The organism is Actinoplanes sp. NPDC023801 (assembly GCF_040639655.1).
Taxonomy (GTDB): Bacteria; Actinomycetota; Actinomycetes; order Mycobacteriales; family Micromonosporaceae; genus Actinoplanes.
The window spans coordinates 227,763-275,210 of record NZ_JBFAAI010000009.1 but is presented as its reverse complement, the minus strand read 5'-3'; the positions used below and the strand labels follow the sequence as shown (position 1 = coordinate 275,210).

Here is a 47,448-nt window from a genome sequence, read left to right as displayed (position 1 = left end):
CCACGTCTCGCCATCAACACACCCATCATGATCATGGATGTTGCAACGAGTACTGGAACCCAAGGATCCCCTACGGGGTCACTCTTCAGGAAGCGACGACACGAGCGCCGAAGATGGTGGCTGCGATTCGCGGACCTGCCGACGACGATCGAACAACGTCTAAGATCCGGATCTGCCGCTGTCCGCGCTAGGCCGTGTTTCGTAGAGCGCGGAGCCATTGGTTGATGGCGGCGATGGTGAGGGTGGCTTCGTAGCGGACGGCGAGTTTGTCGTATCTGGTGGCCATGGCGCGGTGTTGTTTGAGCTGGTTGCTACCGCATTCCACGGCATGACGCAGTCGGTAGGTGCCGGGGTCGAAGGCGGGTGGACGCCCGCCTCGGGATCCTTTGGCCTTGCGGTGCGCGTCCTGATCGGCCTTGCTCGGGATACATGCCTGGATACCGCGGTTACGCAGGTGGGCCCGGTTGGTCTTGGAGGTGTACGCCTTGTCGGCCAGCACAATGTCAGGGCGGGTCCGCGGCCGTCCTGCACCGGCCCGGGCCACCCGTACCTTGCCGAGCAGGGGGATGAACTGCGGGCTGTCGCCGCGTTGTCCGGCGGTCACCACCATCGCCATCAGCTTGCGGCCCTGTTCACAGGCCAGATGCGTCTTGGTGGTCCAGCCGCCGCGTGACCGGCCGAGCCCGTGATCTACCGGCTCGGTTTGCACACCGCCGGGCGGTTCGTTCTGCAGGTGTGCGTCGCGCCGGGCGCCGGCCGCGTGCTGATGGGCGCGGCTGATGGTCGAGTCCACGCTGATCGTCCAGCCGATCAGCCCGGCTGCGTCCGCCCGGGCTTGCAACGCTGCGAGGACCCGGGTCCAGACGCCGTCGCGCTGCCACCGGCGGAACCACCGGTACAGGGTTTGCCACGGTGGATACACCGGCGGCACGTCCCGCCACGGTGAGCCGGTCCGCACCCGCCACCGGATCCCGTCGATGATCGTTCTCATGGTCCATTTGCGCGGTCGATCACGGCCTGTTCCCGCAGGCAGCGAAAGTTCCAGCGTCGCCCACTGCAGGTCGGTCAGGTCGTGTCGCCTCGCTGCCGTTACGCTCGGCACGAGGTCTCCGGTGTGAAGTTCTGGCTTGGTCGCTTGAACCAACTACCGGAGACCTCTTCAATTATCGATCACCGCCACGCCGCAACATCGACGCCGCTACGAAACACGGCCTAGGGTCGCCCGCCGCCGTCGCGACCGGTGGCCTGGTGACGGACCGGTGTCCTGTCATGCCGAGATGAGTGAGTGTCGCCTGTTGCGGGAAAGCGATGTCCATGGTGGAGGAGCGGACGAGATCAAGCCGCCGGGATGCAATGCTGGATCGGCTTGGTGGGCCACCTGGCGTGTACGTCGTCGCCTGCGTGGTGCTGGCTGTGGTGTGGTTTCCGTTTCGATTGCTGCTCGACAGGGGCGATCCGATCCCCCGCATCATCGCCGCCAGTGCATTGAACGGGGCCCTCTGGCCCCTGATACCAATAGCTGGGGAGTGGGGTCTGCGTTTACGCCGCAAGATCGCCGGATCGGCCGATGCTGTTCCGTCGACGCCTACGCCGGGATATCGAGCGTGGGCCCGGCGTGGAGCGATCGTTGGCCTGGCCGTAGGCATGCCATCTTTCGGCGCTCTCATCGCGCTGTGCCTGATCACCGGCCGGTCGTGGGCGTACACAACCAGTTTTGCCGTCATCTTGGTAGTCATAGTCGCGATCTCCGCCAAATCCATGCGAAAGAGCACTGCGACATCGACGATCTGACCGTCGAACTCATCTGCCGCAGAGCACGCTTTGACCGTCGGACAGTCGTCACGGTATGTGTCCGCTGGTCCGTGATCGCGTACACGATCACGGCTCCCCACTGTGTCAATCCCGCGCCAGGCGGGTGGTTATTCACGACGCTACCGGGGTGGCAGTCCCAGGGGGCCGCGGATGGCGGCGAGGACGTCGGTGGCGTGTTCGCCGTGATGGGCAGGGCCCCAGTTGTGGACGAATGTGATCAGTTCGGTGGTCGGTATCCGTTGGGGTGGCCACCGCCGCTCGGCGGAGCGTTCTTCGAGCGCAGCCCAGGGGTCTTTGGGCGCCTGCTCGGCACGTGTTGCTCGTAGTACGGAAGGCGATGAACGCTGGTAGGCCCCGTCGTGGTGTGCGGCGGCTTCGGGTTCGGCCCATGCCTTGTTTCGGGGTCCAACCAGGTCATACGGTCCGGTCTGCCGTGGTCTAGCAGCGTGTGGGAGTCGATGTTCGTACGCGTTCAGGTACCGACCACCGCCCGCACGATGTCGGCGAGCGCGTTGTTCCCTTCCGCTCGCACGTGGTCGATTATCCGGGCCAGCTCGGCGGGCCCGCGGCAAATTTGGCAACTGTTCCACAATGAGTGTCCATGGTTCGGATGCACAGTAAGAGACAGCTTGGGCGTTCCGTCGATATTGACGCTTACATGACGGCGTGAGCGATTTCTTTGGGGATCCTTTTCGCGCGCTTGAGAAGTTGGATCACATTAGTTAACGTGCTGTTTCGATCCGAGCCGTCGACGGAATTAATGCCCGCGAAAAGCCTGTCGGCACCTGACAGCTACTCACACTTCAAGGGGTGTTCTAATGGACCCGCGCGACCCCTCAGCGGCTTTGTCCCGTGCTAACTTCCAGCGGATGGTGGACACCCCACCCAAGCGGTTCTACGCTCGCCTGCTGCGCCCTGAGGACGAAGTGCGGTTGCGTGTGGCAGACACCTACCGACCTACCCCACGTCACTGGTCCGGCTCCCTGGTGGACCTGGACGTGTAGGTGCTGGCGAAGGGTGGCCGTATCGCAATCGGGCACATGGCTGCCCTCAGCTTGACGTTTAACCTCAGGCGCGGCTCGGTGACCGGCTCACGGCAGCCGGTCCAGTGATGTGCCAAGCCGGTGACCAGGAACCGTCCACTGCTCTTGCCGTCTTGGTACAGCACGCCTCTCCCGTTCAGCGTCTCCGCCAGCATGCAACATACGCAGGTCGGCCACGGAACGCTCGATCGAACGCACTCCTCTGCCGCGGTTCGCTCGGCACTCCGCGTCGCCAGTCCGTGCGTGGCAGGAGCTCCGGTCCGGTGCACATTCGAGCGGCCCTGCCGGCATGTTGTCATCCCAAGTACAGTCTCCAATTCATGGGGATGCATTAGAGGGCATCTGATCCTCTAAGGGGATAGTTCACGTTTGCGCACGTCATCGGCCGTGATCGTTCGTTGCTCGGGTATGGGGATGGAGCGGCTTCCATATCGAACGGATCTGTCGGATGCCCGGTGGGCGTTGATCGAGGCTGTTCTGGTGCAGTGGCGTGAGGCTCGGCGGGGTTTAGGGATGCGGCCACCGGTGCATGATCTGCGGGAGATCGTCAATGCGATCTTGTACGTGGCGCGGACCGGCATGGCCTGGGAGTACCTCCCGCACGACTTCCCGCCGGCGAAGACGGTCTATGACTACTACGCCAAGTGGGAGAAGGACGGCACAACAGCTCGCATTCACGATCTTCTGCGGTCGCGGGTGCGGGAGGCTCTGGGCCGAGATGCCGAGCCGAGCGCCGCGGTGCTGGATGCTCAGAGTGTCAAGACGTCTTGCAACGTACAAGCTGAGGGCGAGCATGTCGATGGGCCAGCCAGGTCCGCAGGGATGCCGTGGGTGTGCAGGACGTTGTCGACTTCGCGGCGAACTGACGGGCTCGAGATCTGCGAGGAAGTCCTCGCAGATCTCGAGCAGCAAGGGCAGCAGGTCGTCGGGGTCGGTCTCGCCGGTGGTCATGAACGAGCCTCAGGCGACGTTCTCGATCGCGGTGAGGCGGTTCTTGAGCCGGTAGCTGGGTCCGTTGATCGGAACGACGTCGCAGTGGTGCAGAAGCCGGTCGAGGATGGCCGCCGTTATCTCGACTTAAGGTCCAGACCCCCTTCCCCGCCTGCACTAATGCCTTCTGGACGGGTGTCTTCGATTACCGGCCGCCCGGTATTGCGGCTCGGCGCATCTGGCAAGATCCGTTCCTGGTCTTCCAGGAGTGAGGTGGCATGGATCAGCGTCCAGACCCCATCCAGATCATCGTTCGGCCGAGTGAGTTGGTCGCGAAGCATCAGGAGCAGGTATTCGGTGCGTGGGTCCACCGTGCGCGCAAGGCCGGATGGCGGGTCGATGCCTTGGACGGCGACGTCGATTGGTTGGCCGGCGAGTGTGGTGTTGTGGATGTCGAGGGCTTGCGCTATCTAGTCCGGGTCGGGCTTCGTGGCCGTAGTCGGGTCATGGGAGTTCCTGACGGGCATATCGGGGCTCATGTCGCCGACGTGGTGCTTGGAACCCGTTCATTCGTGTCGGAGCCGACTTTTGCGCTCACCGCCTGGGCAGAGCCGGTGCTGCCGTAGAAGCGGTCGCGGACAGGCGGGCCACGCGTAGTTGTCCGTGGGCGTGCGCGAGGGCGTCGCGGAGTTGTTGGTTCTCGGCGCGGAGCTGACCGATGCGGTCGTGGGCCAGCGCGAGGCGTTGGCGTAACGAGTCGTCGCTGGCGCGGATGGTTGCTACAGATCAGCATCGGCCCCCATCCTGACCGCGACGCGCCCGCGCGTATCTGGTCGAGGCCACGGGTGCGATCCCGACTGGCCGGCTCGCCTGACATCATCGACGGCATGCGACTTCCCTGCCGCGCAATGCCGGAGGACGAGTTCTGGCAGCTCATCGCCATGCTTGAGGGCTCAACAGATGACGAGGCCGTCGAGCGGCTGACCGCAGCGCTGCGTACGGGCGGCAAGCGGAAAGCTGCCCGTTTCGCCGAACGGCTCGCTGCGACGCTGTACGAGCTAGATCGTGAAGTGCTGTTCCGGCAGCCGGTGCAGTGGTCCGACGACCCGGAGGAGCACGCGCCGATTCCCCTGTCCGACGACACGTTCTTGTACCTACGCGCGGGCATCGTGGCGAAAGGCAGGGCTGTCGTCGAGCGGGCTCTCGCCGATCCTGCGGTGCTGCTGACCCGTCGATGGGACGACGGGGAAGCACTGTTATACGCGGCGAACGAGGCGGCCGGCGGCGAGATCGAGACGAAGCACTCCTACGAGACAGGTTCGAACCAGCAGCACTGGTCCCCGATCGAGTCCGACTCGTCCACGCTCCAGACACCCACCGTTGCCGTGCTGCTGTCCGATCTACTGACCCCCATCGAGGCATACACCGACGACTCCATGACCACGTGCGTTGAGCCGTTGGAATACTCCTGGCCGTTGTGGTTCCCTCTTGACGTCCTGGCGGCAGTCAACGAGCAGATGGATGGCCTGGTCCGCGACGGCGGCGGCATCCCGGCGTCGCTCAGGGCGACGCAGATCCAGATCGCCGTCGGGTTCGGCGACGCATGGCAGCCCATGCCCGAGATCAAGTGGGACGCGATGGACGACACCGGTCTGGGCCAGGTCGTCAGCGTTCACGCTCAGCTACGCCAGGCGCAGGTACGCGCATGGAATTCATCGCAGCAAGAAGCAGCACTGCGTTCGCTGATCGCCACCTGCTTACTTGCCGTGCTGCCGGAAGGCCACGGCAGCCGAGACGGGCTGCAGGACGCCGCCACCGAGGGAGCGCATCTGCTCACGCCGCCCAGCTGAAGAGCATCGTTCCCGGGCCGGAGCAACCGGCATCCGCTTCTGCCGCGCAGATTGTGGTGTGCTCCGAACCGTCATGTCGAACAGATGCGCTGTCCGTACCGGCTTTGCGGTAGCTCGGGCCGGGAGGAGCCGGTGGCCGCGAAAGGGATCAGGCTGGGTCCACGGGAACGATGTTCAGAGGGGTCATTTGAAGGCGGGTTAGCGCTGCCACTGAGCCGATAGCCGACCGGGCCTCCGGGTGGTTGGCGTACTCGTTGATCGCTCGGGTCAGCAGCTCGGCGTTCACGCCCGCGGCGGGGAGCACAGTGGGGCCTATCCAGCGAAAGCCGCCCTTGCGGACCAGATCGGGACGCGTGAAGCGCAGAGTCACCCGATGCGCGTCACGGCGGTATGCCGGGTCCGGCGTCGCCAAGGCCTCCCACGGCACGAAGAGACGCCCGTGTACCTGCCGATCGATGATGCCGTCCGGAGTGAGGCGTACCCCGTACCGTCCCGATGCCGCCCACCAGAACACGGCCACGTGCCCGCCGATGAGTACCACGATGGGCGCCGGGAACGCGAAGTCCACGCCGGTGACGAGCCCATGGGAGGTCGAACTCAGGGCGAATACGGCGAAGAAGGTGTAACTCGCGGCCCCGAGCACGGCAGCCGGGTTGGCCGGGACGTCGAAGGCGGGGACCTCAGGCCGTGCGATCAGCTTGGCAGGGTGGAAGGCGCGGCCGGCGACAGCTGTGCACACGATGAGCGCAATGAATGGCAGGACGACGATCGCGAGAGCAATCTGCAGGGAATGACAGTGCCCGGCCGTCTGACGAAGCACCTGCAGGATGACCGCAGCCAACAGCGACGTGGCCAGCACCGCCACCCGCCGTCGGGATACCCAGCCGAGGACGTTGATCATCACGGCGACAGGCTAGGTCACCGCGACTGTCCGCATAACCCGTCGTCAGGAGCTGATGGACTGCCAAATTGATAAATGGCTGAGGACAGCCAGGCCGAAACGCACTCAATTGCCGCCGATAACGCGACAGTCAGAGCAGCGACTCGCCGGATGCCCCCAGCGACGTCAAGAGCCAGCCGTTTCCTCCTCGCCCAACGACCCCCGTACCGAGGACGTAATCGAGTCGGCTGAGCACCTCAGGGACCGTAAAATTTCAGCCGAACAGAGGCGGACCGGTCCAGTTGACACCTGCCCGAAGGCCCTCTTCAGCCGCGTGGTGTGCGCGGCACTGCGTTCACCTCTCCAGTCCGCTACTGCGACGGGTCGGCATAGGCTTGATCGATGATCACCTGTGTCGTGCACTACACCATCGACCCTGTTCAGATCGAGACGTTCGAACGCTTCGCCCGTGAGTGGATGCGCCTGGTAACGAAGCATGGTGGCATCCACCACGGCTACTTTCTGCCGGCCGAGGGCGCCAGCGATCACGCAGAGGCCTTGTTCAGTTTCGAGAGCTTGGCGGCTTATGAGCGCTACCGTTCCCGGTTCGGCCACGACCCGGAATTCGTCGCTGCGGACAGGATCCGTGAGGAATCAAGCTGCATCCTGCGATACGAACGCACCTTCATGCGACCGTTACTACCGGACTGATGGACGACCTCATCTGCGACCGACAGCGTGCAGCTTCGAGAACGCGTTGCCGTCACATGCCCCGCTGTAGCGGCACCGGGTGGTGCTGGCCCTCCTGTGCGACGAGACCTGTGACAATGCGAGGGTGAGACGGGCTCTGTTCGCTTCCGTGTCTGCGGCCGCCGTGCTCGTCATCGCCGTCGTCGTGATGCTGCGCGTACACCGGGACCGGGAATGGGCTCATGGCGGCGATCGGCTGGCGGCGGATGCCGACGTCGCTGTCACCACCCAGGACCCTTTCGAGGGTGTCGTCGTCCGGCTCGGCGCCCCGCCCGGCACGGCAGTCCGTGCGCACAGCGCAGACCAGACGGTCGTGGTGCAGGTTCGCTGGTCAGCGTCACCGCAAGCCGAAGGGTCGTACGAACTGATCACGCTCGACAAACGAGTGACTCCGCCACGCCCGTTGGCTGCGGACGGAGGCTGGAACTTTCAGGGAGCCACCGGGCCTCAACCGGGCCGGCGCCTATGACGCGCTGGCTGAGCACTACGACTGGCTGAACGGGACCGGGCAGGAGCTCTACACCGATACCTACGGCATGACCCACTTCCCCACCGCTGCCGTGAGCGCCCCGGCCACCGAAACAGGAACGGCGACCGCGTGGTTTCACCAATGGGGCGAAGGACTGATCCCGTTCACCGATCCGGGCCGCGACATCATGGTGGCGCTGATCCACGTCGACGGCAGGGGGGAGGCCCGCTGGGCACGGCGCATCTTCGGATAGCCGGCATGATCTGCCGGTCAGATCGGGCGCCACGTGTAGATAAGTTCGAGCTCCGGCCAGATTTGACGGCTTTCGATGATCGCGCGTTTCGGCGCCACGCTGAACATCCGGCTCTTGCTCCTCAACTCGCCCGGGTGCTCGGTCACGTACGGTGACGGATCATTTTGTTTGAGCCAGGCGTCGACGGCGGCATGCAGGAAGACCGAATCTTGGTGGCACTCAGGGCGTCATCAAGCGATCATCGTCCAATGGGGAATCGGGCAGCAGCGGTGTTGGCGATGCGGGGCCTTGCATTGGGCGACGCGTTCGGCGAGACGTGGTTCTTCCGTCCGGCGGAGGTTCTGGAGACCGCAATAGTTGAGCGGCGGCTCAAGGACGGTCAGTGGCTGTGGACCGACGACACCGCCATGGCGCTGTCCTTGCTGCAAATCCTGGACCGGCATGGTCGCGTCGATCAGGACGCGTTGGCGGCGGCGTTCGCCAGCGCCTACGCCGTCGATCCCTACCGCTGCTACGGCGCTTCCATGCATGACGTGCTGCTGGCGATCGGCCAGGGTGAGGCGTGGAAGGTAGTGACACGGCGCCAGTTCGACGGGATGGGGTCGTGGGGCAACGGTGCAGCGATGCGGGTCGCTCCGCTCGGGGCGTGGTTCGCTGACGATCTCGACACGGTTGTGGCCGAGGCGACCCGGTCGGCAGAAGTAACCCACGCCCATGCGGAGGCCACGGCGGGGGCCGTGGCGGTCGCGGTTGCGGCGGCATTGAGCGTACGTGGCGTCTCGGGCGACGAACTCATCGCGGCGGTCGCCGGCCGGGTGCCGGACAGCGAAGTCGCGTCGCGGCTGCGTCGCGCGGACAGGATCGCGGCCTCGAGCGATCCTCGTCATGTAGCCGGGATGCTCGGCTGTGGCCAGCAGATCTCGGCCGTCGACACAGTCCCGTACGCGATCTGGTGCGCCGCTGCACACCTCGACGATCTGACCGAGGCGCTGTGGATGACCGCCCTGCCCGGCGGCGACATCGACACCACCTGCGCCATCGTCGGCGGGATCATCGCCGGCCGCACCGGACTGACCGGGGTACCCGCCGACTGGCTGAGCGCATGTGAACCGCTACCGGGATGGGTCGATGGCATCAGTGACCGGCCGTAGGCGGTGCGCCCGACACACTGACATGCACAGAGAGTCGTGCTGTCGCTTGAGCTGATGACATATAACGCCGGACCGAGTCATGACCGGTATTCCGGTGACTGGGGCCGTAGCCGGCCGGCCGGAGCGGCCCGGTGTCGCAATGCGTCCCGGAACCAGCCGACCGCTGGCGCGCTCGAGTAGCTGTCATCATGCTCCTCGGGCCATCGTTCGCGGAGAGCATCCACCACTCCGGCAGCGCTGTCGACGACTGGGCATGCCCCGTCGTACCAGCCGCTGAACCACATCTTTCGTACGCCAGTCACCTCTCGCAGCCCGGAGAGACCAGAAACGGGATGCACCTAGAGGACCGCGGCGGCGCGGAGCTGGGTGCGGGTACGCATCAGGATCCGGCCGAGCATGTTCTTCCCGGCGCCGGTCCGCCCTCTGCCCCAGTAGTGGTCGGTGTCGGTGTCCTCCACGATCGTTTCATCGCCGGTGTCCAGCAGAACAGCACGGATATCGGCGTGAGCCTGGAACTTGGCCAGCACCGCCCGGCGCATCACGTCGTCCTTGACCCGTACCCAGTCGCGGCGCAGCGGCCGGCCCCGGTCACGGCCCAGCTCGGCAGCACGCAGTGGATCGGGCGCCCGGCGGACGGCGTCGGCATGGCGCGTACCGGCGAACTTCTGAGCCTGGAAGTAGTGCTCGGCGGTGGGCCACCAGCAGCCTTCGAGGTCGAACCCGTGGACGGAGAAGTTGGAGAAGCAGCCGTACGGAACCTCGTCAGCGCCGTAGAAGTAGATCGTCACCTGAACCTCAAGCGGTGGTCGTGGGTTCTGCACCGTGCCACGAACCTCGCCGGGCAAGCAATCGAATTTGCCCGCCATGAATTCCGACTCGTACTTGTCTCGTCCCCGCTGCTCAGGACCAGGTCAATCCAAGTTTACGGCGAGCCAGAAGAACAGCTTGAGACCGACCACGAAAACCGCAGCGACCACTAGAGCGAGACAAACTACCAAGAACACAAGAGAAAGGCCCTTGCCTACGGGCCGAGTCCAGTTCTCATGGGCGCCGGCCGCAGGATGCCGTCCAGCCTCGCCCTTGAAGTCGAACACGTCGGCACTGTACCGGGAGTCCGCAACGCCTCCTGCATCATGCTTTTCGTAATGGACTGCCCGGCGCGGCTTGACACCGGCGATGCTGTCCGCGTTCCCGCGGGACCCGAGGTCACCTCACGAGCGGCGGCTGCGGTAACCGGGCGATCTCGTCACAGAGGGCGACGAGCCCTTCGTGGTCGAGGGCAGCGCCGGCCTGCCGGCACCGCGCGAAGTCTTCGTCGCCCAGCGCCAGCCGGGCCGCCTGCTCTGTGCGGCGCCGCGCCGGCACCAGCCAGCCCAGCTCGCGCCGGCGCAGGCGGTCACTCGCGCCCAGCAGCCGGGCCGCCACCGCGGGGTCGCGGCCGACCACGTGGCCGGCGTGCATCTGCAGGGCGTCTGCCACCTCCTCGCGGTCGCGGCTGAGGTGCTCGAGAGAGTCTGACAACGCCTCGCGCAGGGCATCCCGAGCGGCAGGCAGTTCGCCGGCGGCGTGCCGCACGACGCTGCTGCGCAACCGCACCAACGTGTGTATCCGCCGATCGCCGTCGTCTCCGGGCAGCAGACGGGCTGCCCGGTCTGCGGCGCACATGGCGGCGTCGACGCGTCCGCGGATGAGTTCGGCCTGGGCGGCTGTCGCCTCGCTCAGCGCCGCCAGCCGGGCGAATCCGGCGGCACGCAGCAGCGGCACGGCCTCGCTCGACCAGGTCACCGCCGTGTCCGGCTGATTCAGTTCCAGGCATATCTCAGCCAGGTTGAACAGGGTCCGGCCGATGTCCAGGGGCCCCGCGCCGGAGCGGCGCTTGGCTGTCAGGGCGGCCCGCAACTGTCGTTCTGCGGAGCGGGCATCGCCCCGTTCCACGGACGCCGATGCCAGATTGTTGAACACGCGGCCGAGCGTCGCGACGTCACCGGCCCGCCGTGCCTCGACGAGAGCCTCCCGCAGGTGGGTGCGCGCGGTGGCCGGGTCACCGTTCTCGATCGCGGCGACGGCGATCTGGGTGAGCGCGGCGCTGCGTACGGAATGGTCAGCCGGAGCCGCAGCCCGCAGGCCGCGCCGGGCCAGATCCGCGGCGGCCTCGATGTCGCCCTGCATCGCCGCAAGCCCGCCGGCGCGCACCCAGCCCTCGGCGTGACCGGCGGCGGCGACTCGGCTCAGCATTTCGCGTCCCTCAGCCAGACGCCCGGTCGCCTCGTGGAAGCGGCCCAGAGCGATGACAGTGCTACTGGCGAGCAGACCGGGTTCCCGCTCCAGCGCCCACCGGACGGCGTGCCGGACGGTGGCGGCGTCGGGGTTGCCGAGGGCGGGCGCGCTGCCGTCGAAGCCGGCCCGCAGCTGCTCGAGCACCCGGACGGCGACCGCCCGGGCGACCGCGTCCCGGTCGTCGGCCGCGGCGAGGCGCTCCGCGGCCACCTCGGCGATGCTGTCCGCGAACATGTACCGCGAGGTGGCCCCGTCGGCTGACACGCGCAGCAGGTGCATGTCGGTCAGCTCGGTGAGACCGGCGAGCAGCCAGTCGTGGCCCCGGCCCAGGTCCGCCGCGACGGCTTCCACGTCGGCGAGCCGGGCACCGCCGACGAAGGCGCCCAGCCAGCGGAACAGGACGAGCGACCCGTCCTCGATGACCTCGAGACTCGCGTCGATGGCGGCCCGCAGCGACCGGTGCCGGACCGGCAGGTCGCGCGCTCCGTCGGCCAGCACGGTCAGGTGCCGATCGAGTCTGGCGGCCAGCTCGGCCGGATGCATCAGCCGGGTACGTGCCGCGGCCAGCTCGATGGCCAGCGGCAGATGCTCGGCGGCCCGGCAGATCGTCGCCACGATGCCGGCCGTGTCCCGGCCGAGCCTGAAACCTGGTCCGGCGGCCGCGGCGCGGCGAGTGAACAGCGTCATCGCGGCGTCGGCGGCGAGCGGGCCGAGCGGTACGGCGCGTTCGCCGCGCACCTGCAGCCGCCGCTGGCTGGTGACGACCAGGCTGAGGCCTGGACAGCGACGGACCAGCGCGGCCAGCACCGGGGCGGCGTCGATCACCTGCTCGAACCGGTCGATCGCCAGCACTGTCCGGGCGCCGCGCAGATGGGCGGCGACCCGGTCGGCCACCGGCAGGCGGGACGGCCCGCAGCCGAGTGCGTCGGCGACGAGTTCGCCGACCAATTCGGGCTCACCGACCGCGGACAGGTCGAGCGTCCGCACGGCCAGGTCGGTGCGGCCGGCAAGCGCGGCCACCAGCTCGGTGGCGAGCCGCGACTTGCCGATGCCGGCCCGGCCGGTCACCGTGACCAGCCGGTGCCGGGCGCCGATCATCATGTCCAGGAGCATCGCCAGTTCGGTGTCGCGGCCGACGAGGTCGTTGTCCGGCACCGGCGGTGGCACAGTGGCGGCCGGGACCGTGTCCGGCCGGGCGGCGGCCAGGAAGACCCGTAGATCGTCACCGGTCAGCTGGAGGGCGGCGGCGGCGAGGCGGACCGACTCGTTACGCGGCACGCGGCTGCCGCGTTCCAGGTCGCGGACCGCCCGCTCGCTGAGCCCGCTGCTGGCGGCCAGCTCCCGCTGGCTGAGGCCGGCGGTCGCCCGATGCCGGCGCATCAACTCGCCGAGGGCCCCGGCGGGCGCTGCGATCGCCATCGGTCCACCGTAGGGACGGCAGACCGCCGGCCGGTAGGTATGTGCTGGATTCCGACTCACCCCACGGGCGTGAAACTCTCACAGTTGAGGGTGTTCTCGAGGTTGAGGCACCGATCGTCGGTGCCCGCGCCGGCGTCGCCGCGGTCGTTCCCGGGGCCTCCGTCCAGCGTCTGCCCACCGGCGAAGGAACGCAGGCGGTCGTCGCCTGCTCCCCCGCTGAGGAAAATGCCACCGGTGAGGACGTCGTTGCCGTTCTGGCCGAACAACGAGTTCAGGGGTCCGCCGTCGATGGTGTCGTTCCCGTCGTTGCCGCTCAGCCGGGCCTGACTGACGTTGGAGAAGCTGCGTAGCAGGTCGTTGCCGCTGCCTCCGGTGATCCGGCCGAATGTCGGCGCGGTGAGCAGGACGACGTCGTCCCGGTCGCCGGCTGCGACGGCGAGCTCGGTGATGGTGCCGGTTCCGCTGCACCGGACCGTGGTGGCGTTCACCGTCCGGCAGCCGGTTCCGGCCGTGACGCCCGCTCCGTCGATCAGCTCGATCGCTGCGGAGGTGCCGCCGATCGACAGGGTGTTCTGCACGCCGGTGGCCGCGGTGACCTTCAGGACGGTGCCGCTGACCGAGGCGGTGGTGGGACCGGCCGCGGCCCGGGCGACGGCCGGCGACGCCGTTGCCATCAGCAGGCCGCAGGTCAACATCCCGCATGCGCCGGTGAGCAGCCGCCGGTGGGAAGAGATCTTCATGGGTGATTCCTCTCGCTGATGCCGCCGTGTGCCGGCGACGTCCTCACCGTGCCACCCGCGCCGGCCTCACCGGATGACCGTCGATCGGAGTTGCCGGGGAGTTGCCGGTTCCCTGATCACCGGCAACGTCGTGGGAGTGGCCCGGCAGCTACCGGGCGGGCCCGTCGGCGGGGCGCGGGAAGCGCGCCAGGCGGTCCCACATCGACGCGACGGCGACGGAGAGGGCCAGCAGCGTGACGCTGGCCGCGACGTCGAGTACGTAGTGGTTGGCCGTGCCGAACACGATCGCGATCATCAGCAGCGGATATGTCCATGCCAGCAGGGCCGCCCGGGGGTGGGTGGCCCGGAGCGCGGACCACACGGCGTACGCGCACCACAGTGACCATCCGACGTGCATGCTCGGCATGGCCGTGTGGTGGGTGCCGGCAGGACGAGGACCATCATGGCGACCATCGTCCGGCGAACCTTGCGGTAGACGTCGGTGTGGCGGAGGAACACCCACAGCAGGGTGCCGGCGATCGCCAGGTAGTGCAGCCGGTACACGTACACCGCGAGGCGGCTGAGCACCGGGTTCGCGGTCAGCCATGCGTTGGCGGCGCGTTCGATGTCGATGTGCATCGTGTGTTCCAGCGACTGCAGGGTCAGCGCGTTGGCCCCGGCGGTGGCGAGGTCCCGGCCGGCGGCGGCGTGCAGGCGTGTGAAGACCAGGAAGATCAGGATCAGGAACGCCAGCTCGACGAGTACGCCCGGTCGCGATCTGCCATCCGCCGGTGGATTCACGCGGCCACCGTATGCGGTCCGCGCTATCGGCGATCGTCGCCGGCGTGATCGGACCGCCGGCGCCTGTCGCCGCCACAGGTCCACATCCGGGCCGGGCCGGATTGAACTCCCGGCGGCGCAGGAACCGTAGTACCCGGCGGAAAGCGAAACTGTTTACGGAAGGGTGGACGCGTTCGTGACGCCGGAGTACTCGACCTTCCCTGCGCGTCATCGGCGGCAGGACGACATTCCGCAGCAGCGTGCCGCATTCGTCGAGTCCGGCCCCGAGGACCCTGCCTGGCCCGCCGCCCGGCCGGACATGTACGCGACGGACTGGTCGCCGCGCCGCCGGCGCAAGGGCCGGCGCCGCGCCCGGGGACCCGCCCGTACCTTGTCGATCATGCTGGCGGTCAGTGCCGCCGTGGGTGGCGGCGGGGTCGTGGCCGTCAGCGGCGCCGACCGGCAGGCGACCGCCCCGGCCACCGTCGGCGCCGCGCTGCAACCGAAGTCCGGCACCCCGCCGGCCGCCACGCGAGGCCGGGTACGCGCCGCTCCGGTACCGGCTCCGTCGGCCACGGCCCGGACCGCTTCGCCGAAGGTCGCCCGGCCGCCGCGGCCGGTGGCCGGGCTCAATCAGACGCAGATGAACAACGCCGCCGTGATCGTCCGCGTCGCCCAGGAGCGGGACCTGCCGCGCCGGGCCATGGTGGTGGCGATGATGACCGGGCTGCAGGAGTCGAGCCTGCGCAACCTCGCCAACACGACCGTCCCGGCTTCGCTCGACCGGCCGAACGAGGGCGACGGCGACGACTTCGACTCCCTCGGGGTCTTCCAGCAGCGCCCGAGTCAGGGCTGGGGCACCGTGGCGCAGCTGATGAACCCGCGCTATGCCGCGAACGCCTTCTACGAGCGACTCGTGAAGATCGACGACTGGGAGTCCCTGAGTCTCGGCGACGCGGCGCAGGCCGTGCAGGGGTCGGCGTTGCCGGACGCCTACGACAAGCACGAGGACCGCGCGGAACGGGTTGTCGACGCGTTGCTGTGAGCCGGCGCGGGCTGCGCCGCGCCGTATGGCAGTCGATGTGTTCGGCAGGGTCCTGACCGGCCGGTCAGCCCGGTGAGGTGATCCGCACGGTCGCCGTGCCGGTCCGGTCGGTGCCCGGCTTGATCTCGAGCTGGAAGGTGCCGGCGGCCCGTGCCGTGAACGGGGCCATCTCGACGGTGACGCCCTTCTCGTCAAGTTGGCGGTGGGCGACCTCCGTGCCGTCGGGAGCCGACACGGTCAGCCAGGTCAGGGATTCGGCCAGCTCGTCGGAGGAGACCGTGACCTTGACCGGCTGGCCGGCCCGGACCGGGAACCGCACGTAGGCCCGTTCCCTCGGCACCCGTACCCGTGCCTGCACCGCCGGCCCGCCGACGGTGGCGTCCGTCGAGGACGAGCCGGCAACCGCGACGTCGAACCGGGCGGGCGCGGGGCTGTCGGTGACGACCTCGACGGTGTAGCGGCCGGTCGCCGGAGCGGTGAAGTCGACCTTCGCGAACGGGTAGAGGAGGCCGCTGATCGATTCCTCATGCAGCACAGCGCCGTACGGGGAGCGGATCAGGAACCGGCTTCCGGCCTCTCGGTCGGCCAGATCCCGGGCCAGGGCCGTCGCGGTGAGGCGCTGCCCGGCGGTGGCGTCGAAGCCGATCACCCCGCGCTGGCCGGTGCGGTCGAGCACGACCGGGACGGACGGGCCGCCGACGGTGGCGCTGCCGGTGGCCGCCTCGATCACGGCCAGGGTCATCGTGCCGTGCCCCCAGCCGGACGGGTCGACGGTGATGACATGACGGCCGGTCCGGATGATCTCGAATTCGTAGGTGCCGGAGGAGAGCGACCTGGGGTCGGCGCCGCCCGGTCCACGGACGAGGATGCCGATCGGGTCGTCACCGGGGATTCCGTCGGCGTCCAGCACCAGGGACAGCCGTTGCCCGGCGGTCGCCGGGAAGCTCACGGCCGCTCGTGCGCCGGGCGCCGGGAGATCCACCCGAGCCGGCGGGCCGTTCACCACGGCAGTGTGCTGGCCCAGGCCCGCCACGTGCACGGTTGCCGTGCCGGTCGACCAGCCGGTGGACGTACGTAGCTCCAGGGTGTGGATCCCGGAGGTGGGTGCCACAAAGTTCTCCGAGGCCGCACTGTCTGCCTTCAGCGCCCGGTTCAGCTCGCCGAGCAGCCGTCCGCCGGGCGCGCGGACGATCAGCCGGAGGCTCTCCTCGAAGCCGGGGCCCTCCACCCGGGTGGTGACCGAGAACGGTGTGCCGGCGGTGGCCCGGAACGTGGCGAACGCCCGGGCACCCGGTTCGGGCAGGCGCATCAGGGTGGGTGCCGTGCCGATGCCGGTCTCCTGGCGGGCCGGGCCGATCAGCCGCAGGCTGCCGGTGCCTCTGCCGTCGCCTCTGGTCACGACCTCGGCGGTGTGATCGCCGGTGGTGTGCGCGTCGAGGTAGACCACGGCCGGCAGGATGTCGAGGCTCGATCGGCCGGCTTCGGCGCCGCCCGGTGTGCGGACCACGAGCTCGTACGTCCCGGCGATGCCGAGGGTGTCGCGGTTGAGCACCACACCGAGCCGGTCGCCGGCGGCCGCCGTGAACACCACGCGGGTGGTGCCCGGACCGGCGGCGGTCACCTCCACCGGGGCGCCGACAGCGAGGCGCGGCTCGGCGGCCGCCCGGGTGGGTACGGACAGGGTCACGGCGGCCGTGGCCGCCACCAGAGCAGCGGCGAGACGGTGAAGTGTGCGCACGTCAGCACGCTAGGGGCGGTGTCACCCGCTGTCCGGTGGACGCGGAAGTGTCACTCGAAGAATTTGAGGCCGAAGCCGGTGTCGTGGTGGCGCCGGGTACGTTGGCGCGCCGGTAGGTGACGCTCCCCCACCAGACCGCCGTCCCGGTGTACCAGTAGCGGTTCGCCCACGAGTACGGCGTGCCCTTGGCGACCGCGTGGTACATGGTCGGGAACCGGTTGCCCGCCGGCGGACTGGTGGCGATGTCACCGCGTTCGAGGATGAACGTGTGGTGGCCGGGACCGTCGGCGTACAGGGTCGGATCCCAGCCCGCCATCAGTTCGGAGGCGTGTGACCCGAACAGGCAGCCGTTGCGTGTAGCCGGCGATGCCCTCCAGGGTGGACGCGGTGCGTACGGCCACACCGCCGTCGACCGCTTTGGCGGAGACGTACAGCCCACCGACCTTGATGACGCTGGGGTCGGCGCCGCCGAGGGTGGTCCGAGTGGGCGCGGCGGGATCGGCCACTGCGCGAGTATCGACAGAACTCGCTTCTTCGACGTAGGGTGCACGTTCGAATGGGAGCGCTCCCATTCTTCCGTTCCCGCCCCCGAGGGAGTGTCCCCATGCGCCGTGCCTTCTCTGCCCTGCTCACCGGTGGTCTGCTGCTTGCCGCCTCAGCCTGCGGCACCGCCCCCAACGGCTCCGGTCCGAATACGCCAGCCGGCACCGCCGCGTCGGCGAACGTGACGCCGGCGGTGGGTGCCGCGTGCGAGGCGCTGTCGCAGGCCTACACCAAGAACATGGCGCCGTACGCTCAGGCGCTCACCGCCGTGGCCACCGACCCCAAGGCGGTCGCCGAGGCGCAGCAGGCACTTGCGGCGTTCGCCACCGCCGTGAAGGAGGCCACCGCTATCAGTGCCGACCAGCAACTGCAGGCCGCCGGCAAGGAGGCCGCCGAGCAGATGCGGAAGAAGTCCGCCGACACCAAGTACTTCGGCACCATCAAGACACCCGACGACGTCTCCAAGGCGATGGGCCCGACCCTCAGCGCATGGCTGGCCCCGGTCCAGCGTCACTGCTCCTGACGGCGTGCTCTCCTGACCTCGCACACAGTCCCTGCCCCGCGCGGCGCGGCCGTCAGGCGGCCGCGCCGCGCAGCACCGCGTCGACCAGGGTCTCGGCGAACAGTTCCTCCGGGACGGACGGGACCAGCCGCATCATCGACTGCACCATGCCCGGGGCCGAGAGCATCAGCTGGGTCAGCTCGACGTCGAGGTCGGCTCGCAGCTCACCGGTCGCGATGCCGCGGCGAAGCACCTGACGGGTCACCTCGCGGCGGGGCTCGACGAAGTCCTGGTACATCCGGGCCAGTTCGGTGTCGCGGTACAGCTCCGGCAGCAGGCAGGCGGTGACCTTGCTGTAGCGCTGGGCGCGCGGGGTGCGGTTCGCGTTGATCAGGGCGATCAGGTCGTCGCGCACCGAGACGCCGGCCGGTTCCGGCAGCGGCCCCTTCATCGACCGGACCGCGTCGATCAGCAGGGCCTCCTTGTTCGGCCAGCGGCGGTAGATCGTGGCCTTGCCGACGCCTGCCTTGGCGGCCACCGCCTCGATCGAGATCGCGGCGGCGCTCTGCCCGTCACTGAGCAACCCCAGCACCGCGTCGAGGATGGTCTCGTCGGCCTGGGCGTTGCGCGGCCGGCCAGGAGCTTTGCGCTCCTGACCGGCTGCCGTGGTGCTGTCCATGTCGTTCATTGTCACCGCTGCGTTTACGCGTCGGCCAGTTCGAGGCCCGGTTCCTGCGCGGCGACCGGGGCCGGCGCTTCCGGACGCTTCCTGCCGGGCAGCCACAGCACCGCGACCAGCACCCCGAGCAGGGCGAACACGGTCGAACCGACGGCCGCGTAGTGCATCGCCGTGACGAACGCCGCATTCGCGCCGTCCAGCAGGGCGGGCGCGGCCGGGCCGGCCTGACCGGCGACCGCGTAGGCGCCGGCGATCGACTCCCGCGCCATCTCGGTGGCCCCCTCCGGCAACCCGGCCGGTGTGGTCAGGTTGCCGCGGTACACCGACGAGACGACGGCGCCGAGGACCGCCACACCGAGCGCGCCGCCGAGCTGGCGGATGGTGTTGCTGACCGCCGAGCCGACGCCCGCCTTCTCCCGGGGCAGGCTTGCCATGATCGCCTCGGTGGCCGGCGGCATCACGTTGGCCATGCCGACGCCCTGGACGAAGAACGCGATGGCGACCAGCGCGATCGGGGTGTCGACATCGATGAACAGCCAGAGGCCGAGAGCGGCCGAGACCAGCAGCAGGCCGACGGTGCTGACCGCCTTCGGGCCGAACCGCTTGACCATCGAGGCGCTGGCCGGGGCGAAGACGATCTGGCCGATCGCGAACGGGACGAACAGCGCGCCGGAGGCCAGCGGCCCGTACCCGCGCACCATCTGCAGGTAGAACGCGCCGAAGAACATCGAGCCCATGGCCGCGAAGAAGACCAGGCCGATGATGCCGGTCGAGGCGGAGAACTGCCGGTTGGCGAAGAGCCGCACGTCCAGCGACGGGAACGCGATGCGCCGCTCGTAGAGCACGAAGGCGACCATCACCAGCAGGCCGGTGGTGATGGTGGACCAGGCAGCGAGCTCCCCGAAGCCGTCCTCACCACCCTTGATCACGCCGTAGGTGAGCAGGGTCATGCCGATGATCGACATCAGCACCCCGAGCACGTCGATACGGCCCGGCTTGGGGTCGCGCGACTCCGGCACGAGCACCGCGACCAGGGTCACCCCGGCGACCACGATCGGCACGTTGATCAGGAACACCGATCCCCACCAGAAGTGCTCCAGCAGTACGCCGCCGAGCACCGGCCCGATCGCGACGGCCAGGCCGACCGCGCCGGCCCAGACGCCGATGGCGCGCGGCCGTTCCCGCGGGTCGAAGACGTTGGCGATGATCGAGAGGGTGGCCGGCATGACGGCCGCCGCACCGAGACCCATCAGGGCGCGGGCCGCGATCAGCTGGTCGGGCGAGGACGAGTACGCCGAGATCAGCGAGGCGATCCCGAAGACGGTGAGTCCGGCGATCAGGCTGAGGCGCCGCCCCAGCCGGTCGGCCAGGATGCCGGCGGTGAAGAGCAGACCCGCGAACACCAGGGTGTACGAGTTGATCGCCCACTCGAGTTCGCTCTGCGTGGCGCCGAGGCCGCGCTCCGGGTCGGCGATGGTGCTCATCGCGACGTTGAGCACCGTGTTGTCCAGCACGACCACCAGCAGGCTGATGACGAGCACGCTGAGGATCGCCCAGCGCCGGGGATGCCCGGTCTGGGGTTGAGCTTGGGTGTCCATGTACGGGTGCCCCCGAAACCTTTTCGAAACGGAACCGTTCCGTTTCACAAAGCACGCTAACGCCCCGCCACCCAATAACGGAACGCTCTCGTATCGAAAGTGTCGGCGGTCACGTCGAGGCATACCCGCCAGGAGGCAACGGCTCACCTCCCCCGGCGTACGGGCCGAGCCGTGAATGCGGCCGCCGGGGCAGGCGGAGCCGCATTCACGGCCGGCGGTCAGGGACGCTGGTCAGATCCGCCCGAGCAGCGCCAGCAGCAGGTTGAGCAGCGCGGCGAGGGCGTCGGCGCTGGGCAGCGGATCGAGCAGGCCGGCGATCGCGCACAGCAGGTTGCCGAGCAGGTTGCCGGGTCCGGACACCGCGTTGATCGTCAGGTGGACCTGGTTCAGATCGACCACGAGACCGAGCAGGTCCAGGTGCAGCGGGCCGAGCGTGAGGTCCAGAATCCGGCAGGTCGCCTGGGCGACGGCCGCGGGCGTGCTGATCGTCTCGTCGACGGTGCCGATCGTGGCCCCGGTCGAGTCGGTGAGCGTACCGGTCAGTGTCCCGGTGGCCACCAGAGCGCCGTCCTGCGCCGCGAAGCCGCTGGGGGTGAAGCCGCCGGCGAATGTGCCGGTACCCCCGGCCGCGTCGGTGAACGTGCCGGTGATCGGAGCGCTGGGGACGGCGATCGCGGCGGGCGGCGGTGCGGCGGGCGCCCGGGTGTGCGGGGCGGCGGCGGCGCCGGTGCCGGTGGCGGTGGCGGCGAGCCCCACTGCCGCGAGCAGCATGACGGCGATCATCGAGAGCCGTTGGCGAGGTGTCACAGTTTCCTCCCTGGTTCGCTTCAGGTCTGACTACACCGACAAGCCTCGATGTCGTACGGCCCCGGCCACAGTGAGTCCTGTCATCGGGTCGAGGTGGGAAAAGTGAGGCCCGATCGCTGACAACAGTCATGTTTGGACCGCCGCTCACTGGAGCCAGCCGGCGTCCTCGGCGACACGGACGGCCTCCAGACGGTTGCGGGTTCCCGTCTTGCGCAGGATCACCGACATGTAGTTGCGGACGGTGCCCGCGGTCAGATGCAGGGTCGCGGCGACCTCCGCCGACGGCATGCCGGAACCGGCCACCCGCAGCACGTCGGCCTCCCGCGCCGACAGTGGACTGCGCCGCGCCGCGACCATGGCGACGGCCAGGCCGGCGTCGATGACGCGTTCACCCCGGGACAGCCGGCGGATGGTACGGACCAGCTCACGCGGCGCCGCCTGGGTGCCGATCACGCCACGCACATGACCGTCGAGCACCCGGTTGATCCGGCCCGGAGCGTCCGGGCCGGACAGCACCAGCGTGGCGCAGTGCGGCTGTTCCGTACTGAAGCGGGTGAGCATCCGCAGGCCGTCGCCGGCCAGCAGCCCGACGTTGACGACCGCGACGTCCGGCGGCACGGCGCGGGCCATGCCGAGCGCCTCGCCGAGACAGCCCAGTTCGGCGACGACGGTGAGGTCATCTTCCAGTGACAGGGTCGCGGCGAGGGCGCCGCGCAGCAGGTTCATGGGTTCGACGAGCAGAATGCGGATCACGGAGGCCTCCCAGCCAGGGGATGTGCGGTGGGATGCCGGCGCCCGATGCGGCCCGGACGGGGCCGTGTTCGGATTCTCCGGAGGCCGGCGGAGGGGGCACGCCGGTTCGGTACACCGGCGTTGCCCGATTCCGGGCCGCGTGATCAGCTGGGAGGACCGCAGTACCGGACGGATCGTCCGGTGGTGCTCGTGTTCGCGGGTGGCATGACGGTGGCGGCCGGAAGTCCCGGCCACCACGAGGACGGCATGACGCCGATCGTGGACGCGCCACCGCCGGAGTCGCGCAGTGAGGTCGCGCCGGCGGACCGGTTGTCCGGTCGCGGCGGGGAAGCCGGCGGTGACGGTGTGGCGGGTGCGGGCCTCAGCTCGCTGCCGGGCGGCCGGTGGCCGCTCGGCGCCACCGACGACGGTTCCGGGCCGCCGGTGGTCTCGCTCGCCCGTTGCCCGTCCGGCGGCGCGGGCGTACGACACGAGACCGGCCCGGCCTTCCCGTCCCCCGTCGACGGCGGGGTGAGCTGTCCCGGAACAGCCACGGTCGCACCGTCCGGCGGCTCGGGCACGACGGTCACCGCCGCGGACACGGCCTCGGCGGCCGGATTCCGGATCCCCTCGGGCACGGCCGAAGTCGTCAGATCCCGGATCGCGGACACCGTCGCGGCGGTCAGGTCACCAACTCCCCCGGGCACGGCCCGAGCCGCCAGGTCACGAACCCCCGCGGGCACGGCATGGGCGGTCAGGTCACGAACCTCCGCCGGCACCGACCGGGTGGTCAGGTCACGAATCTTCGCGCGCGCGGCGTGGGCGGTCAGTTGGCGAACCGCCGCCCCCGCCGCGCGCGATGTCACCGGCCGGCGCGCGTCCGCCGGCGCCGCCAGGCGCGGGCGGACGGTCGTCCGCGCGACCGGGGCCTTCCGTTTCTGGGCCACCGGTGCCGGGCTCCGCCGCTTCCCGAGCTGCACCGGCGCTGTCTTGCGCTGCTCGGATGGCAGAGTCTCATGCCCGGTGACACGGTGGGCCGCCGTCTTCGCGTTCCGGAGCGCGGTGTCCGTACGCGCCGCGGGTTTTGAGGTCCTGTGGTCTGCCTCGATGACGGCGGGCAGTTTCCGCACGGGGGCCGGGAGATCCGCGGCGCCCGGCCGATCCGGTAGAACTCCGTCGGCGCGTGCGGCCTGGCCGAAGGCGTTCAGCGCGGCGTAGGCGCCGACCGCGAGTCCGATCACGAGCAGGAGCTGAGCGAGGCGGCGTCCCGTCGCTGACGACGTGATCCCGCGCACGGTGCACCTCCCGCCGGCTTGCAAGCCATCGATGAGTCTCTACCCGTAATCGGGGGTTCGACACCGCGCGGTACGAGGACCGCAGATACCGGTTGTCCGCCTCCTGCCCATGCGGCAGCCTGCACGTATGATCGAGACGCGCGTGCTGACGCCGGAGGACTGGACGATCTGGCGGGAACTGCGGCTGGCCGCGCTCTCCGAGGCGGGACATGCCTTCGGTGCCCAGCTCGCGGAGTGGCAGGGCGACGGCGACCGGGAGGAGCGCTGGCGCGCGCGGCTCGCGATTCCGGGCTCGTACAACGTCGTGGTGACCCTCGAGGGCCAGCCGGTCGGTATGGCCAGTGGCATGCGGACCGATCATTCCGGAATCGTCGAGATGATCTCGATGTATGTGGCTCCGCGGGGACGCGGGCGTGGAGCCGGGGATCTCCTCGTGGCGGCGGTGGAGCGGTGGGCCCGGCAGCTGGGAGCGGACACCCTGCGGCTGGCCGTAGTCGAGGGCAACCGGAACGCGTCGGTCCTCTACGAGCGTAACGGTTTCCGCGACACCGGCGAGCAGGGCGGCCTGATGCCCGACGGGATCCGCCGCGAGCGGATCATGGCGAAGCGCCTGGCATGACGTGCGCCGTCAGCCGCGCCAGCGCAGGACCTCGAGGGCGGCGGCGACGTTCAGCGGGTTGTCGGCCAGCGGGCGGGGCAGCAGTCTGTCGGCCCGGTCGAGGCGGCGCTGGACGGTGTTGCGGTGGGTGAACAACCGTTCGGCGGTACGGCTGGTGCTGCACTGCTCCCGCAGGTACGTGGCCACGGTCTCGCGGGTCTCGGTGTCGGCGCGCAGCAGTTCGCCGAGGGTGTCGGCGAGGAACTCGTCGGTCTGGGCGGGTTCGCCGGTCAGCAGCGCCACGAGCTGGATGTCGGCGTAGCGGGCCACGTGCCGCGGTGAGGTGAGCCGGGTCAGCATGCGCTGGGTGCCGGCGGCGTCGAGGTGACTGCGCCGGAAACCGTCGACGTCGGCGCCGGGGCGGCCCACGGCGACCCGGACCTCGGGGTAGGCGGCCAGTTCGCGGGTCAGGCCGTCGGCGGACGGCTCCGAACTGATCGGCAGCCACAGCCAGAGAGCGGCAGCGCTGGCCACGATGGTCAGCCGGCCGGTGGCCCCGCTGATGCGCACCAGCGCCTCGGCGGCCGCTTCCAGCTGCTCGGGTGCCGGCGTGGCGGTGTTCCAGACGATCGCGGCCGTGTGCGGGCCGGTCAGGCGGTAGCCGAGCTGGTTCTCGGCGCGGGCGCGGCTGATCGGTGCGCCTTCCAGCAGCAGCGTGACCGTGGCCCGCCGTTCGGCGTGGGCGCCGCGCGTGAGTTCGGCGCGTTCGGTGTCCATCCGCTCCGACACCGCGGTGATGGTGTCCTCGATGAAGGTGGCGATGGACAGGGCGGAGACGTCGAGGAGCACCTGCAGGTCCGCGGTGTCGGTGGTCAGGCCGAAGCAGATCTGCAGCCATCGGCGCCACACGAAGCTCTGCGCGACGCGGAACGAGTCGAGGACGCCCCGGTCCAGGCCACGGCGTACCAGGTCGCGGGCGGATTCCAGCATCTCCGCGTCGAGGTTCACCGGCACCCGGGTACCCGGCTCACGCAGGTTGGTGGCGGCCCATTGGCGCAGGTTGGCCAGATTGCTGCGCCGGACCGCCGTCTCGAGGGCCGGATCGTCGGCGATCGGGCGCATCCGCGGGCTGCTGAGCGAGGCCTGGTGCAGGCCTTCCAGCCATTCCGGCGGCGGGTCGAGTGCGGCCCGTGCGCCCTGCCGGAACAGCTCGGCGACCCTCGGCGAGATATCCGGCCAGGAGGGGTCGCGAGCAGCATTCTGCACCATGAGGAAAGGCTGACGGTGCGGGTCGCCCCGGCGCAAGTGGCGCTGCCGTGGTCGGGCCGGATCAGGTCGCCGGGGCCGGTTCAGGCGGCCAGCGCCTGTTCGACCCAGCGGCGCAGCACCGCCGCCGGTGCGGCTCCGGCTTGCCGTGCCTTGACGTTGCCGCCGTCCACGACCAGCAGCGTCGGCACCGCCTGGACGGCGAAACGACGTGACAGCGCGGGAGCCCGGTCGACGTCGACCTTGACGAGTTTGACGCGCCCGGCCAGATCACGGGCCACCTGTTCGAGCGCGGGACCGACCGTCCGGCACGGCATGCACCACGGTGCCCACAGGTCGACGACGACCGGCAGCGGTGAGCGCTCGACGATCTCGGCGAAGTCGTTGTCGCCCGCGTCGGTGATCCACGGCAGCGGCTTGCGGCACTTGCCGCACACCGGCGTGCCGGTCGCCACCGGCCGGACCCGGTTGCGCTGCCCACAGCCGGTGCACGCGACGATGTCGGTCACCACGGTTCCAGCATCGCACCACCGGATCGGGGCGGGCTCACCGGGCGAACGGGCCGTTGCCGGTGAAGGCGTACTCGGCGAAGCGGGCGCCGATCCGCTGGTGCGCCTCGGGGCCGGGGTGCAGTCCGTCGGGCAGCGGTAGCTCGGTGGCGTCGTCCGGCCCGTACAGGAAGGTGCCGTCAAGGTAGTGAAGGTTCTTGTCCGCCGCTCTGCGGTCGGCGAGGGAACGCAGCTCACGCCGGATCACCTGCAGCGTCAGGCGGCCCATCGCGGTGTCGCCCGGCGTGCCGGTGGCGGCGAAACGCACCTGACCGCTGCCGATGGAGGCGGGGTCGATGGCGCCCGGCCCGGGAGTGTCCTCGTGGATGCCGCAGAACAACGGCGAGATCAGGACCAGCGGTACGTCCGGATGGCCGTCCCGGATCGTGTCGAGGAACCCGTGGACGGCGGGGACGAAGGTCCGGAGCCGCATCCCGTCGAGGTTGACCACGTTGATTCCGAGTTTGACGCTGATGTGGTCGGCCGGGGCATCGCGGATCACGCGGGCCAGGAACGGGTCGGCGAGCGCGTTGCCGCCGAGGCCGAGGTTGCGCAGCTCGGCCCCGGCCCTGCGGGCGGCGACGGCCGGCCAGATCTCGCTGGGCGCCAGCGCGTTCGAGCCGTGGCTGATCGAGCTGCCGTGGTGGACCCAGAGCGGCCGCCCGGCGTCGTCCGGCTCGATCGGGGCGTCGGCCCGCAGGCCGACCAGTTCGATGCTCTCGTTGTGCGGCAGCCAGATCTCGATCCGGTGGCGTCCGGCGGGCAGGCCGGACACCGTGGTCGTGTGCGCCGGTCCGGCGTGGAAGCCGGTCCGGCCGGTGGCGAGGTCCACCTCGATCCGGTCGCCGCCGCCGAGAACGTCGCGGGCGACCGGCTCACCGTCGGCGTAGACGTCGATGCGACCGCGCGGCCGCCCGGCGCCCGGATAGTCGATCCGGGTCGGGTGGGTCACCAGGTCCAGCCGGGTCGCCGAGGTGCGGAACACGATGCGTACGCCGGACGGCTGGCTCTGCATGGACAGCAGCTGCCCGTCGGGGAACTGTTCGCGTACCCACGTGGGCAGCCGGTGCGGTCGCAGCCCGCGCGCGGTCTGTTCGATCTCGGCGGCGCCGCGGATCAGTTCGTGCGGAAGATTCATCGGGGCTTTCCCTCGGTCGGCCAGGATCGGAGGACAGTGTCGAGCGCGTCGAGCGCACGCAGCCAGGACACGTCGGCGGTGGGCTCGCGGTGGCCGAAGCTGCCGTTCGCCTCGAGGGAGAGGAAGCCGTTGACGGTGGCGGCGAGCAGGCGCGTGGCGTGTACCAGTTCGGTCTCCGGCAGCCGGTAACCGCGCAGCATCGCCAGGGTGAGCCCGGCAAGCCGGGCCGCCTCGCCGGACCGGACGGTCGACTCCGCGGCCGGGCGTTGCAGCGCCGTCCATCGGCCGGGGAAGCGCCGGGCGTAGTCGCGGTGGGCGCCGGCGAAGGCGATCAGCGCCTCCCGGCCGGAGCGGCCACCGATAGCCGGAGCGATCGCGCCGGCCAGTTCGCCGAGGGCCAGCCGGTGCACCCCGGCGAGCAGCGCGGACCGGTCACGGACGTGCGAGTAGAGACTCGCGGTCTGCACGCCGAGGCGCCGGGCGAGGGCGGACAGTGCGAGCGCGTCGAACCCGTCGTGGTCCGCGAGGTCGGCGGCCGCCGTGATGACGGCCTCCGCGGTCAGGTTGGCGCGAGGCATGCACCCAGACTACAGGCAGTAGGCCTGAACCTAAAGTCGTTAGGTTTGTCGGCCGGCGACAGGCCCCGAGGGTGCCCGAGTAAGATCAGGACCGCTCGGACCGCACCCCATCCCGAGGCGACACTTGTCCCCGATCAGCCTGCTGGCAGCCAACTCGGTCCTGCTGTGCGCGATCGTTCTCGGTCTCGGGCATCTGCTCGGCAGTATCCGGGTCCGCGGCGTGGCGCTTGGTGTCGCGGCCGTGTTCTTCGTCGGTCTCGGCATCGGCGCCCTCGACGACCGGCTACGGCTGCCCGACTTCGCCGACCAGTTCGGGCTGGCCCTGTTCGTCTACCTGATCGGGCTGGCCGGCGGGCCGACATTCTTCGCCGCGCTGCGCCGCCGCGGTCTGCGCGACAACGCGTTCGTAGCCGTGGTCCTCACCGCGGCGGCGCTCACCGCGGCCGGCACCGCGGCCGCCTTTCACCTGAGCCCGGCGACGGCGGCCGGGGTCTTCGCCGGCGCCCTGGTCAACGTCCCGGCGCTCGGCAGCGCCCAGGAGGCGCTACGCGCCGTCGATCCGGTCCGGGCGGAAACGCTCGCCAGCGAAGCAGCGGTCGGGATGAGCCTCACCTACGGGTACGGGGTCATCGCCATGATCGGCGCATTGATCACCTATCTGGTGTTCGTCCGGGTCGACTTGGCGCGTGAGGCGGGCGAGAACAGCGGGCTGGCGCCGGCACCCCAGAAACTGATCGAACGGACCGTACGGATCACCCGAGGCGCCGGCGTCAGTGTCGCGGAGCTGACCGCCCAGCTCGCCCGCGACGGCGACGCGTTGCTGGTCCGGCTGCGACGCGACAACCGGATGCACGTGGCCGCGACCGTCGCCACCCTCCGCGAAGGTGACCTGCTGTCGGTCGTCGGCACCCGCGGCGCCACCCGGGACCTCGTCGTACGCCTCGGCGAGAACGCCAGGCCGGCCCTGTCACTGGACCGTGGCACGCTCGACTTCCGCCGGATCACCGTCTCCGACCCCGCCGTGGCCGGTACGTGCGTCGCCGACCTGGATCTCCCGCGCCGCCACAAGGCCCTGATCACGCGGGTGCGACGCGGCGACCACGACCTGATCGCGACACCCGCCACCCGGCTGATGCTCGGCGACCGGGTCCGCGTCGTCGCGCCGCGCGACCGGATGGCCGAGGTGACGGCGCTGCTCGGCGACTCGGACCAGTCGCTGGCCAAGGTCAACTTCACCGGCCTCACCCTCGGTCTGGCGCTGGGCCTGCTGCTGGGCGCGGTCGCGGTGCCGCTCGCCGACGGCGCGACGCTACGGCTGGGTCTGGCCGCCGGGCCTCTCGTCGCGGGCCTGGTGCTGGGCCGCGCCGGCCGGACCGGCCCGATCACCTGGCATCAGCCGAGGTCGACGATCCTGGTCCTTCGCCAGGTCGGCGTCGCGTTGTTCTTCGCCGGCGTCGGCTTGAAGTCGGGCGGCGCGCTGGTACGCGGCTTCTCCGACGGCGACGCCTGGAAGATAATCGGGGCCGGGGCGCTGGTGGCGGCGGGCACCACCGTGGTGTGCATCGCCGGCGGCAGACTGCTGCGCATGCCACTGTCCTGGCTGATGGGCGTGATGGCCGGCATCGACACGAATCCGGCGGTGCTGACGTTCACCGAGGAACGGACCGGCAACGAACTCCCCGCGCTCGCGTACTCGCTGGTCTTCCCGGTTGCGATGGTCCTAAAGGTACTGATCGCCCAGCTCATGATCCTGCTGCTGCTGGACCCCTGACGCTGCGGAGCAGGATGACGCTGTAGGCCAGGATCCACACAGCCAGAGCAGCCAGCCCACGAGGCCGGCCAGGGCCAGCGGATTGACGTCGCCGACGCCGTACGGGCTGGTAGTCGCCGCGCTGAACAACAGGAGCGCGGCCAGCAGGCCGGTGACGGCATGCCAGCGGCGCGTGACGCCGGTGAAGACCACCGACTGCATGAGAACACCGGCAAGACCGGTCAACAGCCATCCATCGGTACGGACACGCGTGTACCGGCCGAAGTGCGCGAGACACCGGCCGCGAAGATCGTGGCCAGCAGCCAGGCTGCCGGCAGCAGGGCCGAGGCGAGCCGCAGGGATACCGAAGCCGAGGCGTGGGTCGCGACGATCTCGTCGGCGGACACGGCCTGTGACGGAGTGGGGTATCCGGCCGCGGTCGGAAGGGGTTCGCCGCGACGAGGATGGCGACGAACCCGATGCCGGCCACACCGGCCAGGCGAGGAAGTTCACACGGGTACCACCGCATCCACCCGATCGGTGGGCCGGACCTCTCGGCCGTCGATGGATGAGAGGGCGTCTCCTTGCGAACTGCGGCGATCGTGGCAGCCGCCGCTCTCGCCACGTTGCTGATCGGCGGCGGCGCGCGGGAACGGTAGCCCCACCCCGATAATCACCGGATGATCGAGAAGGATGCCGCGGCGTGGGGCGCCGGACTCATCGCCGAGACGGAAGGCCTGCTCGCGGCGTGGCGGACCCGCCCGGACGGTGATCCGGCTCTCGAACGGCTGCGGCTGATGCTGCTGGCCCTGGAACGGGAACAGATCGTCTCGAAGGCGTACGACGAGGCATTCATCGCCGAGCGGGTGGCGGACCTACCGGTCCCGCCCGAGGTCCGGGCGCTTGTCCGGCATGCTCTCGTCTGGGCCTGGAAGGACGAGGAGCTGCACACCGTCTACATTCGCGGGCGGCTTCTGGCGGCCCGCCGGCACCGGGTACGCATCTACACGCGCCAGTTCGTCGGCGCCGTCGGCGGCTGGGTGTCGGCGACCCGGCACCACCGCAGGTTCACCCGTTCCCGGCTGGGCTGGCCGGTGGCGACGGCCGTGCTGCTTGCCGGTCGCCTGAGCGGGCAGGTGTCGCGGAACCTGGCGGCGGAGATCTCGTACCAGAGCTTCGCACGGTACTGCGCGCTCAACGAGGCGCTGGAGCGCAGCGCCGAGCTGTGCTACGAGCGACTCATCGAGCTGGCGACGGATCCGGCGGAGCGGCGGCAGATCGAGCGGATCCGGGCCGACGAACAGCGGCACCGCAAGATGTTCGCACTGCTGGCGCGCTCGTTCGACGCCACCGGCGGGCTGGTGTCCGGTACGACTGCCGAGACGATCGCGGCCGGCCTGGCCGCGGTGAGCACCTGGTTCCTGCCGGGCGAGCACCGGGGCGGCTCCGCCGGGCGGTCGCGGCCCGCGGCGGGCGGCCCGGTCTGGGTGGCGCAGCACCCCGGCGTGCCGGCGGATCCCGCGCCCGACGCGACATTGTTCCGGCTGCTCGACGACGCCGGTCTCGGCGCGATGGTGCGGGCACGGCCGGGGCCGGTCGCCATCCGTACCGCCTTCATCCTGGGTTACTCGCGTGCCGACCGTTCGAACATCGTCTCGCCCGCGCTGATCCGGGCGCTGGCCCGGTACGTGCGGGAGCACGGCGCGACGGACGTGGCGGTCCTGGAGGCACCGTCGGTGTACGAGCGGGTGTACGCACGGCGCTCGGTGCATGAGGTGGCCGGATACTTCGGGTTCGACGCACCGGAGTACCGGATCGTGGATGTGCACGCCGATCAGCGGCCGCTGACGTTCGAGCGGGGGATCTCCCAGTCGTCGGCGAGCGGTACCTGGCTGGACGCCCAGGTGCGCATCGTCGTGCCGAAGCTGCGGACCGATCCCCGGCAGGGCGGGCATCTGTGCCTGAATTCGCTGGTCGGTACCGGCACCCGTACCGAACGGACCGTCTACGCCGACCGGGAGCTGGACCACGAGAGCGCGATCATGATGCTGCTCGACGCCTGCCCGCCGGACTTCGCGGTCGTCGACGCGTGGGGGCCGGTGGCGACGGGCCTGTTCGGGGTGATGGGATGCGACCGGCCGGTGACGATGCACCGGCTGTACGCCGGACCGGACCCGGTCAGCGTCGACCGGCAGGTGCTGGCCGACATGGGTGTCGACGACCCGGACGAGGTCCCGATGCTGCGCCGGGCCCGGCACTGGTTCGGCCGTGACATCCGGCCGGCCGCGGTGCACGGTGACGCCGGGCCGATCACCGCGGACCTGCGCCTGCCGGCGCGGCGTGGACTGCGACGGGCCCTGGCCCGGATGGCCTCCCCCATCTACGTCTACGCCAGCCGGTCCGGTGAGGTGTTCGTGCCGGCGATGGACACCGGAGCCTTCCCGCCGCTGCGCCGGGCCGGAGCCGGTACCCGGTTCGTGCGGTGGGCGACGCAACGGGTGTTCGGGCTTCGGCCGCCGCGTTGACACATAGACGCATGTTGTCAAGCGGTAGGCAACAGAAACCCATGAAAAGGCTCTACTTTCGCGCGTGTCGATGAAAGTTCTGAAAGCGGGCTCCGAAGATCTGGACTGTTACACGAAAGAAGCCCTACGGTGACGTGCGCCACATCGCCTCCATTGAGGAGCACGGATGCTCAAGCGGCTCATGATCCTCGGCCTCGTATTCACGACCGGACTTCTCTTCTCCCCACCCGCCCAGGCCGCGCCCCCTCCGCAGGAGCCGGGCGTGACGTTGCGGATCTTCGATGTGCAGACCCCCCTGGACAAGCTCTGCACCCTCAAACCCGCCCAGACGCCGAACATCGACAAGCTGATGCCGACCGTCAACTGGTCCGGCGGTGACTTCGGCATCGAGGACAACTTCGTCGCGCAGGTGCTCGGCAACGTCACCGTCCCGGCGGCGGGCAGCTACACGTTCCGCCTGACCAGCGACGACGGCTCCCGATTGAGCGTCGCCGACACCCTGGTGGTCAACCACGACGGTCTGCACGGGGTGACGTCCAAGGAGGGCGCGATCACCCTGGCCGCCGGCATCCACCCGCTGCGCATCGACTACTTCGAGCGTGGTGGCGGGCAGGCGCTCACCCTGGAATGGCGGGCCCCGGGTGCCTCCGCCTTCACCGTGGTGCCGAACTCGGCGCTGAGCACCGACGCCGGTGTCGTCCGGGTGACGGCGCCCGGCCGCAAGGAGTGCGAGAGCGCCGGGGACTCCCCCGGTGACGGCCTGCCGCTGACCGGCGTGCACCCCGACTACACCCTGACCAACCTGCGGCCCGCCACCTTCCAGCCCAAGGTCACCGGCATGGACTGGTTCCCCGACGGACGTCTCGCGGTCCTCACCTGGGGCGGTGCCGACGACTCCGGTACATCCTCGGCCGGCGAGGTCCACATCCTCGGCAACGCGACCGGCAGCACGAGTCCCGGCAACGTGACGACCAAGAAGGTCGCCGGCGGACTCAAGGAACCGATGGGCCTCAAGATCGTCGACGGCGTGATCTACGTGTCGGAGAAGGCACGGCTCACCCGGCTCGTCGACACCACCGGCGACGGCGTGACCGACCAGTACCAGACCGTCGCGACCTGGCCGTACGGCGGGAACTTCCACGAATTCGCGTTCGGCCTGCTGTACGAGGCACCGAACTTCTACCTCAACCTGTCGGTGTCGATCAACCTCGGCGGCAACACCACGAACCCGCAGCCCGCGCCGAACCGCGGCACGACCGTCAAGGTCAACAAGGACACCGGGGCGGTCTCGTACGTCGCCGGCGGCCTGCGCACCCCGCACGGCATCGGCTGGGGGCCGGAGAACGGCCTGTTCGTCACCGACAACCAGGGCGGCTGGCTGCCCTCGTCGAAGCTGCTGCACATCAAGCAGGACCGGTTCTTCAACCACTACATGACCCCGGCCGGCCCGTTCGACGCCAAGCCGGTGACCGCACCGGTGCTGTGGATGCCGCAGAACGAGATCGCCAACTCACCGAGCACGCCGGTGATGGTCAAGGAAGGCGTGTTCGCCGGGCAGCTGCTGATCGGCGACGTCACCTACGGCGGCATTCAGCGCGCCTACCTGGAGAAGATCAACGGCGAGTACCAGGGTGCCCTGTTCCGGCTCACCCAGGGCCTCGAGGCGGGCGTGTCGGAACTCAGCATCGGACCCGACGGGGCGGTCTACGCCGGTGGCCTCGGCGCCGGCGGCAACTGGGGACAGACCGGCAAGCTGAGCTACGGCCTGCAGAAACTGAGCCCCAAGGGCACCACCACGTTCGACATCCTGGCCATGCGCGCCAAGAACGGTGGCTTCGAACTCGAGTACACCAAGCCGCTGTCCACCGAGACGGCCAACGCACTGGCGGCGCGATACCAGGTGAAGCAGTGGCGCTACCAGCCCACCGCGGCCTACGGCGGCCCCAAGATCGACGAGAAGGCGCTGAACGTCACCTCGGCGACCCTGTCCGCCGACCGCAAGAAGGTCACCCTCACCATCGACGGTCTCAAGGCCGGGCACGTGGTGTACGTCCGTTCGCCGCGCCCGTTCTCGGCGAGCACCGGTGAGTCGCTCTGGAGCACCGAGGCCTGGTACACCCTGAACTCCCTGACCAGCGGCCCGCCGCCGGGCGGCAACACGTACCAGGCGGAGGACGCCGGCCTGGCCGGTGGCGCGGGCGTGGCCACCGAGCACGCCGGATACACCGGCAGCGGCTTCGTGGCGGGTTACGGCACCCAGGGCGCGACCACGACGTTCACCGTCAACGTTGCCTCAGCGGGCACCTACGACGTGGCGCTGCGCTACGCCAACGGCCCGAACCCGTTCACCGGCACCAAGAAGATCAGCGTGTACGCCAACGGCGCCAAGGTGGGACAGACCAGCCTCGCCGACACCGGTGCCTGGGCGAACTGGACCACCAAGACCGAGAGCATCCCGCTCAGCGCCGGGGCCAACACCATCGCCTACCGCTACGACGCCGGCGACGACGGGAACGTCAACCTGGACGCCATCACGATCAGCGGCGGCGCCGGGCCGATCACCGGCACCAGCGGCAAGTGCCTGGACATCAACAACAGCGCCACCGCCGACGGCACCAAGATCCAGCTTTATACGTGCAACAACAGCAACGCCCAGAAGTGGAGCCGGGTCGGCACCTCGTTCCGCGCCCTCGGGAAGTGCCTGGACATCGACAACGGCGGCACGGCCAACGGCACCAAGGTGCAGCTGTGGACCTGCAACAGTTCCGCGGCCCAGATCTGGCAGCCGCAGTCCAACGGCTCGATCCTGAACCCGCAGTCCGGCAAGGTGCTGGACGTCCTCAACGGCAGCACCGCCGACGGCACCCAGATCCACATCTGGGAGTACGTGGGCGCCGCCAGCCAGCACTGGGTGCTGGGCGGTGGCTCCGGCGCGGTGGTGCTGTTCGACGGCGACGACCTGCAGGCCTGGCAGAAGACCGACGGCACCGCGGCGACCTGGCCGCTGTCCGGCGGGTCGATGGAGGTCCTCGGCGGTGACATCCGCACCCGGCAGACCTTCACCGACTTCAAGCTGCACGTCGAGTACCTGCAGCCGGCGCTGCCGTCGAACGTGACCGGTCAGCAGCGCGGCAACAGTGGCATCTACCTGCAGGACCGCTACGAGCTTCAGGTCCTGGACTCGTTCGGCGACACGACGCTCGCCAACGACGAGGCCGGGAGCATCTACCTGAAGAAGGCGCCCGACAGCAATGTCGCGCGGGCGCCGGAGACCTGGCAGACGTACGACATCACGTTCCGGGCGGCGCGTTTCAACAGCTCCGGCGCCAAGACCGAGAACGCCCGGGTGACCGTCGTCTGGAACGGCACCACCGTCCACAACAACGTGGCGATCGACGGTTCCACCGGCGGCGGCGCGGCCGAGGGTGCCACGCCCGGACCGATCCGCCTGCAGGATCACGGCGACGCGGGCGCGAACGTGCGCTACCGCAACATCCGGATCGAGCCGCTCGGGTAACCGGACCGGCCCCCCTGGCGCGTGTCCGCTGCTGTCACCGGCCTGCCGGCGGACGGCAGCGGGCACGCGTCGCCGGCAGGCCGGAACGGGAGGCGTCAGCCGGGAAGCGGCTGGGCCGCCGTCGTGGGGCCGCGCACGACCGGGCCGTCGTCCACCCAGTCGACGCGGTCGAGCCACAGCTGCCGGCCCGGGACGGTGCTGCCGATCGCGTCCGGCGACCAGGCGTGATACAGCAACCAGGTGGTGCCGTCAGCACCGGTGACCAGGTAGCTGTGGCCCGGGCCGGCGGCACCCGCCGACGACTTGAGGATCGGGTTCTCCGCTGCGTCGGTGCACGGCCCCAACGGCGTCGCACACGTGGCGTAGCCGACGGCATAGGCGTCGGTGTCGAAGGCGTTGGCCGAGTAGAACAGGAACAGGCGGTCGTCGTGGCGGACCATCTGCGGCGCCTCGATGACGTGCGCCTGCCACGGCTTGTCGTTGGTCAGCAGCCGCACCCGCTCACCGGTGAGGGCCAGGCCGTCCGGAGTGAGGCGCTGTCCGTACAGGTGAGTCGGTCTGCCGATGTGATTGCCGTCGTTCTTCCAGTACAGGTAGAGCTGACCGTCGGTGTGCAGGTACGGGCTGGCGTCGATCGACCCGCCCTCGTCGTCCTGGCAGATCAGCGGCTCGGGCGACGCGTCGGTGAAGGGCCCGTCCGGTGCGTCGGCGACCGCGGCGCCGATGCACTGGCGGTCACCGCCGGCCCAGCGTGCGGTGTAGTACAGCACGTACCGGCCGGTGGCGGTGCGGACGACCTCGGGCGCCCAGGTGTGGCCCTCGACCGCCCACCGGCCGAGCTGCGGCAGCACGTCACCGCCGGCGGTCCACCGTACGAGGTCGGGCGACGTCAGCAACGGCACGTTCTGCGTGGCGTTGTTGGTGCCGTAGGCGTACCAGGTCCCGCCGGCGTGGATCACTCCCGGGTCGGGGAAGTTCTCCGCGTACACGGGATTGGTGAAGGTGGCGGCCATGGTGGCTCCTTGCGACGGACTCGGGCCGGCGGTGGTGCCGGTGCAGGCGGTGAGCGCGAGCAGCGGCACCAGCAGGATCAGCGGGCGCACCGGGTCATCCTTTGAGACCGGAACGCGAGACGCCCTCGATGACGTAACGCTGGGTGATCAGGAACAGGATCAGCACCGGGACGCTGGCGAGTGCCGCGCCGCCCATGATGATCGGATAGTCGATGTCGTAGGCGCCCTGCAGGATGCCCAGGCCGGGCGGCAGGGTGAACTGCTCGGGACTGAACAGGACGTAGATCGGCCAGATGAAGTCGTTCCAGTTGCCGAGGAAGCTGATCACCGCAAGCGTCGCCAGCGCCGGTTTGGACAGCGGCAGGATCACCTTGATGAAGATCTGCCAGGTGTTGGCGCCTTCCAGCTGCGCGGCCTCCTCCAGCTCTCGGGGCAGTCCGAGGAAGAACTGCCGGAGGAAGAACACACCGAACGCACCGGCCGCGCCGGGCACGATCAGCGCCCACAGGGTGTCCAGCCAGCCGAGCCGGTCGACAATCAAAAAGTTCGGGATGATCAGCGTGAAGACCGGCACGAACAGCGTGGCGATGATCATCGCGAAGATGATTCTCTTGCCACGGAACTCCAGCCGGGCCAGCGCGTAGGCGGCCATCGAGGCCACCACCAGGATCAGCACGGCCTGGGCGGTGGCAGCGAGCAGACTGTTGAGGAACCAGCGCAGCACGGGAGTCTGCGAGTTGCCGGCGAACAGATTCTCGTACGCCCGGGTGGTCGGCTCCTGCGGCAGCAGGGTGGGTGGGACCTGCGTCGCCTCGCCCACCGTCTTGAACGAGGTGATCAGCATCCACACCAGCGGTGCGATGAAGACCAGGCTCATCCCGATCAGCATCGTGTACCAGGCGATACCGCGTACCCGCTTCATGATGACTCCCTGTCCCGGAACAGCCGGAAGGTGATCACGCTGACCAGCAGCAGGGCGAGGGTCAGCACGTAGCTCATCGCCGCGGCGGTGCCCATGTTGTACTCGCGCAGGCCCTTCTGCGCGATGTACATGATCGCCGTGCGGGTCTCGTTGCCCGGCGCGCCCTGGGTGATCAGCAGCGACTGGCCGAACATGTTGCTCGAGGCGAGCATCGTGTTGATCACGATGAAGACGAGTACCGGGCGCAGGCCCGGCAGCGTGATGTGGCGGAACTCCGCCCACCGGCCGCCGCCGTCGATCCGTGCCGCCTCGTACAGCTCACGCGGGATGTCCTGCAGCCCGGCCAGGTAGATGACGGCGTTGAAGCCGATCGTCCACCACACGGTGACGGCGACCAGGGAGATCCACGCCCACGGGAGCCCCGTGGTCCACGGGGTGGCCCCGGGCAGGCCGACCGCCTCGAGCAGGGCGTTGACCGCGCCCAGGTTCGGGTCGAGCAGGAATCGCCAGAGCACGCCGATCACGGCGACGCCCAGCACGTACGGGGCGAAGTAGACCGCGCGGAAGAAGGTACGGCCGGGAAACGAGCGGTTGAGCACCAGCGCCAGCGCGAGCGGCACCGTCACCAGCAGCGGCACGCTGGCGACGGTGAACGTGCCGGTGGCGCGCATGCTCTGCCAGAACTCCTCGTAGACCGCGGAGCCCCGGTCCAGGAGTGCCTCGTAGTTGGCGAGCCCGACGAACGGCTTGCCGGGCAGCAGGTAGTCCCAGTCGTGCAGGCTGACCCACAGCCCGTACCCGGCCGGGGCCAGCACGAAGGTGGCGAACAGAAGGATGTAGGGGGCCAGGAAGAGGTACGGGGTGGCGACCCCGATACGGCGGACCGGACGGTGGGGGGCGGGGCCGGAACCGGCCGCCGCGGCAGCCGGTCCGGTGCGCCCCACGGTGGCGACGCTCTTCTGGGTCATCGCGTCAGGCGCCGTACTTCTTGCGGTTGCTCTCCAGGATCGAGCTCGCCTTGCCGGCCGCGTCGGCAAGCGCCTTGGCCGGTTCCTTGCGCAGCAGGATCGCCTCGTTGACGGCGGTGTCGACGGTCGCCATGGCGTCGCTGATACCGGGGGTGGCCGGCAGGAACTGGAGGTAGTCGATCTGCGTGCCGATCGCCGCCTGCTCGGTCAGCGCGGTGAAGTCGGCGCTGTCGCGGATGTCCTTACGGGCGGGCACCTGACCGGCCTTGGCCCACTCGATGGAGTGCTGGCTGATCCAGTTGATGAACACCTTGCCGGCGGCCAGCTTGTTCTCGTCGGCCTGCTTCTGCTTGAACTGTACGAACTGGTGCGAGCCGGCCCACGCCGCCTTCTGCGAGCCGATCTGCGGCAGCGGCGCGACCCCCCACTGCAGCGCCTTGTCCTCGCGCAGCGTGTTGATCGTCCAGATGCCGTTCCAGTTGAAGGCGTTCTTGCCGTTGCGCAACGCCACCACGTCGGCGTCCTGTGCCACGTTCTTCGGGCTGTGCCCGTTCTTGACCAGGTCGGTGAGCCAGGTCAGTGCCTGGACACCGGGCTGTTCGGCGAACAGCGGCTTGGTGCCCTGCTCGTCGAACAGCTGACCGCCGTACTGCCACAGCAGCGACGAGAACTGCATCTGGCCGGTGAACGGGAACGGGGTCGCCCAGTGCCCCTGGACGCCCTTGGACTTCAGCTGCTCGAGGGCGCTCAGGTAGGTGTCCGCGGTCAGCGGCGGGGCGGCCGGGTCCAGTCCGGCCTTCTCCAGCACGGTCTTGTTGTAGAACATGCCCAGGGGGTGCACGTCCAGCGGGATGGCGTACCGGGTGTCACGGTAGACGCCGGCCCGCCATACCGGCGGCGAGAAGCTGCTCTCGGTGAGCCCGAGGGTCTTGGCGAGATCCTCCAGGGGCAGGATGACGCCGCGGGCGGCGTTGGTGGCGACGTGATCCACGTGCATGATGCCCAGGTCCGGCCCGTTGCCGGTGGCGACGGCGGCGGGGACCTTCTGGTAGTAGTCCACCCACTGGTACACGTTCATCGTGACCTTGATGTTCGGGTTCTCGGCGTTGAACTGGTCGATCAGCTTCTTCATGAACGGTCCGTCGCCGCCGGTGAAGCCGTTCCAGAACGCGAGGGTGACATTCGGCCCGGTGTAGCTGGTGGCGGCGGGTCCGGCGTTGCGGCCGGCTCCGGTGACCTTGTCACTGGGGCCGCTGTCACCGCAGGCGGCCAGCAGGGCGGCGCCTCCGGCGCCGAGACCCAGACCGAGAAGCCTGCGCCGGTTCAGCGGGGCGGGGTGGATGTTCATCGCGAAACTCCTCTTTGAGCGGGGGCGGATGCGAGCGGGACGGTGCGGGAGGGTGTTTCAGGACGCTGCCGGGACGGTGCAGCGCAGCGCGTGCCAGGAGATCGGCGGGAGCAGTACGGTGGTCCGGCCGCCGTCGAGAACCGGCTGCGGGGCACGGCGCGGGACGACCCGCTCCGGCTCGGCGACGCTGTTGCGGGCCTGCGGGTCGGCATCGGCGAGGACGAGGTGTTCGGTCACCTCCGGGTTCCCGAAAGCCCGGAGATCAAGATTCAGCGGTACGGGGTGATCGCCGCGATTGACGACGAACAGCACCAGTTCGCCGCGCCCGGGGTCGTGCACCGCCACCGAGTCGACGCTGGGTACCGCACCGAACCGGCCGGTGCTCATCATCGGCCCGGTGACCGCGGTGCGCAGGACCGTGCCGCGGGCCAGAGCCGCGGTCAGCGCGAACGGGTGGAAGATCGTCTGCCGCCAGGCGGGGCCCCCGGGTTCGGTGCGGATCGGGGCGATGATGTTGGCGAGCTGGGCCTGGCAGCCGACGGTGAGCCGGTCGGCGTGACGCAGCATGCTGATCAGCAGATTGCCGACCACCATCGCGTCGGTGACCGTGTAGTCGTCCTCGATCAGCCGGAACGGCTCCTCGGCGATGGGGCGGTCCTCCGGCTCGGTGAACCGGGACTGGTACCACACGTTCCACTCGTCGAGGGCCAGCTTGATCCGCTTGGTGCGCCGTAGTTTGGCGCGCACGTGGTCAGCGGTGGCGATCACCGAGCCGATGAACTCGTCGAGGTCGACGGCGCTGGCCCGGAAGCTCGCCGGGTCCACCTTCTCGGGATCGTAGTACTGGTGCAGCGACAGGTAGTCGACGTGGTCGTAGGCCTGCTCCAGGACGGTGGCCTCCCATGAGCCGAAGGTCGGCATGCCGGAGTTGGAGCTTCCGCAGGCGACGAGTTCGATCGTCGGGTCGACCTTGCGCATGGCGTGCCCGGCGCGGGCGGCGAGCCGGCCGTACTCGTACGCCGTCATGTTGCCGGTCTGCCACGGCCCGTCCATCTCGTTGCCGAGGCACCAGAGCCGGATGTCGTGCGGCTGGGCCACGCCGTGTTTGCGGCGCAGGTCGGCCAGGGCGGTGCCGCCGGGCAGGTTGCAGTACTCGACGAGTTCGGCTGCCTCGATGACTCCGCGGGTGCCCAGGTTCACCGCCATCATGGACTCGACCTGCGCGCGGCCGGCCCAGCGCATGAACTCGTTGAGGCCGAACGCGTTCGTCTCGATCGTGCGCCAGGCCAGGTCGAGCCGGCGGGGCCGCTCGCCGGCCGGGCCGACGCCGTCCTCCCAGCGGTAGCCGGAGACAAAATTGCCGCCGGGATAGCGGACCAGGCTGACCCCCAGTTCCCTGGTCAGTGCGAGGACGTCGGATCGCAGGCCGTCCTCGTCGGCGGCCGGGTGCCCGGGTTCGAAGATTCCGGTGTAGACGCATCTGCCCATGTGTTCCACGAAGGAGCCGAAGAGCCGGCGATCGACGGGCGCGATCGCGAACGCCGGATCGGCGGACAGATGTGCAGCTTCCACTGGTGAGCTCCCCGGTTGTGTGTGACGGACAGCACCGTTGTACAACGTTGTAACCAACGTTGTAAAGAGCCCGTAGCAGCGGCGTTACGCAGGCGTGATTTACGGTGGACGGCCGCCGGGCCGGCGTGCCCGGGCGGCGAGGGTTCAGCGGTGCCGGGCCGCCAGCCGGCCGAGGGTGCTCTCCCGCAGGACCAGCCGGTGGCCCACCCGGACCTCGCGCGGTGACGGCGCTCCGGCCGCGTCGTCGCCGAGGCGTTCGGCGAGCAGCTCCACCGCGCGCGTGGCGATCCGGTCGGTGCCCGGCGACACCGTGCTGAGGGTCGGCGTACTGAACCGCCCGTCCTCGATGTCGTCGAAACCGATCACCGCGACGTCGCCGGGAACCGCGTACCCGCGGTCGAGCAGCGTGCGGATCGCTCCGATGGCCAGCAGGTCGTTGAAGCAGAACACCGCGTCCGGCGGGTCGCCGGAGTCCAGCAGGCGGGCCATGGCCGCGGCCCCGTCGGCCCGGCGGAACTCCTCGACAGCAGCGACCAGCCCGGGAAGCCAGGGCCGCTGAGCCTGCTCCAGGGCGATCCGGTAGCCGGCGAGGCGTTGCTGGGCGCTCGCCGCGACCGGCCCCTCCTGGGCCCCGATGGCGGCGATCCGGCGCCGGCCCAGCTCACACAGGTGCCGGGTGGCGTCGGCGGCGGCTGCCATGTTGTCGATCGCGACATGATCGGCCGGCCCGTGCCAGACCCGCTCCCCCAGCAGCACCATCGGCACGCCGGTCGCGTCGGCCGCCAGTTCCTGACCGGCCAGCGCGAGCGGGCTGAAGATCAACCCGTCGATCAGGTGGCGCCGCAACCGGGCCAGCAGCCCGCGCTCCCGCTCCGCCACCCCGCCCGTCTGGTCGATCAGCACGGTCCAGTGCCGCTTCTCGGCCGCCTGGATGATGAAGCCGGCGAGCTCGGCGAAGTAGGCCGACTGCAGGTCGGGCAGGGCCAGCGCGATGACGCCCGACCGGCCGCCGCGCAGCTGGCGGGCGGCGACGTTGGGCCGGTATCCCAGTTCGCCGATCGCCGCCTGCACCCGCGCCCGGGTCTCCGGCGACACGTGGACGTAGCCGTTTACAACGTTGGAGACCGTCTTGATCGACACGCCCGCCCGCTCCGCCACATCCTTCAGTCCAGGTGGCACCGCAAGCTCCCCTCCGCCGGCTCAGCGAAACGATACCGGGCGGCCCGGAGGCCGTTGAGGGATGCGTACCGGGGCATGCCGGGCAACGAACGGCCACCGCGCCGACCGGCTCAGGCGTCGCCCATCACCAGGCCTTCGATGGTGTGCTTCTGGGTGATCGGGGTGAGACGGTCGACGATCGGGCAGCTCAGGTGGTCTCGTACGGCGGCCGGCAGGGTGGCCCAGAACTCCCCGGTCACCGCCAGGTCGTGCTTGTCGCTGTTGGTGCCGCCGGCAGCGTCGACGCCGAGCACCAGCACCGGACGCGAGACCTCGGAGCGGTTCACGGTTCCGCGGTGGATGGTCAGCGCCGAGCGGGCGGAGATGTCCCCGCGCTGCGGATACTTGCGGACGGCCAGCTGCTCGTAACGGCCGTAGCGGGCGCGGGGCGGGAACATGCCGTGCTCGAAGTCCGGCTCGTCGTCGAACTGGGTGCCCGGCGCGATCTCGAACGGTCCCATCTCGTCGGTCGTGTCGACCCCGGTCAGGTTGAAGGCGAGCGAGTCGAGCCGGCCCTCCCGCCGGGTCACCTCCGGCATCGGGAAGTCGCGGTGCCACGGCTGGTTCACGGCGCCGGCGAACGGGATGTCGAAGCCCAGCTCCACGATCCGGTAGTCGGCACCCAGCACGGCGGTGCACACGGCCATCACCCAGGGGTGGGTGACCAGGTCGACGAAGCCGCTCATCTGCTCCGGATGGATCTCGACGTACCAGCGGTTCGGCCCGCGCCCCACGGCGCCGCCCGGCCGCTGCCGGGCATCGGTGAAAGCGGTCTCGATGTCGGCTCGCATGCGATCGACCCACTCGACGCTGAACGCGCCGCGCAGGGCGGTGATGCCCTCGGCGTAGATGGCTTCCCGGGCCCTGGCCCCGGCTTCCGGATCCACTGCAGTCGTCATGCAGGCCATGTTGCAACGTGGCATGCAACGTTGCAAGTGGTCGGTAGGATCGACGCGTGTCCGCCACCCTCCGACAGGTCGCCGAGCACGCCGGCGTGTCCGTGCGTACGGTGTCCAACGTCGTGTCCGGTTTCGCCCTCGTGGCGCCGGCCACCCGGGAACGGGTCCAGCGCGCTCTGGACGAGCTGGGCTACCGCCCCAACGCCGCAGCCCGGCACCTGCGCGGCGGACGGTCCGGGCTCATCGCGCTGGTCATCCCCGAGATCGCCTCGCCGTATTTCGGAGAGCTCGCCGGTCACCTCGCCGACGAGGCCGAGAAACGCGGCTGGACGCTGCTCGTGCAGCAGACCGGCGGGGACGCCCGCCGGGAGCGCGATCTGCTCGACGGGGCGGGTGGACAGGCCGTCGACGGCCTGGTGATGAGCCCCTGGGCCCTCTCCCCGGCCGACCTGCGCCGCCGCCCCGGCGCCGCCCCGCTCGTACTGCTCGGCGAGCAGGACGCCGACGGCCTGCTCGACCACGTCGTCATCGACAACGTCACCGCGGCCCGTGAGCTGACCCGGCACCTGATCGAGACCGGGTGCACCCGGATAGCGGCCGTCGGGCCTCAACCGCACCTGCTCAACGGCACCGCGGCCAGGCGCCTGTCGGGTTACCGCCAGGCGCTGGACGAGGCCGGCCTGCCCCACGACCCGGCCCTCGAGGTGCCGGTGAACCACCTCCACCGCGCCGACGGCGCCGCGGCCATGCGCCGGCTGCTCGACACCGGCATCGAGGTCGACGCCGTGTTCGGTTTCAGCGACCAGCTGGCTCTCGGCGCCATGCACGTCGCCACCCAGCACGGACTACAGGTTCCGGCGGACCTGGCGATAGCCGGATTCGACGACGTGGAGGACGGCCGTTACGCCAACCCGCCGCTGACCACCGTGTCACCCGACAAGCCGGCGATCGCGCAGGCAGCGCTGCACTGCCTGGCCGGACGGCTCACCCCCGGCGACGGGCCACCTCCGGTGAAGCACCTGGTACCCCACCACCTGGAGATCCGCGCGAGCACGATCGGCCGGAAGGTCTCTACGAAACCGGCCGCACCCGGCATCAGAAACGCGCACCGGTAGTCGCAACCGAGCGCTCCTCGAGCCGCCGAGGAGCCCGGAAGGCGTCCGCGGCATCGTGGGGGCGGAGTTGATGGAGACGCCTTCCGGGCTCCGCGTGACTTTACACCGATGGCGCTGGAGTCAACAGAATTTACGCCAAGCTTTCTCATGTCCAACTTCGATGCCCGGCAGTCAGGATCGCCGGGTGTGCTGCCGGTCCGTGTCGGCGCCCGTACGGGTGGTCGTGCCACTGAGCAGGCGGGCGGAGTTGACCAGTCCGACGAGGCTGAAGGCCTGCGGGGTGTTGCCCATATGGCGTCCGGTCGCCGGGTCGTACTCCTCGGCGAGCAGGCCGACGTCGTTGCGCAACGCCAGCAGTTGCTCGAACAGCCGCTCGGCCTCGGCGCGCCGGCCGATGTCGTGCAGGGCGTCGACCAGCCAGAAGGTACAGGCCAGGAACGCCCCCTCGGTGCCGGGCAGCCCGTCGACGCCCTCGGTCTCCGGGCGGTAACGCAGCACGAATCCGTCCTGGCAGAGTTCTCGCTGCACGGCTTCGACCGTGCCGATCACGCGCGGGTCGGTGGCCGGCAGGAACCCGACGCGCGGAATGAGCAGCAGAGCGGCATCCAAGCCGCGAGAGCCGTACGACTGCGTGAAGGTGTTGCGGTCGGCGTCGAAGCCCTTGGCGCAGACCTCGGCGTGAATCTCGTCGCGGATGGTGCGCCACCTGCCAGCCGGGCCGCTGAGCCCGTGCTCCTCGACAGTGCGTACCGCGCGGTCGAAGCCGGTCCAGGCCAGCACCTTCGAATGAACGAAGTGCCGGCGCGGGCCACGCACCTCCCAGAGGCTGTTGTCCGGCTCCCGCCAGTTGCCCTCGAGGTGTTCCAGCAGAGCGCGTTGCAGGTCCCACGCGGTGTCGGAGGAGGCGATGCCGGATTCCCGGGCCAGATGCAGGCTCTCCAGAACCTCGCCCCAGACATCGAGCTGAAGCTGATCGGCGGCGCCGTTGCCCACCCGTACCGGGCTGGCTCCCTCGTATCCGCGCAGCCAGTCCAGCTCGTACTCCGGCAGCCGGCGGGTGCCGTCGAGTCCGTACATGATCTGCAGGTCGGCAGGATCTCCGGCAACGGCCCGCAGCAGCCACTCGCGCCAGGCCTTGGCCTCGGCGACGTAGCCGGTGCCGAGCAGCGCCTGCAGCGTGAAGGTCGCGTCGCGCAGCCAGCAGTACCGGTAGTCCCAGTTGCGGGGGCCACCCCACTGCTCCGGCAGCGACGTCGTCGCGGCGGCAAGGATCCCGCCGGTCGGCGCGTAGGTCAGTGCTTTCAGCGTCAACAGCGACCGCCGTACGGCCTCCGGCCACCGCCCGTCGTAATCGCACCGGCCGATCCAGTCCCGCCAGAAGCGCTCGGTGTCGGCAAGCGCCCGCTGCGGGTCGACGGGCTGCGGGCGGGGCAGATGCGACAGCTGGTAGGTCAGCACGAACGGGATCCGCTCCCCCGCGTGGACGTCGAACTCGGCGACCGTGGACCGGTTCTCCCCGTGCACGGGGATGTCGGTGCGCAGCCAGACGGCGTCCGGCCCGGCGACAGCACCGAGGTCCGGGCCGTGCCGGCGCACCCAGGGCACGACCCTGCCGTAGTCGAATCGCAGGATGAGGTCCATGCGCATCGGCACCGTCCCGGACAGGCCTTCGACCGTGCGTACGATGTCGGCCGCTTTACCCCGCGGCGGCATGTAGTCCACGACCCGGACCGAACCTTCGGGAGTGTCCCACTCCGTCTCCAGGATCAGGGTGTCGTCGCGGTACCGGCGCCGGGTCGCGGCACCGCCGGCCGCGGGTGCGATCTGCCAACGGCCCGCCGACTCGTCATGCAGCAATGCGGCGAAACAGGCCGGCGAGTCGAAACGCGGCAGGCAGAGCCAGTCGATCGAGCCGTCCCGGCCCACCAGCGCCGCCGTCTGCAGGTCCCCGATGACGGCGTAGTCCTCGATGCGTCCAGGCACAGTCACTCCCCCGCGAACTCACGGACACTCCGTGAGGGTCTGCGTCCGCCATCCCGTTCCGGCAGCGACGCCTGCAGACGCGTACCCGCACCGGCGCGGTGAGAAACCGGCTCAGCCCCAAGCCGAGCCGGGGACTTTTGTCCACTCCATAAAGAAGTTTCGCGTTCGACTGCCGAAAGATATGGACGTGTCGATCAAACTGCTCCAGGATGTTCACAACCTTGAATCACACCCGTAACCGGGAGCGCAGATGAGAAGTCTGTCCGTGGTCGCTTCGCTGATAACCACCCTCGCCGTCGCCGCGGCACCACCACCGGCGTACGCCGCCGAACCTCCGCCGCCGCAGGAGCCGGGGGTGACCCTCCGGACGTACGACATCGGGGTGCCGCTCAGCCGGATCTGCGAGCTCAAACCCGGGCAGACGCCCAACGTGGACAAGCTGATGTCCACCATCGACTGGTCGACCGACGAGCAGTTCGGCCTGCAGTCCAACTACGTCACCCACGCCATCGCCAACCTCACCACGACGGCGGCCGGCTCCTACACGTTCCGGCTGATCAGTGACGACGGCTCGAAGCTGTTCATCGGCGACAAGCTGGTCATCGACCACGACGGGCTGCACGGCGCCGACCCGAAGGAAGGCGCCGTCGAGCTGGCCGCGGGCCTGCACCCGCTGCGCGTCGAGCACTTCGACCGCGACGGCGGCCAGGAACTGCGACTGGCCTGGAAGACGCCGGGCTCCGGCGAATTCGTCACCGTGCCGGCGAGCGCGCTGAGCACCGACGCGGGCGTGGTCCGAGTGACCGCGCCGGGCCGCAAGGAATGCGTGTCCGGCACCGACACCCCGGGCGACGGACTCCCGCTGACCACGGTCAACCCCGGTTACACCCTCACCGACCTGCGCCCGCCGGGCTTCGAGCCACAGGTCACCGGGATCGCGTGGCGGCCCGACAAGAAGATGGTCATCACCACCTGGGGCACCACCGACAAGGTCGACGGCAAGGTCTACCTGGTCGAGAACGTGACCGGTAAGACCGGGCCGGGCAGCGTCAGGTACAAGGAGATCGCCTCCGGGCTCAAGGAGCCGATGGGCGTGGCCGTGGTCGACGGCATGGTCTACGTGTCACAGAAGCACGAGTTGACCGAGCTGCGCGACACCGACGGCGACCAGGTGCTCGACACCCGCCGCACGGTGGCGGTCTGGCCGTTCGGCGGCAA

At 69.7% G+C, this 47,448-nt stretch carries 42 protein-coding genes and 3 pseudogenes (1 of these 45 cut by a window edge); 16 read left to right on the top strand and 29 right to left on the bottom strand.

Annotated elements, in window-relative coordinates; all coding sequences use genetic code 11:
- Positions 1-187 precede the first annotated feature (187 nt).
- Positions 188-1,102, bottom strand: a complete 915-nt coding sequence (locus AB0G04_RS19275; RefSeq protein ID WP_360983946.1) for an IS5 family transposase — start codon at positions 1,100-1,102, stop codon at positions 188-190.
- 206 nt (positions 1,103-1,308) lie between these two features.
- On the opposite strand from AB0G04_RS19275, the gene AB0G04_RS19270 reads away from it, so the two are divergent.
- Both AB0G04_RS19270 and AB0G04_RS19265 read left to right on the top strand, forming a co-directional pair.
- Entirely contained in the window at positions 1,309-1,791 is a 483-nt protein-coding gene (locus tag AB0G04_RS19270) for a hypothetical protein (RefSeq protein ID WP_360983943.1), read from the top strand.
- Positions 1,792-3,269: 1,478 nt separating this feature from the next.
- A pseudogene (locus AB0G04_RS19265) lies at positions 3,270-3,635 on the top strand (transposase); the annotation flags it as partial.
- 180 nt (positions 3,636-3,815) lie between these two features.
- Here the strand turns inward: AB0G04_RS19265 and AB0G04_RS19260 are convergent.
- A pseudogene (locus tag AB0G04_RS19260) lies at positions 3,816-3,932 on the bottom strand (ATP-binding protein); the annotation flags it as partial.
- A gap of 131 nt (positions 3,933-4,063) precedes the next feature.
- On the opposite strand from AB0G04_RS19260, the gene AB0G04_RS19255 reads away from it, so the two are divergent.
- Together AB0G04_RS19255 and AB0G04_RS19250 are read left to right on the top strand one after the other, a co-directional pair.
- Complete coding sequence (locus AB0G04_RS19255) at positions 4,064-4,411, top strand: hypothetical protein (protein ID WP_360983979.1); 348 nt, start codon at positions 4,064-4,066, stop codon at positions 4,409-4,411.
- Positions 4,412-4,630: 219 nt separating this feature from the next.
- Complete coding sequence (locus AB0G04_RS19250; RefSeq protein ID WP_360983940.1) at positions 4,631-5,635, top strand: DUF4240 domain-containing protein; 1,005 nt, start codon at positions 4,631-4,633, stop codon at positions 5,633-5,635.
- 148 nt (positions 5,636-5,783) lie between these two features.
- Here the strand turns inward: AB0G04_RS19250 and AB0G04_RS19245 are convergent, their stop codons facing one another.
- Complete coding sequence (locus tag AB0G04_RS19245) at positions 5,784-6,539, bottom strand: hypothetical protein (RefSeq protein WP_360983937.1); 756 nt, start codon at positions 6,537-6,539, stop codon at positions 5,784-5,786.
- Positions 6,540-6,917: 378 nt separating this feature from the next.
- Between AB0G04_RS19245 and AB0G04_RS19240 the strand changes: the two genes are divergently transcribed.
- From AB0G04_RS19240 to AB0G04_RS19225, 4 genes are all read left to right on the top strand, one after another.
- Positions 6,918-7,226 (top strand): NIPSNAP family protein, encoded by a 309-nt coding sequence (locus AB0G04_RS19240; protein WP_360983934.1) that lies wholly within the window; start codon positions 6,918-6,920, stop codon positions 7,224-7,226.
- A gap of 79 nt (positions 7,227-7,305) precedes the next feature.
- Positions 7,306-7,734 carry a hypothetical protein gene (locus tag AB0G04_RS19235; protein ID WP_360983931.1) on the top strand — a complete coding sequence of 143 codons (429 nt, stop codon included), beginning with the start codon at positions 7,306-7,308 and terminating at the stop codon, positions 7,732-7,734.
- 67 nt (positions 7,735-7,801) lie between these two features.
- Positions 7,802-7,987: a hypothetical protein gene (locus AB0G04_RS19230; protein ID WP_360983928.1), complete on the top strand. Its 186-nt coding sequence runs from the start codon at positions 7,802-7,804 to the stop codon at positions 7,985-7,987.
- Positions 7,988-8,265: 278 nt separating this feature from the next.
- On the top strand, positions 8,266-9,138 hold the full coding sequence (locus AB0G04_RS19225) for an ADP-ribosylglycohydrolase family protein (protein WP_360983925.1): 873 nt from the start codon (positions 8,266-8,268) through the stop codon (positions 9,136-9,138).
- Between the two features lie 338 nt (positions 9,139-9,476).
- Here the strand turns inward: AB0G04_RS19225 and AB0G04_RS19220 are convergent, their stop codons facing one another.
- The 5 genes and pseudogenes from AB0G04_RS19220 to AB0G04_RS19200 all read right to left on the bottom strand — a co-directional run bounded on the left by AB0G04_RS19220 (position 9,477) and on the right by AB0G04_RS19200 (position 14,192).
- Entirely contained in the window at positions 9,477-9,983 is a 507-nt protein-coding gene (locus tag AB0G04_RS19220; protein WP_360983922.1) for an NADAR family protein, read from the bottom strand.
- 66 nt (positions 9,984-10,049) lie between these two features.
- Positions 10,050-10,232, bottom strand: a complete 183-nt coding sequence (locus AB0G04_RS19215; protein WP_360983919.1) for a hypothetical protein — start codon at positions 10,230-10,232, stop codon at positions 10,050-10,052.
- A gap of 112 nt (positions 10,233-10,344) precedes the next feature.
- A complete protein-coding gene (locus AB0G04_RS19210) occupies positions 10,345-12,834 on the bottom strand; it encodes a helix-turn-helix domain-containing protein (protein WP_360983916.1) in 2,490 nt (829 codons plus the stop codon).
- A 56-nt stretch (positions 12,835-12,890) separates the two neighbouring features.
- The gene (locus tag AB0G04_RS19205) at positions 12,891-13,574 is read right to left on the bottom strand and encodes a hypothetical protein (protein ID WP_360983913.1); all 684 of its coding nucleotides are present in this window, start codon (positions 13,572-13,574) and stop codon (positions 12,891-12,893) included.
- A 148-nt stretch (positions 13,575-13,722) separates the two neighbouring features.
- Positions 13,723-14,192, bottom strand: a pseudogene (locus AB0G04_RS19200) (phosphatase PAP2 family protein).
- 325 nt (positions 14,193-14,517) lie between these two features.
- Between AB0G04_RS19200 and AB0G04_RS19195 the strand changes: the two are divergent.
- Positions 14,518-15,378, top strand: coding sequence for a hypothetical protein (locus AB0G04_RS19195; RefSeq protein WP_360983910.1), 861 nt, complete (start codon positions 14,518-14,520; stop codon positions 15,376-15,378).
- Between the two features lie 64 nt (positions 15,379-15,442).
- Here the strand turns inward: AB0G04_RS19195 and AB0G04_RS19190 are convergent, their stop codons facing one another.
- Both AB0G04_RS19190 and AB0G04_RS19185 read right to left on the bottom strand, forming a co-directional pair.
- Positions 15,443-17,116: a hypothetical protein gene (locus AB0G04_RS19190; RefSeq protein ID WP_360983907.1), complete on the bottom strand. Its 1,674-nt coding sequence runs from the start codon at positions 17,114-17,116 to the stop codon at positions 15,443-15,445.
- A gap of 1 nt (position 17,117) precedes the next feature.
- Positions 17,118-17,432 (bottom strand): hypothetical protein, encoded by a 315-nt coding sequence (locus AB0G04_RS19185; protein ID WP_360983904.1) that lies wholly within the window; start codon positions 17,430-17,432, stop codon positions 17,118-17,120.
- A 288-nt stretch (positions 17,433-17,720) separates the two neighbouring features.
- Here AB0G04_RS19185 and AB0G04_RS19180 point away from each other — a divergent pair, with 288 nt between their 5' ends.
- Entirely contained in the window at positions 17,721-18,182 is a 462-nt protein-coding gene (locus AB0G04_RS19180) for a hypothetical protein (protein WP_360983901.1), read from the top strand.
- Between the two features lie 52 nt (positions 18,183-18,234).
- Here the strand turns inward: AB0G04_RS19180 and AB0G04_RS19175 are convergent, their stop codons facing one another.
- The 5 genes from AB0G04_RS19175 to AB0G04_RS19155 all read right to left on the bottom strand — a co-directional run bounded on the left by AB0G04_RS19175 (position 18,235) and on the right by AB0G04_RS19155 (position 23,272).
- Positions 18,235-18,840 (bottom strand): TetR/AcrR family transcriptional regulator, encoded by a 606-nt coding sequence (locus tag AB0G04_RS19175; protein ID WP_360983898.1) that lies wholly within the window; start codon positions 18,838-18,840, stop codon positions 18,235-18,237.
- 23 nt (positions 18,841-18,863) lie between these two features.
- Positions 18,864-20,438 (bottom strand): MFS transporter, encoded by a 1,575-nt coding sequence (locus AB0G04_RS19170; RefSeq protein ID WP_360983895.1) that lies wholly within the window; start codon positions 20,436-20,438, stop codon positions 18,864-18,866.
- Positions 20,439-20,669: 231 nt separating this feature from the next.
- Entirely contained in the window at positions 20,670-21,245 is a 576-nt protein-coding gene (locus tag AB0G04_RS19165; protein WP_360983892.1) for a hypothetical protein, read from the bottom strand.
- 144 nt (positions 21,246-21,389) lie between these two features.
- The gene (locus AB0G04_RS19160; protein WP_360983889.1) at positions 21,390-21,998 is read right to left on the bottom strand and encodes a response regulator transcription factor; all 609 of its coding nucleotides are present in this window, start codon (positions 21,996-21,998) and stop codon (positions 21,390-21,392) included.
- Between the two features lie 143 nt (positions 21,999-22,141).
- Positions 22,142-23,272 carry a hypothetical protein gene (locus AB0G04_RS19155; protein ID WP_360983886.1) on the bottom strand — a complete coding sequence of 377 codons (1,131 nt, stop codon included), beginning with the start codon at positions 23,270-23,272 and terminating at the stop codon, positions 22,142-22,144.
- Between the two features lie 127 nt (positions 23,273-23,399).
- On the opposite strand from AB0G04_RS19155, the gene AB0G04_RS19150 reads away from it, so the two are divergent.
- Positions 23,400-23,891: a GNAT family N-acetyltransferase gene (locus tag AB0G04_RS19150; protein WP_360983883.1), complete on the top strand. Its 492-nt coding sequence runs from the start codon at positions 23,400-23,402 to the stop codon at positions 23,889-23,891.
- 9 nt (positions 23,892-23,900) lie between these two features.
- On the opposite strand, the gene AB0G04_RS19145 is transcribed toward AB0G04_RS19150, so the two are convergent.
- From AB0G04_RS19145 to AB0G04_RS19130, 4 genes are all read right to left on the bottom strand, one after another.
- Positions 23,901-25,139 (bottom strand): PucR family transcriptional regulator, encoded by a 1,239-nt coding sequence (locus AB0G04_RS19145; RefSeq protein ID WP_360983880.1) that lies wholly within the window; start codon positions 25,137-25,139, stop codon positions 23,901-23,903.
- An 80-nt stretch (positions 25,140-25,219) separates the two neighbouring features.
- Positions 25,220-25,648 carry a thioredoxin gene (gene trxA, locus AB0G04_RS19140; protein WP_360983877.1) on the bottom strand — a complete coding sequence of 143 codons (429 nt, stop codon included), beginning with the start codon at positions 25,646-25,648 and terminating at the stop codon, positions 25,220-25,222.
- A gap of 34 nt (positions 25,649-25,682) precedes the next feature.
- Positions 25,683-26,822 (bottom strand): GDSL-type esterase/lipase family protein, encoded by a 1,140-nt coding sequence (locus AB0G04_RS19135; protein ID WP_360983874.1) that lies wholly within the window; start codon positions 26,820-26,822, stop codon positions 25,683-25,685.
- The gene (locus AB0G04_RS19130) at positions 26,819-27,400 is read right to left on the bottom strand and encodes a WHG domain-containing protein (RefSeq protein WP_360983871.1); all 582 of its coding nucleotides are present in this window, start codon (positions 27,398-27,400) and stop codon (positions 26,819-26,821) included. The genes AB0G04_RS19135 and AB0G04_RS19130 overlap by 4 nt, the downstream gene beginning before the upstream one ends.
- Positions 27,401-27,524: 124 nt before the next feature.
- On the opposite strand from AB0G04_RS19130, the gene AB0G04_RS19125 reads away from it, so the two are divergent.
- Positions 27,525-29,171, top strand: coding sequence for a TrkA C-terminal domain-containing protein (locus AB0G04_RS19125; RefSeq protein WP_360983868.1), 1,647 nt, complete (start codon positions 27,525-27,527; stop codon positions 29,169-29,171).
- Here the strand turns inward: AB0G04_RS19125 and AB0G04_RS19120 are convergent.
- Together AB0G04_RS19120 and AB0G04_RS19115 are read right to left on the bottom strand one after the other, a co-directional pair.
- Positions 29,121-29,396, bottom strand: a complete 276-nt coding sequence (locus tag AB0G04_RS19120) for a hypothetical protein (RefSeq protein WP_360983865.1) — start codon at positions 29,394-29,396, stop codon at positions 29,121-29,123. The genes AB0G04_RS19125 and AB0G04_RS19120 overlap by 51 nt on opposite strands.
- Positions 29,393-29,557, bottom strand: a complete 165-nt coding sequence (locus tag AB0G04_RS19115) for a hypothetical protein (RefSeq protein WP_360983862.1) — start codon at positions 29,555-29,557, stop codon at positions 29,393-29,395. Before AB0G04_RS19115 ends, AB0G04_RS19120 begins: the two co-directional genes overlap by 4 nt.
- A gap of 273 nt (positions 29,558-29,830) precedes the next feature.
- On the opposite strand from AB0G04_RS19115, the gene AB0G04_RS19110 reads away from it, so the two are divergent.
- Both AB0G04_RS19110 and AB0G04_RS19105 read left to right on the top strand, forming a co-directional pair.
- Positions 29,831-31,675, top strand: coding sequence for a DUF362 domain-containing protein (locus tag AB0G04_RS19110; RefSeq protein ID WP_360983859.1), 1,845 nt, complete (start codon positions 29,831-29,833; stop codon positions 31,673-31,675).
- A gap of 166 nt (positions 31,676-31,841) precedes the next feature.
- Complete coding sequence (locus AB0G04_RS19105) at positions 31,842-35,192, top strand: family 16 glycoside hydrolase (RefSeq protein ID WP_360983856.1); 3,351 nt, start codon at positions 31,842-31,844, stop codon at positions 35,190-35,192.
- A 95-nt stretch (positions 35,193-35,287) separates the two neighbouring features.
- Here AB0G04_RS19105 and AB0G04_RS19100 read toward each other — a convergent pair whose 3' ends face one another.
- From AB0G04_RS19100 to AB0G04_RS19070, 7 genes are all read right to left on the bottom strand, one after another.
- Positions 35,288-36,295, bottom strand: a complete 1,008-nt coding sequence (locus AB0G04_RS19100) for a glycoside hydrolase family 43 protein (protein ID WP_360983853.1) — start codon at positions 36,293-36,295, stop codon at positions 35,288-35,290.
- Positions 36,296-36,299: 4 nt separating this feature from the next.
- Positions 36,300-37,127 (bottom strand): carbohydrate ABC transporter permease, encoded by an 828-nt coding sequence (locus AB0G04_RS19095; RefSeq protein WP_360983851.1) that lies wholly within the window; start codon positions 37,125-37,127, stop codon positions 36,300-36,302.
- Positions 37,124-38,095 (bottom strand): sugar ABC transporter permease, encoded by a 972-nt coding sequence (locus AB0G04_RS19090; protein ID WP_360983849.1) that lies wholly within the window; start codon positions 38,093-38,095, stop codon positions 37,124-37,126. Before AB0G04_RS19090 ends, AB0G04_RS19095 begins: the two co-directional genes overlap by 4 nt.
- 4 nt (positions 38,096-38,099) lie before the next feature.
- Entirely contained in the window at positions 38,100-39,443 is a 1,344-nt protein-coding gene (locus AB0G04_RS19085) for an ABC transporter substrate-binding protein (RefSeq protein WP_360983847.1), read from the bottom strand.
- Between the two features lie 57 nt (positions 39,444-39,500).
- On the bottom strand, positions 39,501-41,015 hold the full coding sequence (locus AB0G04_RS19080) for an alpha-N-arabinofuranosidase (RefSeq protein ID WP_360983844.1): 1,515 nt from the start codon (positions 41,013-41,015) through the stop codon (positions 39,501-39,503).
- Between the two features lie 144 nt (positions 41,016-41,159).
- The gene (locus tag AB0G04_RS19075) at positions 41,160-42,194 is read right to left on the bottom strand and encodes a LacI family DNA-binding transcriptional regulator (protein WP_360983841.1); all 1,035 of its coding nucleotides are present in this window, start codon (positions 42,192-42,194) and stop codon (positions 41,160-41,162) included.
- A 110-nt stretch (positions 42,195-42,304) separates the two neighbouring features.
- Complete coding sequence (locus AB0G04_RS19070) at positions 42,305-43,132, bottom strand: phytanoyl-CoA dioxygenase family protein (protein ID WP_360983838.1); 828 nt, start codon at positions 43,130-43,132, stop codon at positions 42,305-42,307.
- Positions 43,133-43,188: 56 nt separating this feature from the next.
- Between AB0G04_RS19070 and AB0G04_RS19065 the strand changes: the two genes are divergently transcribed.
- A complete protein-coding gene (locus AB0G04_RS19065) occupies positions 43,189-44,247 on the top strand; it encodes a LacI family DNA-binding transcriptional regulator (protein ID WP_360983835.1) in 1,059 nt (352 codons plus the stop codon).
- Between the two features lie 171 nt (positions 44,248-44,418).
- On the opposite strand, the gene AB0G04_RS19060 is transcribed toward AB0G04_RS19065, so the two are convergent.
- A complete protein-coding gene (locus tag AB0G04_RS19060; protein WP_360983832.1) occupies positions 44,419-46,230 on the bottom strand; it encodes a glycoside hydrolase family 15 protein in 1,812 nt (603 codons plus the stop codon).
- A gap of 250 nt (positions 46,231-46,480) precedes the next feature.
- Between AB0G04_RS19060 and AB0G04_RS19055 the strand changes: the two genes are divergently transcribed.
- On the top strand, positions 46,481-47,448 hold the 5' portion of the coding sequence (locus tag AB0G04_RS19055; protein ID WP_360983829.1) for a family 16 glycoside hydrolase. 1,993 nt of this gene lie beyond the right edge of the window; the window shows 968 of its 2,961 coding nt (coding positions 1-968); the start codon lies at positions 46,481-46,483; its stop codon lies beyond the right edge, outside the window.

Bases quoted from the DNA above. Each gene is read 5' to 3' on its own strand.
- AB0G04_RS19270 (WP_360983943.1), top strand. From the start codon at position 1,309: ATGTCCATGGTGGAGGAGCGGACGAGATCAAGCCGCCGGGATGCAATG.
- AB0G04_RS19255 (WP_360983979.1), top strand. From the start codon at position 4,064: ATGGATCAGCGTCCAGACCCCATCCAGATCATCGTTCGGCCGAGTGAG.
- AB0G04_RS19240 (WP_360983934.1), top strand. From the start codon at position 6,918: ATGATCACCTGTGTCGTGCACTACACCATCGACCCTGTTCAGATCGAG.
- AB0G04_RS19230 (WP_360983928.1), top strand. From the start codon at position 7,802: ATGACCCACTTCCCCACCGCTGCCGTGAGCGCCCCGGCCACCGAAACA.
- AB0G04_RS19225 (WP_360983925.1), top strand. From the start codon at position 8,266: ATGCGGGGCCTTGCATTGGGCGACGCGTTCGGCGAGACGTGGTTCTTC.
- AB0G04_RS19210 (WP_360983916.1), bottom strand. From the start codon at position 12,834: ATGGCGATCGCAGCGCCCGCCGGGGCCCTCGGCGAGTTGATGCGCCGG.
- AB0G04_RS19205 (WP_360983913.1), bottom strand. From the start codon at position 13,574: ATGAAGATCTCTTCCCACCGGCGGCTGCTCACCGGCGCATGCGGGATG.
- AB0G04_RS19185 (WP_360983904.1), bottom strand. From the start codon at position 17,432: ATGGCGGGCTGGGATCCGACCCTGTACGCCGACGGTCCCGGCCACCAC.
- AB0G04_RS19180 (WP_360983901.1), top strand. From the start codon at position 17,721: ATGCGCCGTGCCTTCTCTGCCCTGCTCACCGGTGGTCTGCTGCTTGCC.
- AB0G04_RS19175 (WP_360983898.1), bottom strand. From the start codon at position 18,840: ATGGACAGCACCACGGCAGCCGGTCAGGAGCGCAAAGCTCCTGGCCGG.
- AB0G04_RS19170 (WP_360983895.1), bottom strand. From the start codon at position 20,438: ATGGACACCCAAGCTCAACCCCAGACCGGGCATCCCCGGCGCTGGGCG.
- AB0G04_RS19150 (WP_360983883.1), top strand. From the start codon at position 23,400: ATGATCGAGACGCGCGTGCTGACGCCGGAGGACTGGACGATCTGGCGG.
- AB0G04_RS19145 (WP_360983880.1), bottom strand. From the start codon at position 25,139: ATGGTGCAGAATGCTGCTCGCGACCCCTCCTGGCCGGATATCTCGCCG.
- AB0G04_RS19135 (WP_360983874.1), bottom strand. From the start codon at position 26,822: ATGAATCTTCCGCACGAACTGATCCGCGGCGCCGCCGAGATCGAACAG.
- AB0G04_RS19130 (WP_360983871.1), bottom strand. From the start codon at position 27,400: ATGCCTCGCGCCAACCTGACCGCGGAGGCCGTCATCACGGCGGCCGCC.
- AB0G04_RS19110 (WP_360983859.1), top strand. From the start codon at position 29,831: ATGATCGAGAAGGATGCCGCGGCGTGGGGCGCCGGACTCATCGCCGAG.
- AB0G04_RS19105 (WP_360983856.1), top strand. From the start codon at position 31,842: ATGCTCAAGCGGCTCATGATCCTCGGCCTCGTATTCACGACCGGACTT.
- AB0G04_RS19095 (WP_360983851.1), bottom strand. From the start codon at position 37,127: ATGAAGCGGGTACGCGGTATCGCCTGGTACACGATGCTGATCGGGATG.
- AB0G04_RS19090 (WP_360983849.1), bottom strand. From the start codon at position 38,095: ATGACCCAGAAGAGCGTCGCCACCGTGGGGCGCACCGGACCGGCTGCC.
- AB0G04_RS19085 (WP_360983847.1), bottom strand. From the start codon at position 39,443: ATGAACATCCACCCCGCCCCGCTGAACCGGCGCAGGCTTCTCGGTCTG.
- AB0G04_RS19070 (WP_360983838.1), bottom strand. From the start codon at position 43,132: ATGACGACTGCAGTGGATCCGGAAGCCGGGGCCAGGGCCCGGGAAGCC.